Origin of the sequence: Pseudomonas sp. SR18, assembly GCF_023701505.1 — a bacterium.
Taxonomy (GTDB): Bacteria; Pseudomonadota; Gammaproteobacteria; order Pseudomonadales; family Pseudomonadaceae; genus Aquipseudomonas; species Aquipseudomonas cyclaminis.
The window spans coordinates 57,120-112,475 of the sequence record NZ_JAMQAU010000008.1 but is presented as its reverse complement, the minus strand read 5'-3'; the positions used below and the strand labels follow the sequence as shown (position 1 = coordinate 112,475).

General features: G+C 59.8%; 59 protein-coding genes and 1 tRNA gene (2 of these 60 running past the window's edge). 37 read left to right on the top strand and 23 right to left on the bottom strand.

What is annotated here, in order from left to right; genetic code table 11:
• The 5 genes from thiO to pilV form a co-directional block, all read right to left on the bottom strand.
• A protein-coding gene (gene thiO / locus NDJ82_RS14020) for a glycine oxidase ThiO (RefSeq protein WP_250925721.1) crosses the window boundary here: on the bottom strand, nucleotides 1-820 show its 5' portion. 290 nt of this gene lie to the left of the window's left edge; the window shows 820 of its 1,110 coding nt (coding positions 1-820); its start codon is at nucleotides 818-820; its stop codon lies off the left edge, out of view.
• A 62-nt stretch (nucleotides 821-882) separates the two neighbouring features.
• Entirely contained in the window at nucleotides 883-1,284 is a 402-nt protein-coding gene (locus tag NDJ82_RS14015; RefSeq protein WP_112193393.1) for a type IV pilin protein, read from the bottom strand.
• An 11-nt stretch (nucleotides 1,285-1,295) separates the two neighbouring features.
• A complete protein-coding gene (locus NDJ82_RS14010; RefSeq protein ID WP_099583996.1) occupies nucleotides 1,296-1,826 on the bottom strand; it encodes a pilus assembly PilX family protein in 531 nt (176 codons plus the stop codon).
• A 7-nt stretch (nucleotides 1,827-1,833) separates the two neighbouring features.
• On the bottom strand, nucleotides 1,834-2,541 hold the full coding sequence (locus NDJ82_RS14005; protein WP_250925720.1) for a PilW family protein: 708 nt from the start codon (nucleotides 2,539-2,541) through the stop codon (nucleotides 1,834-1,836).
• Complete coding sequence (gene pilV, locus NDJ82_RS14000) at nucleotides 2,538-3,023, bottom strand: type IV pilus modification protein PilV (RefSeq protein WP_191959554.1); 486 nt, start codon at nucleotides 3,021-3,023, stop codon at nucleotides 2,538-2,540. Before pilV ends, NDJ82_RS14005 begins: the two co-directional genes overlap by 4 nt.
• Nucleotides 3,024-3,225: 202 nt before the next feature.
• Here pilV and NDJ82_RS13995 point away from each other — a divergent pair, with 202 nt between their 5' ends.
• Nucleotides 3,226-3,807 (top strand): GspH/FimT family pseudopilin, encoded by a 582-nt coding sequence (locus NDJ82_RS13995; protein ID WP_250925719.1) that lies wholly within the window; start codon nucleotides 3,226-3,228, stop codon nucleotides 3,805-3,807.
• Here the strand turns inward: NDJ82_RS13995 and ispH are convergent.
• The 6 genes from ispH to murJ all read right to left on the bottom strand — a co-directional run bounded on the left by ispH (nucleotide 3,761) and on the right by murJ (nucleotide 11,270).
• Complete coding sequence (gene ispH / locus NDJ82_RS13990) at nucleotides 3,761-4,708, bottom strand: 4-hydroxy-3-methylbut-2-enyl diphosphate reductase (protein WP_099583983.1); 948 nt, start codon at nucleotides 4,706-4,708, stop codon at nucleotides 3,761-3,763. The two genes, NDJ82_RS13995 and ispH, sit on opposite strands and share 47 nt — an antisense overlap.
• Before the next feature lie 172 nt (nucleotides 4,709-4,880).
• Nucleotides 4,881-5,318 (bottom strand): FKBP-type peptidyl-prolyl cis-trans isomerase, encoded by a 438-nt coding sequence (gene fkpB, locus NDJ82_RS13985; RefSeq protein ID WP_250925758.1) that lies wholly within the window; start codon nucleotides 5,316-5,318, stop codon nucleotides 4,881-4,883.
• 7 nt (nucleotides 5,319-5,325) lie between these two features.
• A complete protein-coding gene (lspA, locus tag NDJ82_RS13980) occupies nucleotides 5,326-5,835 on the bottom strand; it encodes a signal peptidase II (protein WP_099583982.1) in 510 nt (169 codons plus the stop codon).
• On the bottom strand, nucleotides 5,828-8,659 hold the full coding sequence (gene ileS / locus NDJ82_RS13975) for an isoleucine--tRNA ligase (protein WP_250925718.1): 2,832 nt from the start codon (nucleotides 8,657-8,659) through the stop codon (nucleotides 5,828-5,830). The genes lspA and ileS overlap by 8 nt, the downstream gene beginning before the upstream one ends.
• A 14-nt stretch (nucleotides 8,660-8,673) precedes the next feature.
• Nucleotides 8,674-9,612 (bottom strand): bifunctional riboflavin kinase/FAD synthetase, encoded by a 939-nt coding sequence (gene ribF, locus NDJ82_RS13970; RefSeq protein ID WP_160385075.1) that lies wholly within the window; start codon nucleotides 9,610-9,612, stop codon nucleotides 8,674-8,676.
• A 119-nt stretch (nucleotides 9,613-9,731) separates the two neighbouring features.
• Nucleotides 9,732-11,270 carry a murein biosynthesis integral membrane protein MurJ gene (gene murJ / locus NDJ82_RS13965; RefSeq protein ID WP_191947965.1) on the bottom strand — a complete coding sequence of 513 codons (1,539 nt, stop codon included), beginning with the start codon at nucleotides 11,268-11,270 and terminating at the stop codon, nucleotides 9,732-9,734.
• Nucleotides 11,271-11,524: 254 nt separating this feature from the next.
• On the opposite strand from murJ, the gene rpsT reads away from it, so the two are divergent.
• Nucleotides 11,525-11,803, top strand: a complete 279-nt coding sequence (rpsT, locus tag NDJ82_RS13960; RefSeq protein WP_003188401.1) for a 30S ribosomal protein S20 — start codon at nucleotides 11,525-11,527, stop codon at nucleotides 11,801-11,803.
• Between the two features lie 188 nt (nucleotides 11,804-11,991).
• Here the strand turns inward: rpsT and NDJ82_RS13955 are convergent, their stop codons facing one another.
• Nucleotides 11,992-12,477 carry an FKBP-type peptidyl-prolyl cis-trans isomerase gene (locus NDJ82_RS13955; protein ID WP_032886172.1) on the bottom strand — a complete coding sequence of 162 codons (486 nt, stop codon included), beginning with the start codon at nucleotides 12,475-12,477 and terminating at the stop codon, nucleotides 11,992-11,994.
• Between NDJ82_RS13955 and NDJ82_RS13950 the strand changes: the two genes are divergently transcribed.
• From NDJ82_RS13950 to yihG, 3 genes are read left to right on the top strand one after another with little or no spacing between them, the layout of a single operon-like run.
• Nucleotides 12,446-12,781 (top strand): DUF3565 domain-containing protein, encoded by a 336-nt coding sequence (locus tag NDJ82_RS13950; protein ID WP_099583978.1) that lies wholly within the window; start codon nucleotides 12,446-12,448, stop codon nucleotides 12,779-12,781. The two genes, NDJ82_RS13955 and NDJ82_RS13950, sit on opposite strands and share 32 nt — an antisense overlap.
• Nucleotides 12,782-12,841: 60 nt before the next feature.
• Complete coding sequence (gene pta / locus NDJ82_RS13945; protein WP_099583977.1) at nucleotides 12,842-14,941, top strand: phosphate acetyltransferase; 2,100 nt, start codon at nucleotides 12,842-12,844, stop codon at nucleotides 14,939-14,941.
• The gene (gene yihG / locus NDJ82_RS13940; protein ID WP_250925717.1) at nucleotides 14,942-15,841 is read left to right on the top strand and encodes a 1-acylglycerol-3-phosphate O-acyltransferase, YihG family; all 900 of its coding nucleotides are present in this window, start codon (nucleotides 14,942-14,944) and stop codon (nucleotides 15,839-15,841) included.
• 176 nt (nucleotides 15,842-16,017) lie between these two features.
• On the opposite strand, the gene cysN is transcribed toward yihG, so the two are convergent.
• The 3 genes from cysN to NDJ82_RS13925 all read right to left on the bottom strand — a co-directional run bounded on the left by cysN (nucleotide 16,018) and on the right by NDJ82_RS13925 (nucleotide 19,765).
• Nucleotides 16,018-17,916: a sulfate adenylyltransferase subunit CysN gene (gene cysN / locus NDJ82_RS13935; RefSeq protein WP_099583975.1), complete on the bottom strand. Its 1,899-nt coding sequence runs from the start codon at nucleotides 17,914-17,916 to the stop codon at nucleotides 16,018-16,020.
• 9 nt (nucleotides 17,917-17,925) lie between these two features.
• Nucleotides 17,926-18,843: a sulfate adenylyltransferase subunit CysD gene (cysD, locus tag NDJ82_RS13930; RefSeq protein ID WP_032886164.1), complete on the bottom strand. Its 918-nt coding sequence runs from the start codon at nucleotides 18,841-18,843 to the stop codon at nucleotides 17,926-17,928.
• A gap of 163 nt (nucleotides 18,844-19,006) precedes the next feature.
• Nucleotides 19,007-19,765, bottom strand: coding sequence for a Nif3-like dinuclear metal center hexameric protein (locus NDJ82_RS13925; RefSeq protein WP_250925716.1), 759 nt, complete (start codon nucleotides 19,763-19,765; stop codon nucleotides 19,007-19,009).
• 102 nt (nucleotides 19,766-19,867) lie between these two features.
• Here NDJ82_RS13925 and algW point away from each other — a divergent pair, with 102 nt between their 5' ends.
• Both algW and NDJ82_RS13915 read left to right on the top strand, forming a co-directional pair.
• Nucleotides 19,868-21,022: a Do family serine endopeptidase AlgW gene (algW, locus tag NDJ82_RS13920; protein WP_099583973.1), complete on the top strand. Its 1,155-nt coding sequence runs from the start codon at nucleotides 19,868-19,870 to the stop codon at nucleotides 21,020-21,022.
• Between the two features lie 112 nt (nucleotides 21,023-21,134).
• A complete protein-coding gene (locus NDJ82_RS13915; RefSeq protein WP_250925715.1) occupies nucleotides 21,135-23,240 on the top strand; it encodes a TonB-dependent siderophore receptor in 2,106 nt (701 codons plus the stop codon).
• Nucleotides 23,241-23,343: 103 nt separating this feature from the next.
• On the opposite strand, the gene hemH is transcribed toward NDJ82_RS13915, so the two are convergent.
• Nucleotides 23,344-24,369, bottom strand: coding sequence for a ferrochelatase (hemH, locus tag NDJ82_RS13910; protein ID WP_112193375.1), 1,026 nt, complete (start codon nucleotides 24,367-24,369; stop codon nucleotides 23,344-23,346).
• A 14-nt stretch (nucleotides 24,370-24,383) separates the two neighbouring features.
• Nucleotides 24,384-25,283 (bottom strand): TIGR01777 family oxidoreductase, encoded by a 900-nt coding sequence (locus tag NDJ82_RS13905; RefSeq protein ID WP_112193373.1) that lies wholly within the window; start codon nucleotides 25,281-25,283, stop codon nucleotides 24,384-24,386.
• A 212-nt stretch (nucleotides 25,284-25,495) separates the two neighbouring features.
• Between NDJ82_RS13905 and NDJ82_RS13900 the strand changes: the two genes are divergently transcribed.
• From NDJ82_RS13900 to NDJ82_RS13845, 12 genes are all read left to right on the top strand, one after another.
• Entirely contained in the window at nucleotides 25,496-26,482 is a 987-nt protein-coding gene (locus NDJ82_RS13900) for an NAD(P)/FAD-dependent oxidoreductase (protein WP_099583969.1), read from the top strand.
• On the top strand, nucleotides 26,479-26,694 hold the full coding sequence (locus NDJ82_RS13895) for a TIGR02450 family Trp-rich protein (protein ID WP_099583968.1): 216 nt from the start codon (nucleotides 26,479-26,481) through the stop codon (nucleotides 26,692-26,694). Before NDJ82_RS13900 ends, NDJ82_RS13895 begins: the two co-directional genes overlap by 4 nt.
• Nucleotides 26,695-26,806: 112 nt before the next feature.
• Nucleotides 26,807-27,766, top strand: coding sequence for a YbgA family protein (locus NDJ82_RS13890; RefSeq protein WP_112193370.1), 960 nt, complete (start codon nucleotides 26,807-26,809; stop codon nucleotides 27,764-27,766).
• A gap of 3 nt (nucleotides 27,767-27,769) precedes the next feature.
• Nucleotides 27,770-28,699: a MerR family transcriptional regulator gene (locus tag NDJ82_RS13885; RefSeq protein WP_250925714.1), complete on the top strand. Its 930-nt coding sequence runs from the start codon at nucleotides 27,770-27,772 to the stop codon at nucleotides 28,697-28,699.
• On the top strand, nucleotides 28,700-30,142 hold the full coding sequence (gene phrB, locus NDJ82_RS13880) for a deoxyribodipyrimidine photo-lyase (RefSeq protein WP_250925713.1): 1,443 nt from the start codon (nucleotides 28,700-28,702) through the stop codon (nucleotides 30,140-30,142).
• Nucleotides 30,135-30,557: a nuclear transport factor 2 family protein gene (locus NDJ82_RS13875; RefSeq protein ID WP_250925712.1), complete on the top strand. Its 423-nt coding sequence runs from the start codon at nucleotides 30,135-30,137 to the stop codon at nucleotides 30,555-30,557. Before phrB ends, NDJ82_RS13875 begins: the two co-directional genes overlap by 8 nt.
• A complete protein-coding gene (locus tag NDJ82_RS13870) occupies nucleotides 30,554-31,336 on the top strand; it encodes an SDR family NAD(P)-dependent oxidoreductase (protein ID WP_099583963.1) in 783 nt (260 codons plus the stop codon). The genes NDJ82_RS13875 and NDJ82_RS13870 overlap by 4 nt, the downstream gene beginning before the upstream one ends.
• A complete protein-coding gene (locus NDJ82_RS13865) occupies nucleotides 31,333-32,580 on the top strand; it encodes an NAD(P)/FAD-dependent oxidoreductase (protein ID WP_099583962.1) in 1,248 nt (415 codons plus the stop codon). Before NDJ82_RS13870 ends, NDJ82_RS13865 begins: the two co-directional genes overlap by 4 nt.
• Nucleotides 32,577-33,386 (top strand): DUF1365 family protein, encoded by an 810-nt coding sequence (locus NDJ82_RS13860; RefSeq protein ID WP_191947974.1) that lies wholly within the window; start codon nucleotides 32,577-32,579, stop codon nucleotides 33,384-33,386. Before NDJ82_RS13865 ends, NDJ82_RS13860 begins: the two co-directional genes overlap by 4 nt.
• Nucleotides 33,373-34,644, top strand: coding sequence for an SAM-dependent methyltransferase (locus tag NDJ82_RS13855; protein ID WP_112193362.1), 1,272 nt, complete (start codon nucleotides 33,373-33,375; stop codon nucleotides 34,642-34,644). The genes NDJ82_RS13860 and NDJ82_RS13855 overlap by 14 nt, the downstream gene beginning before the upstream one ends.
• A complete protein-coding gene (locus tag NDJ82_RS13850) occupies nucleotides 34,637-35,122 on the top strand; it encodes a DUF2878 domain-containing protein (RefSeq protein WP_250925711.1) in 486 nt (161 codons plus the stop codon). The genes NDJ82_RS13855 and NDJ82_RS13850 overlap by 8 nt, the downstream gene beginning before the upstream one ends.
• 52 nt (nucleotides 35,123-35,174) lie before the next feature.
• On the top strand, nucleotides 35,175-35,480 hold the full coding sequence (locus NDJ82_RS13845) for a YkgJ family cysteine cluster protein (RefSeq protein WP_099583958.1): 306 nt from the start codon (nucleotides 35,175-35,177) through the stop codon (nucleotides 35,478-35,480).
• Between the two features lie 127 nt (nucleotides 35,481-35,607).
• On the opposite strand, the gene NDJ82_RS13840 is transcribed toward NDJ82_RS13845, so the two are convergent.
• From NDJ82_RS13840 to hemA, 6 genes are all read right to left on the bottom strand, one after another.
• The gene (locus tag NDJ82_RS13840; RefSeq protein ID WP_099583957.1) at nucleotides 35,608-36,126 is read right to left on the bottom strand and encodes an acyloxyacyl hydrolase; all 519 of its coding nucleotides are present in this window, start codon (nucleotides 36,124-36,126) and stop codon (nucleotides 35,608-35,610) included.
• Nucleotides 36,127-36,228: 102 nt separating this feature from the next.
• Complete coding sequence (gene murI, locus NDJ82_RS13835; protein ID WP_250925710.1) at nucleotides 36,229-37,023, bottom strand: glutamate racemase; 795 nt, start codon at nucleotides 37,021-37,023, stop codon at nucleotides 36,229-36,231.
• Nucleotides 37,016-37,771: a molybdopterin-synthase adenylyltransferase MoeB gene (locus NDJ82_RS13830; RefSeq protein ID WP_250925709.1), complete on the bottom strand. Its 756-nt coding sequence runs from the start codon at nucleotides 37,769-37,771 to the stop codon at nucleotides 37,016-37,018. Before NDJ82_RS13830 ends, murI begins: the two co-directional genes overlap by 8 nt.
• Nucleotides 37,765-38,595, bottom strand: coding sequence for a peptide chain release factor N(5)-glutamine methyltransferase (gene prmC / locus NDJ82_RS13825; RefSeq protein WP_250925708.1), 831 nt, complete (start codon nucleotides 38,593-38,595; stop codon nucleotides 37,765-37,767). Before prmC ends, NDJ82_RS13830 begins: the two co-directional genes overlap by 7 nt.
• Nucleotides 38,596-39,678, bottom strand: coding sequence for a peptide chain release factor 1 (prfA, locus tag NDJ82_RS13820; RefSeq protein ID WP_099583953.1), 1,083 nt, complete (start codon nucleotides 39,676-39,678; stop codon nucleotides 38,596-38,598).
• Entirely contained in the window at nucleotides 39,675-40,964 is a 1,290-nt protein-coding gene (hemA, locus tag NDJ82_RS13815) for a glutamyl-tRNA reductase (protein ID WP_099583952.1), read from the bottom strand. Before hemA ends, prfA begins: the two co-directional genes overlap by 4 nt.
• A gap of 182 nt (nucleotides 40,965-41,146) precedes the next feature.
• Between hemA and NDJ82_RS13810 the strand changes: the two genes are divergently transcribed.
• The 18 genes from NDJ82_RS13810 to NDJ82_RS13725 form a co-directional block, all read left to right on the top strand.
• Nucleotides 41,147-42,871 carry a tetratricopeptide repeat protein gene (locus tag NDJ82_RS13810; RefSeq protein WP_099583951.1) on the top strand — a complete coding sequence of 575 codons (1,725 nt, stop codon included), beginning with the start codon at nucleotides 41,147-41,149 and terminating at the stop codon, nucleotides 42,869-42,871.
• A gap of 4 nt (nucleotides 42,872-42,875) precedes the next feature.
• Nucleotides 42,876-43,493 (top strand): lipoprotein insertase outer membrane protein LolB, encoded by a 618-nt coding sequence (lolB, locus tag NDJ82_RS13805; RefSeq protein ID WP_099583950.1) that lies wholly within the window; start codon nucleotides 42,876-42,878, stop codon nucleotides 43,491-43,493.
• A gap of 1 nt (nucleotide 43,494) precedes the next feature.
• Nucleotides 43,495-44,346: a 4-(cytidine 5'-diphospho)-2-C-methyl-D-erythritol kinase gene (gene ispE / locus NDJ82_RS13800; RefSeq protein ID WP_099583949.1), complete on the top strand. Its 852-nt coding sequence runs from the start codon at nucleotides 43,495-43,497 to the stop codon at nucleotides 44,344-44,346.
• Between the two features lie 37 nt (nucleotides 44,347-44,383).
• Nucleotides 44,384-44,458, top strand: a tRNA-Gln gene (locus NDJ82_RS13795).
• A gap of 46 nt (nucleotides 44,459-44,504) precedes the next feature.
• Nucleotides 44,505-45,446 carry a ribose-phosphate pyrophosphokinase gene (locus NDJ82_RS13790; RefSeq protein WP_003171603.1) on the top strand — a complete coding sequence of 314 codons (942 nt, stop codon included), beginning with the start codon at nucleotides 44,505-44,507 and terminating at the stop codon, nucleotides 45,444-45,446.
• 138 nt (nucleotides 45,447-45,584) lie between these two features.
• On the top strand, nucleotides 45,585-46,184 hold the full coding sequence (locus NDJ82_RS13785) for a 50S ribosomal protein L25/general stress protein Ctc (RefSeq protein WP_099583948.1): 600 nt from the start codon (nucleotides 45,585-45,587) through the stop codon (nucleotides 46,182-46,184).
• 168 nt (nucleotides 46,185-46,352) lie between these two features.
• Nucleotides 46,353-46,937: an aminoacyl-tRNA hydrolase gene (gene pth / locus NDJ82_RS13780; protein ID WP_003171596.1), complete on the top strand. Its 585-nt coding sequence runs from the start codon at nucleotides 46,353-46,355 to the stop codon at nucleotides 46,935-46,937.
• 22 nt (nucleotides 46,938-46,959) lie between these two features.
• The gene (gene ychF, locus NDJ82_RS13775; RefSeq protein ID WP_099583947.1) at nucleotides 46,960-48,060 is read left to right on the top strand and encodes a redox-regulated ATPase YchF; all 1,101 of its coding nucleotides are present in this window, start codon (nucleotides 46,960-46,962) and stop codon (nucleotides 48,058-48,060) included.
• A gap of 307 nt (nucleotides 48,061-48,367) precedes the next feature.
• A complete protein-coding gene (locus tag NDJ82_RS13770; protein WP_284738603.1) occupies nucleotides 48,368-49,291 on the top strand; it encodes a sigma 54-interacting transcriptional regulator in 924 nt (307 codons plus the stop codon).
• Nucleotides 49,292-49,498: 207 nt separating this feature from the next.
• Entirely contained in the window at nucleotides 49,499-49,702 is a 204-nt protein-coding gene (locus tag NDJ82_RS13765) for a hypothetical protein (RefSeq protein ID WP_250925707.1), read from the top strand.
• A 90-nt stretch (nucleotides 49,703-49,792) separates the two neighbouring features.
• Complete coding sequence (locus NDJ82_RS13760; RefSeq protein WP_250925706.1) at nucleotides 49,793-50,161, top strand: type III secretion apparatus protein RspB; 369 nt, start codon at nucleotides 49,793-49,795, stop codon at nucleotides 50,159-50,161.
• A gap of 5 nt (nucleotides 50,162-50,166) precedes the next feature.
• On the top strand, nucleotides 50,167-50,967 hold the full coding sequence (gene sctJ, locus NDJ82_RS13755; protein ID WP_250925705.1) for a type III secretion system inner membrane ring lipoprotein SctJ: 801 nt from the start codon (nucleotides 50,167-50,169) through the stop codon (nucleotides 50,965-50,967).
• Between the two features lie 13 nt (nucleotides 50,968-50,980).
• Complete coding sequence (locus NDJ82_RS13750) at nucleotides 50,981-51,529, top strand: type III secretion protein (protein ID WP_250925704.1); 549 nt, start codon at nucleotides 50,981-50,983, stop codon at nucleotides 51,527-51,529.
• A gap of 11 nt (nucleotides 51,530-51,540) precedes the next feature.
• Complete coding sequence (sctL, locus tag NDJ82_RS13745; RefSeq protein ID WP_250925703.1) at nucleotides 51,541-52,134, top strand: type III secretion system stator protein SctL; 594 nt, start codon at nucleotides 51,541-51,543, stop codon at nucleotides 52,132-52,134.
• Between the two features lie 281 nt (nucleotides 52,135-52,415).
• Complete coding sequence (locus NDJ82_RS13740; protein ID WP_250925702.1) at nucleotides 52,416-52,808, top strand: type III secretion protein; 393 nt, start codon at nucleotides 52,416-52,418, stop codon at nucleotides 52,806-52,808.
• A gap of 14 nt (nucleotides 52,809-52,822) precedes the next feature.
• Nucleotides 52,823-54,958 (top strand): type III secretion system outer membrane ring subunit SctC, encoded by a 2,136-nt coding sequence (gene sctC / locus NDJ82_RS13735; protein ID WP_250925701.1) that lies wholly within the window; start codon nucleotides 52,823-52,825, stop codon nucleotides 54,956-54,958.
• A complete protein-coding gene (gene hrpT / locus NDJ82_RS13730; RefSeq protein WP_191947985.1) occupies nucleotides 54,955-55,158 on the top strand; it encodes an HrpT family type III secretion system protein in 204 nt (67 codons plus the stop codon). The genes sctC and hrpT overlap by 4 nt, the downstream gene beginning before the upstream one ends.
• A protein-coding gene (locus NDJ82_RS13725; RefSeq protein ID WP_099583938.1) for a transcriptional regulator crosses the window boundary here: on the top strand, nucleotides 55,155-55,356 show its 5' portion. 167 nt of this gene lie beyond the right edge of the window; only the first 202 of its 369 coding nucleotides appear in the window; it begins with the start codon at nucleotides 55,155-55,157; its stop codon lies off the right edge, out of view. Before hrpT ends, NDJ82_RS13725 begins: the two co-directional genes overlap by 4 nt.

The following is a 55,356-nucleotide window of genomic DNA, read 5'->3' as shown; positions in this document are numbered from 1 at the left end:
CGGTGGGGGTCTTGTCGAAGCCCTCGTGTTCCAGGGTACTGCCAATGAGAATATGCCCGTCGCGCCGGGGGATGGCATAACGGCCCTTGGCCAGGACCATGCTCGACAAGAAGTCCGAGGCGCATTTGTACAAAATCATCTGCCCCTTGACCGGTTCCACCGGCAGCACCAAGCCCAGCGTGCCGAGCAACTCACCGCTCCACGCGCCTGCTGCCAGTACCACTTGCTCCCCGACAATCGCCCCCACTGCCGTGTTTACGCCCACTACATTGTCGCCTTTCATGACAAATCCAGTGACTTCACACTGTTCGTGAACAGTTACGCCAGGCAGTGCCAACAACGCAGCCTTGAGGGATTTGACCAAGCGAGGGTTGCGCACATTGGCCACGTCAGCCATATAGATCGCGCTGGAATACCCGCCACCCAGCACCGGAACCGCATCATGGGCGGCCGACACATCCACTTTGCCTAGAGGCCGACCTTCACGGACCGCCCACGCCAGCGCCTCGGCCTCATCTTCCAAGTCCAGCCAGTACAAGCCGGTGGTATGAACCTCAGGGTCGATGCCGGTGGCGGCAAACAGGCGCTCAGCCAGTTGCGGATAAAAATCCTGGGACCAATGGGCCAATGCAGTGACCGACGGGCTGTAGCGCCAAGGATACAGCGGAGACACAATGCCACCGCCCGCCCATGAAGACTCCTGCCCCACACCGGCCCGCTCCAACAGGACCACCGCCTGCCCCCGGCTCGCCAGGTTGTACGCGGTCAGCAGGCCAATGACTCCGCCGCCGACAATCACCACTTGCTGTTGCTTAGCCATCATTCGATCCAGCCGATAAATAGGAATAAGCGCACCTGGCGCCCAATCATCCAGCACCCCCATCATTGCCCCCAGCATGTCTGGCGCGACATCTCAGGTGCTGCCCCCGGATTGGCCCGCACACCCGTGCTGCTAAGGCTGAAGTCACCACAAGGGTCACCCACCATCAACGAATCGACGCCCGGCGTAGCGACCAGGTAGAAATCCTGAGGGTTCAACGCAGCGGTGATTCTATAGCGATCATTGCCGGTGCTGACGCCGCTGGCGTCAATAAAAGTGCCGTTCCTCGTATAAAAACGCTCAAGGTGCTGAGCTTGCTCGGTCAGTAGCGCGACAATTTCCGCGCGATAGACCTTTTTTACATGACGGGTGTAGCCGGGGTAAGCGATCCCGGCCAGAAACGCGATGATCGCTACGCAGATAAGTAACTCGATCAGGGTAAAGCCCCGGCAGTCCATGCCCATTCCACTGTTCCTCATTGAAGCTGTCGCCATGACACCCGCCGAAACCGCGGGCCACTTTCCAACTCCACCCGCGCATATACAGTCTCCAATACCGTGCGCGACTGGCCGCTGAACCCGACTGCTGTCACCCGGTAGACCGCCGCCGAGGCATGAGGCGGCAGATGCGCCAGCCCTACGCCAGGACCCAAGGCTTGAATGCCGTAGAGCCCTCCCCTGACGGCAACCCAGGTCACTGCCGAAACAGGGTTCGTCCCTGCAGCCACCAGCAAAAACGCCTCGTCCGGCGGCGCGCAGGTAACGATCGACCAGCACTGCGGCCACCCGACACCCGCTCGCTGCACCGCCTGCTCTCCCAGCCTCAAGCCGCTTTCGGCGTTTTGAAGCGACTGGTTTCGTTGCCACAGGCTGCCGCTGATCTTTTGCTGGGCCACCGCACCTTGGATTGACGACAAGCCAATCAGTGACAACAGCAGCAAAAACACCAGGCTTATCAGCAGCACCATTCCCCTCTGCTGCGAAGAAATACCGTCAGTCAGCACCATGACCGCCCTACCCCACACGGTTACGCAGCGCCGCCACGACGCTATAGGTTTGATCTTTCACCCGGCCCGTCGGGTCTCGCAGCGTCATGCGGATGCGTACGCTGCGGATCAACGACTCGTCAGACGGCATGGCGTCGTAGCGCACTACCTGCGCCGATGTCGGCCTGGCCGCCACACCGAAACTGAGATCGAACGCCCCCACGTTATCCACCAACACTGCCCTGGCCGGCGCAGCAGGCGTGCTGACCTTTAACTGGCCGGCCTCGAAGGTGTAGGTGAGTTGGCGAATGGCAAAGCGAATCTGCCCGGGAACTGGCGAAGGTGAGGTCCCGCCGTATGCATAGGCCGTACCCGTGCAGTCGGACAACACCGTCCAGTCAGGTTTGCCACCGCCAGCACCCACGTCCGCAGTCAACAGCGTCAGCGACGTTGAACCGCCCCCGGCACTCCAGCCAACCGGCCGATCAAAGGCCGGTGGGGCATTGTCGATAAATGCAGTAGCCATACAGCCAAACATGCCCGCCTGACGGATGTCCTGGAGCATCTTGCCCAGCGCAAACCGAGCGTCGTCCTGCAGCAACATGGCTGCCTGCTGGCTGGCGTGGGTCATTCGGGAACCGATCACCACTTGGCTGCCCCCAAGCACCAGCACCAAACCGACTGCCAGGGCCAGCAGCAACTCCATCAAGCTGAAACCCCTCGCCACAGGCCTCATTGCGCCACCTCTGGCCCTGGGTCGATGCGACTGGTCAGGGTAAAGGTTTCCCGCGCATCAGGGATGTTCGAACTCGATCGGTCATCCCAACTGATACTGACCGTCACCTCATTTCTACTGACCACCACAGAGCCTTTGGCACTTTCCCCGGCAAAACCGCGAATATTGGCCTCGAAATCATGCAGGTCCAGGTCACGCGCACTGGCAGTCGCGGTATTGGCCGGAGCCCTTACCCTCCCTGGCGATGAGTAGTCGGCGCCGGAATTGGCGCGGATTCGGTCGAGCATATCGTAGGCAATGAAACTGGCCTGACTGGTCATCCTCGAACTGTCGGTGTATTTGAGGGCATTGAGCTGGAGCACCACCGCGCCTAACAGGCCGACCGCGAGAATCAGCACCGCTACCAGCACCTCAATCAACGTCATGCCGATTTGATGTCGCGCTACAGCGTGGGGAAAACAGGTATTCAGGCAGGCAAGCATTACCGTCGTCATCCGTGTCGAAGGGCAAAAAAAGCAGGAAATCCTGCGGTGCGGCCCAAGACTAGCGTCGGTTTTTCGCCCGCGCTGCCGATGGAACAAAGGGAAATACTTTGGACATGAAGGCCATCATTCGGCACTCCGCGCCGGGCGCTATACCTATGTCTCAACCTGCTTTCTGCACACGTCCACGGAGGGACGACCAATGGGACAACGAGGTTTTACCCTGATCGAACTGCTGCTCGGACTGATCGTGAGCGGCATCCTGGCGCATCTGGCAGTGCCGGGTTTCGCGGGGCTGCTGGAGTCACAGCAGCGACAAAGCGCGGCGCAATCGCTGACCAACGGACTCCGCTTCGCACGCACCGAAGCCATCACGCGTAACCGCGCGGTGGTCATTCACGCACTGGACGATGACTGGAGTCGAGGTTGGCGGGTGATAGTGGACATCAGCGGGCGCGGCCATCTGGACAACAACAACCCGGTGCTGCTGGAGCGCCAGGACAGCGGTCGTGTGCCGATAGTGGGAAATGGCCCGGTCAAAAGCCAGGTGCGGTTCAGCGGGTTGGGCGAACCGGTATTTTCAGGGGGAGGTTTTCGTGCCGGTACTGTGCACGTATGCGCCAAGGACTCGGCGCAAAGCGTGCACCAAGTGGTGCTGGCGCCCAGTGGGCGCATCAGCCTGCGCAGCGATAAAGCCGAACAGGCGTTGTGCCGGAGTACCTCCGGCACCCTGGTATTCAGAGCAGTGAGCGAACCCGCAGCTCCTTGGGCATGGAGAAAGTGATGTTCTCTTCACGTCCCGCCAACTCATCAGCGCCGGTAGCCCCCCAGGCGTGCAGTTGCTGGATAACACCGCGCACCAGTACTTCAGGGGCAGAAGCACCTGCTGTGATGCCGATACGCTGGACGCCATCGAACCAACTGCGCTGCATGTCTTCAGCTCCGTCGATCAAGTACGCCGGGGTAGCCATGCGCTCAGCCAGCTCACGCAGACGGTTGGAGTTGGAGCTGTTGGGGCTGCCGACCACCAGAACCACATCGCACTCGTCAGCCAATTGCTTGACCGCGTCCTGGCGATTTTGGGTGGCGTAGCAGATGTCATCCTTACGCGGGCCGCCGATGGCCGGGAAACGGGTGCGCAGGGCATCGATCACACGGCTGGTGTCGTCCATGGACAAGGTGGTCTGGGTGACGAAGGCCAAACGATCTGGGTTGTGCACCTGCAGGTTGGCGACGTCTTTCTCGTCTTCCACCAGGTAGATGGCGCCGCCATTGCTGGCGTCGTATTGGCCCATGGTGCCTTCGACTTCCGGGTGACCGGCATGACCGATCAGGATGCATTCCCGACCGTCGCGGCTGTAGCGCGCGACTTCGATGTGCACCTTGGTGACCAGAGGGCAGGTGGCATCGAACACTTTGAGGCCACGGCCTGCTGCTTCGGTACGCACGGCCTGGGAAACACCGTGGGCACTGAAGATGACGATCACGTCGTCCGGCACCTGGTCTAGCTCTTCGACAAAGATCGCGCCGCGTGCGCGCAGGTCTTCGACCACAAACTTGTTGTGGACGACTTCATGACGCACGTAGATCGGCGGACCGAAGACTTCCAGGGCGCGATTGACGATTTCGATCGCACGGTCCACGCCGGCGCAGAAGCCACGGGGGTTGGCGAGTTTGATTTGCATGCTGTGCCTCGTGTCTGGCGCTGGGGTCAGAGTTGATGCTACTGAACTGACAATAGAGATCAAAAGTGGGAGAGGGCTTGCCTCCGATGGCTGCGCGTCAATTGATACATCTTTGACTGAGCCGCTGCCATCGGGGGCAAGCCCCCTCCCACATTTTAGACCGGGGCGTTGATCAAAGTGCTTTAACGTCGATGATTTCAACGTCAAAGGTCAAGGTTTTACCGGCCAACGGGTGGTTGAAGTCGATCGTCACTTGCGCGTCATCGAAGGTTTTCACCACGCCAGGCAGTTCGGTATTCGCCGCGTCGTTGAAGATCACCAGCAGACCTTCCGACAGGTCCATGTCCTGGAACTGCGAACGCGGGATGATCTGCACATTTTGCGGGTTGGGCTGGCCAAAGGCGTTTTCCGGCAGAATCTGCAGGGTGCGCTTGTCGCCGGCCTTGAAACCGAACAGGGCCGCTTCAAAACCCGGCAGCAGGTTGCCGTCACCGACCTTGAAGATCGCAGGGGCTTTGTCGAACGTGCTGTCGACCGTGTCGCCATTCTCCAGGCGCAATGCAAAGTGCAAAGTGACTTCCGTGTTCTGGCCGATGCGTTGCTCAGCCAATACCTGATCAGTCATTGACGGTCTCTCCGGTTTTCTTACTTTTAAACATATCCAGCGCCAACATGATTGCGCCGACGGTGATGGCGCTGTCGGCGAAGTTGAACGCCGGGAAGTAATGACGATTCTGCCAATGCACCAGGATGAAGTCGATCACATGGCCAAGGGCAATGCGGTCGTACAGGTTACCCAGCGCACCACCCAGCACCAGGGCCAAGGCAACGGCCAGCCAGGTGTCATCGCGACCCAGGCGCTTGAGCCACACCACCAGCACCGCACTGACCACCAGCGCGATAACGGCAAACAGCCAGCGCTGCCAGCCACCGCCATCAGCGAGGAAGCTGAACGCGGCGCCGGTGTTGTAGGCCAGGGTCCAGCTGAAGTAATCGGGGATCACCACGATCTGCTGGAACATTTCCAGGGAGCCCTCGAAGTGAGCCTTGCTGACCTGGTCAATGACCAGGACCAGCAAACTCAACACGAGCAAGCCCAGGCGTCCGAAACGACTGGCGTTAGGCATAGTGGCGAACCTCGCCTTCACCGGAGATGTTGTCGACGCAACGACCACAGATTTCCGGATGCTCAGGGTTCACACCCACATCTTCACGGCAGTGCCAGCAACGGGCGCACTTGGCAAAGGCGGACTTCATCACTTTAAGCTTGAGGCCCGGCACTTCGGTAGCCACGGCATCAGCCGGTGCTTGGGCGAATGGCGCCAGGCTCGCCGTGGAGGTGATCAACACGAAGCGCAGCTCGTTGCTCAGTTTGGCCAGGTCGGCGGTCAGGCCTTCCTCGGCAAACAGGGTGACTTCAGCTTGCAGGTTGCCACCGACGGCCTTGGCCGCACGTTGAACTTCCAGCTCCTTGTTCACCGCAACTTTGACGGCCATCACGCCTTCCCAGTACTCGCGGCCCAGTTCGAAGTCGGCAGGCAGTTCGGTCAGGCCTTCGTACCAGGTGTTGAGCATCACGGATTCGTTGCGCTCGCCCGGCAGGTATTCCCACAGTTCGTCGGCGGTGAACGCAAGGATCGGCGCGATCCAGCGCACCAGCGCTTCGCTGATGTGGTACAGCGCAGTCTGCGCCGAACGGCGTGCTTTGCTGTTAGCGGCGGTGGTGTACTGGCGGTCCTTGATGATGTCGAGGTAGAAACCACCCAGTTCCTGCACGCAGAAGTTGTGGATCTTCGAGTACACGTTCCAGAAGCGGTATTCGCCGTAGTGTTCCTGCAACTCGCGCTGCAGCAACAGGGTGCGGTCCACGGCCCAACGGTCCAGGGCGAGCATGTCCTCGGCCGGCAGGATGTCGGTGGCCGGGTTGAAACCGGTCAGGTTCGACAGCAGGAAGCGCGCGGTATTGCGGATGCGACGATAGGCATCGGCGCTGCGGGCCAGGATCTGGTCCGATACGGCGATCTCGCCCGAGTAATCGGTCGAGGCCACCCACAGACGCATGATGTCGGCGCCCAGGGTGTCGTTGATCTTTTTCGGCTCGATCACGTTTTTCAGCGACTTGGACATCTTGCGACCCGTCTCGTCGACGGTGAAGCCGTGGGTCAGCAATTCGCGGTACGGGGCGTGATCGTCGATGGCGCAACCGGTCAGCAACGAGGAGTGGAACCAGCCACGGTGTTGGTCCGAGCCTTCCAGGTACAGGTCGGCACGCGGGCCGGTCTCGTGGCCCATCGGGTGCGAGCCACGCAGCACGTGCCAGTGGGTGGTGCCCGAGTCGAACCACACGTCGAGGGTGTCGCTGATCTTGTCGTACTGCGGCGCTTCGTCGCCAAGCAGTTCGGCGGCGTCCAGTTTGAACCAGGCTTCGATGCCCTCCTGTTCAACGCGCTGGGCCACGACTTCCATCAGCTCGACGGTACGCGGGTGCAACTCGCCGCTTTCCTTGTTCAGGAAGAACGGGATCGGCACGCCCCAGTTACGCTGGCGGGAGATGCACCAGTCCGGACGGTTGGCGATCATCGAGTGCAGGCGCGCCTGGCCCCAGGCCGGGACGAACTTGGTGTCTTCGATGGCCTTGATCGCGCGGTTGCGCAGGGTATCGCCGCTGGCTGGCTCTTTGTCCATGCCGATGAACCACTGCGCGGTGGCGCGGTAGATCAGCGGAGTTTTGTGGCGCCAGCAGTGCATGTAGCTGTGCTTGATGGTGTCGGTTTGCATCAATGCGCCGACTTCACGCAGCTTTTCGATGATCGGCTGGTCGGCCTTGAAGATGAACTGACCACCGAAGAACTCCAGCGAAGGCACGTACACGCCGTTGCTTTGCACCGGGTTGATGATGTCATCGTTGACCAGGCCGTACTTCTTGCAGATCACAAAGTCGTCAACGCCATAGGCGGGCGAGCAGTGGACCACGCCAGTGCCCGAGCCCAGCTCGACATAGTCAGCCAGGTACACCGGCGACAGACGGTCATAGAACGGGTGACGGAAGTTGATCAGTTCAAGCGCGGAGCCGGTGGTGGTGGCGATGACCGAACCTTGCAGCTCGTAACGCGCCAGGCACGCCTCGACCATTTCCTCGGCCAGCACCAGCAGGCGATCACCGACGTCTACCAGCGCGTAGGTGAACTCCGGGTGCACGTTCAGCGCCTGGTTGGCCGGGATGGTCCACGGGGTGGTGGTCCAGATCACGATGGCCGCTGGTTTGCTCAGGCTTGCCAGGCCGAATGCCTGGGCCAGCTTGGTGTCGTCGGCGATCGGGAACGCCACGTCGATGGTCGAGGACTTTTTGTCTTCGTACTCGACTTCGGCTTCGGCCAATGCCGAACCGCAGTCAAAGCACCAGTTCACGGGCTTGAGGCCCTTGAAAACGAAACCACCCTTGACGATTTCTGCCAAGGCGCGGATTTCACCGGCCTCGTTCTTGAAGTTCATGGTTTTGTACGGGTTGTCCCACTCGCCCAACACACCCAGGCGGATGAACTCGGACTTCTGCCCTTCGATCTGCTCGGCGGCGTAGGCACGGCACAGTTCGCGGGTTTTATCGGCGCCCAGGTTCTTGCCGTAGGTCACTTCGACCTTGTGTTCGATCGGCAGGCCGTGGCAGTCCCAACCCGGAACATAAGGTGCGTCGAAGCCCGAAAGGGTTTTCGAACGCAGGATCATGTCCTTGAGAATTTTGTTCAGTGCATGACCGATGTGAATCGTGCCGTTGGCGTAAGGAGGGCCGTCGTGCAGGACGAACTTCGGACGATCCTTGCCAATCTCGCGCAACTTTCCGTACAGGCCAATACTGTCCCAGCGCTGCAGGATCTGCGGTTCGCGCTGTGGCAGGCCGGCCTTCATTGGGAAGGCGGTGTCCGGAAGGTTTAGCGTGGCTTTATAGTCGGTCATTTAAGGCTCTTCGGTTAGCGATGGGCGCTAGGTGCGGCTAGTGCACGGGCGGCGGCGACATCCGCATTGATCGCCGTTTTCAACGCCTCAAGGGAGGCGAAACGCTGCTCTTCACGCAGCTTCTGGTGGAAAACCACCGTCAAACGCCGGTCGTATAAATCACCGGCAAAATCCAAAAGGTGAACTTCCAGGTGGGCCTTGCCATCACCTGCAACCGTGGGCCTGACGCCTATGTTGGCGACTCCCGGCCACGGCTGGCCGTCGATGTCGACGCTCACCAGGTAAACCCCGGTAAGCGGCACACGACGACGCTTGAGTTGCACGTTGGCGGTTGGCGTGCCCAGTTGGCGCGCCAGCTTCTGGCCGTGCAGTACCCGCCCGGCAATGCGGAACGGGCGACCCAGCAGACGCTCGGCCAGGGCGAAGTCGGCAGCCGCCAGGGCATTACGCACCTGGGTGCTGCTCACACGCAGGCCGTCCAGTTCGACGGTTTGCGCGGCTTCAACGGTAAAGCCCTGGGTAACGCCGGCGTGCTGCAGGAATTCGAAATCCCCAACCCGATCGCAACCAAAACGGAAGTCGTCGCCGACCTCCAGATGCTGCACGCCCAGGCCATCCACCAGGATACGGTCGACGAACTCGGCGGCGCTGAGGCTTTGCAAGCGCTGGTTGAAAGCCAGGCAGAGGACGCGGTCCACGCCTTCTTCGGCCAGCAGTTGCAACTTGTCCCGCAAGCGGGCCAGGCGGGCCGGCGCCGTCTCCGGGGTGAAGTATTCCCGCGGCTGTGGCTCAAAAATCACCACGCAGCTGGGCACGCCCAACTCGACCGCACGCTCGCGCAGCCGGGCCAGGATAGCCTGGTGACCACGGTGAACACCGTCAAAGTTGCCAATAGTGGCGACGCAGCCCCGATGCTGGGGGCGCAGGTTGTGGAGACCTCGAACCAGCTGCATAACGCGCTTCTTGCTCATAAAGTGGTCGATTATAACCACACCCAGCCTCAGACGACAGGCAACAGCGCAGGGCAAATGGATCGAATCGATAAAACACCGCTTTTATCGCGGCAAACTCTCTAGCTCAACGACTTGCGATTGAAATCCCGCAGGCGGAAACCCTGCAGCAGCAACATTCCGAAGTACACCACCACGCCAGCGACAACCAACACGCCCAGACGCATGAAGCGTTCCAACATAGGGCCTTGGTCCCACGCCGGCATAAAGTGCATCAAGCCCAGTAACACCGCCGACATCATTGCCACCGCCACCAGCAGCTTGAGGGCAAACATGCCCCAGCCCGGCTGCGGCTGGAACATCTGCTGTTTGCGCAGTTGATAAAACAGCAAGCCCGCATTGATGCAGGCACCCGCGCTGATCGCAAGGGCCAGGCCGGCATGAGCCAATGGACCGATAAACACCAGATTGAGCAGTTGCGTGACGATCAGCGTGAAGATCGCGATTTTCACGGGGGTACGGATGTTTTGCTGGGCATAAAAGCCAGGCGCCAGCACTTTGATCACGATGATGCCGAGCAGGCCGACGGAGTAGGCAACCAGCGCGCGCTGCGTCATCAAGGCGTCATGGGCGTCGAATTGGCCGTATTGGAACAGTGAAACCGTCAGCGGCTCGGCCAGGATGCCCAGCGCCAGGGCACACGGCAACACCAGGACAAAACACAGGCGCAGGCCCCAATCAAGGATGCGCGAGTACTCCTGCCGGTCCTTGCTGGCATACGTGCGCGCCAGGGTAGGCAGCAGGATTGTGCCCAAGGCCACGCCCAGCACGCCGGACGGCAGCTCCATCAGGCGGTCGGCGTAATACATCCACGATACCGAGCCCGATACCAGCAGCGAGGCAAAGGCCGTGTTGATAATCAGGGAAATCTGGCTGACCGATACGCCGAGGATCGCCGGCAGCATATTGCGCATCACGCGCCAGACGCCGGTGTCCTTAAGATTCAGGCGCGGCAGCACGAGCATGCCGATCTTTTTCAGGTGCGGCAGTTGGTAGAGCAATTGTGCCAGGCCGCCGGCCAATACAGCCCAGCCGAGCGCCATGACCGGCGGATCGAAATACGGGGTGAGGAACAGCGCGAAAATGATCATGCTGACGTTTAGCAGGGTCGGCACAAACGCCGGCACCGAGAAACGGTTCCAGGTATTGAGGATCGCCCCAGCCAGGGATGACAGGGAAATCAGCAATATATAAGGAAAGGTAACCCGTAGCAGATCAGTGGTCAGCGCGAACTTTTCCGGCGTATTGGCGAAACCGGGCGCCGTGGCCCAGATCACCCAAGGTGCGGCGAGCATGCCGAGGATAGTCACCAGCATCAAAACCAGGGTCAGCAGGCCTGAGACGTAAGCAATAAAGGTGCGGGTAGCCTCCTCGCCTTGCTGGGTCTTGTATTCCGCCAGAATCGGCACGAATGCTTGGGAAAATGCTCCCTCCGCGAAGATACGCCGCAGCAGATTGGGCAATTTAAAGGCAATAAAGAAGGCATCCGTGGCCATGCTGGCGCCAAAAATGCGTGCCAGCAGGGTGTCACGCACAAACCCCAGAACCCTGGAGATCATCGTGATAGAGCTGACGGCGGCCAACGATTTGAGCAGATTCATTGAAAGAGTTTGCGCCTATTAGATAAAGAGCAGGCGAACTGTGCGCCTACTTATGCGATACTGCGCGCCTGCAACAGCACAGAGCCAAAGCTCGCGAGTTTACAGGTCAAGCGCCGGAAATAAATCACCCGCCTCTTCAGATCGACCACTCAGCAGTTCGCATCAGCCGCCCTTGACAACACATCAAGTCATCGGCATGATTCGCGGCCTATTTTGTTTGCTATTTCCTAAAAAGTCTTTCGAGGAGCTCGACGGTGGCCAACACACCTTCCGCCAAAAAACGTGCAAAACAGGCTGAGAAGCGTCGCAGCCACAACGCCAGCCTGCGTTCCATGGTTCGTACCTACATCAAGAATGTAGTTAAAGCCATCGACACCAAAGACGCTGAAAAAGCTCAAGCAGCTTACGTTCTGGCTGTGCCAGTTATCGACCGTATGGCCGATAAAGGCATCATCCACAAGAACAAGGCCGCTCGCCATAAGAGCCGCCTGAACGGCCACATCAAGGCTCTGAGCGTTCCTGCTGCTGCCTAAGTGGTAACAACTGCAACGCAACCCTGGTTGCGAAACAGTTAAGAAATGCCCCGTACCGAAAGGTCCGGGGCATTTTTGTTTTCTGAAGTACGCCCCTCCCACATTTGAACTTCAGTGCTTTTTTAAGCGCAAAAAAAACGCCCCGAACCAGTCGGGGCGTTTTTGCTATCAGCTGATTAACGCATCAATCAGTGCTGATGACCGCCTTCACCGTGAACGTGGCCGTGAGCCACTTCTTCCTGGGAAGCGTCGCGGATGGCAACGATCTTCACTTGGAAGTTCAGGCGCTGGCCTGCCAGAGGGTGGTTGCCGTCGACGGTTACGTCGTCGCCGTCCAGATCACGGATAGTCACGATCTGCATTTGGCCGTCCGGCGCGGAAGCGTGGAACTGCATGCCCACTTCCAGCTCGTCAACGCCTTCGAACATGCTGCGGCTCAGAGTGCTGACCAGTTCAGCCGAGTACTCGCCGTAGGCATCTTCAGGTTCTACGGCAACGGTCAGTTCATCACCAACTGCCTTGCCTTCCAGTGCCTTTTCCAGGCCTGGGATGATGTTACCTGCGCCTTGCAGGTAGACCAGCGGCGCGCCGCCGGCGGAGCTGTCGATGACCTCACCAGCGTCGTTGGTCAGGGTATAGTCGATGGAGACAGCCTTGTTAGCGGCGATCGTCATGGGGCGAGACCTTTTGCATAAGAATGAAGAACGGACAAGTCTAAACAAGGATTTGCCCGAAAGCGAACAGAACCCGGACAGACGGGACCGATCAAGGGTCACGGTCGTCGGTTTTCATCTGGACGAAGAACGGCATTGGGTGGCCGAGCTCTCCTGCGGCCACACCCAGCATCTGCGCCACCAGCCGCCATGGCAATCCCGCGCCTGGGTACTCGACCCCGCACAGCGTCTGGAAAAAATAGGCCAGCCCTTTGCCTGCGGCTGGTGTGCGCAAGCGCCGAATAACGATAACCTTGACGCCTGATTCCCGGTAGGCGCTCAGCCATAGAGCGCCACCGAAGCCATGCACCTCCAGAGAATTCGCATGCAGACTTTTTTTATCGCGCCCACCGATTTCGGTGTGGGTCTGACCTCCATCAGCCTTGGGCTGGTGCGCACCCTTGAGCGGGCCGGGCTGAAAGTCGGCTTCTTCAAGCCGATTGCCCAGCCGCACCCCGGCGACACCGGCCCCGAACGCTCCACCGAACTGGTGGCACGCACCCACGGCCTCAAGCCACCACAGCCTTTGGGCCTGGCACACGTTGAACGGATGCTCGGCGACGGCCAGCTCGACGAACTGCTCGAAGAGATCATCACCCTCTATCAGCAGGCCGCCGTGGGCAAGGACGTACTGATCGTCGAAGGCATGGTGCCCACCCGCAACGCCAGCTATGCGGCACGGGTCAACCTGCACCTGGCCAAGAGCCTGGACGCGGAAGTGATCCTGGTCTCCGCTCCGGAAAACGAAGTGCTCACCGAACTCTCCGGCCGCGTGGAATTGCAGGCCCAACTGTTCGGCGGCCCGAAAGACCCGAAAGTACTCGGCGTGATCCTCAACAAGGTGCGCACCGACGAAAGCATGGAGGCGTTTTCAGCGCGCCTTAAAGAGCATTCGCCTTTACTGCGCAGCGGTGACTTCCGCCTGCTCGGCTGCATTCCGTATCAACCGGAACTCAACGCGCCGCGCACCCGCGACGTGGCCGACCTGATGGGCGCGCAGATCCTCAACGCCGGCGACTACGAAACCCGGCGCATGACCAAGATCATCATCTGCGCCCGCACCATGCGTAACACCGTCGAGCTGCTCAAACCCGGCGTGCTGGTGGTAACCCCAGGCGACCGCGACGACATCATCCTCGCCGTCAGCCTGGCCGCGATCAACGGCGTGCCGCTGGCCGGCCTGCTGCTGACCAGCGATACACTGCCCGATCCGCGCATCATGGATCTGTGTCGCGGAGCGTTTCAGGCCGGGCTACCGGTGCTGTCGGTGAGCACCGGCTCCTACGACACCGCCAACCTGCTCAACAACCTGAACAAAGAAATCCCCATCGATGACCGCGAGCGCGCCGAGATCATCACCGATTTCGTCGCCAGCCACCTTGATGCGCGCTGGCTGCATCAGCGTTGCGGCACACCACGGGAAATGCGCCTGTCGCCAGCGGTGTTCCGCTACCAGTTGATCCAACGCGCCCAGGCCGCCAACAAACGCATCGTGCTGCCCGAAGGCAGCGAGCCACTTACCGTCCAGGCCGCCGCCATCTGCCAGGCCCGAGGCATTGCCCGCTGCGTGTTGCTGGCCAAACCAGCCGATGTGGAAGCCGTCGCCCGCGCCCAAGGCATCGAATTGCCGGAAGGCCTGGAAATTCTCGACCCGGACCTGATCCGCCAACGCTACGTCGAACCAATGGTCGCGCTGCGCAAAAGCAAAAGCCTCAACGCGCCGATGGCCGAGCAACAATTGGAAGACACTGTGGTGATCGCCACCATGATGCTCGCACTGGATGAAGTGGATGGCCTGGTTTCTGGCGTTATCCACTCCACCGCCAACACCATCCGCCCCGCCCTGCAACTGATCAAAACGGCGCCGGGCTGCACGCTGGTGTCGTCGGTGTTCTTCATGCTGTTCCCCGAAGAGGTGCTGGTGTACGGCGACTGCGTGATGAACCCGCACCCAAGCGCTGCGGAACTCGCGGAAATCGCCCTGCAAAGCGCCGACTCGGCGGCGGCGTTCGGCATTACCCCGCGCGTGGCGATGATCAGCTATTCCAGCGGTGATTCGGCCAGCGGCGAGGAAGTGGAAAAAGTTCGCGAAGCCACCCTGCTCGCCCATGAACAGCAAAGTTCGCTGTTGATCGACGGCCCCCTGCAATACGACGCCGCCGCCAACGAGGACGTAGCCCGACAACTGGCGCCCAACAGCCAGGTCGCCGGCAAGGCCACCGTGTTCGTCTTCCCTGACCTGAACACCGGCAACACCACCCACAAGGCCGTACAACGCAGCGCCGATTGCGTAAGCCTGGGCCCGATGCTCCAGGGCCTGCGCAAACCGGTCAACGACCTGCCCCGCGGCGCCCAGGTTGACGACATCGTGTACACCATCGCCCTGACCGCGATCCAAGCCGCCAACCGACCAATGGATATCTAAATGCTGGATTTTCTACCTGCCGCCGTGCGCGGGGTGATCGCTTCGCTGTTGCTGGCGCTGAACACGATCCTGCTGTGTTCGTTCCTGTTCATCGTTGCGCTGTTCAAGGCGTTGCCGTTTGCCAAGCGCTTCAGCGAATGGCTGATGAACCACACCCACGAAGCCTGGGTCACCAACAACAAGGGTTGGATGAACCTGGTACAGCGCACGCGCTGGCACCTCAAAGGCCTTGAAGGGCTGGATTATCAACACTCGTACCTGGTGACCAGCAACCACCAGAGCTGGGTCGACATCATGGTCTTGCAATACGTGCTCAATCGACGGATTCGCCCGCTGAAGTTCTTCCTCAAGCAGGAATTGATCTGGGTGCCGGTGATTGGTCTGGCGTGGTGGGCACTGGGCTTTCCGTTCATGAAGCGCTACACCAAGGCTTATCTGGAGAAGCACCCGGAGAAGAAAGGCAAAGACTTGGAAACCACCCGCAAGACCTGTGCGAAGTTTCGCGACAACCCGGTCGGGATTTTCAACTTTGCCGAAGGCACACGGTTTACTGACGGCAAACATGCCCAGCAAAAATCGCCATTCCGTTACCTGCTCAAGCCCAAGGCTGGCGGCATCGCATTTGTGCTGGACGCCATGGGCGAGCAACTGAAGTCACTGGTGAATGTGACCATTCACTACCCTGGCGGGCGTCCTGGTTATTGGGATTTGCTATGCGGGAATGTGAAGGACGTGGTGGTGCAGTTTGAAGAGGTGCAGATTCCGGCCGAGTTTATTGGCAAGAATTATGAGCAGGATGGGGAGTATCGGTTGGCGTTCCAGAGCTGGATCAACCGGTTATGGGAAGACAAGGATGCGTCGCTGGAAAAGCTGCATAAAGACTTCCCAGGCAAACGATGATCAACCTGTGGGAGGGGGCTTGCCCTCGATGACGGAGCATCAGTTGATGCAGTCGTAGCTGACCCACCGCTATCGAGGGCAAGCCCCCTCCCACATTTGACCGCGCCCGATCTTGAAGATGTGAAAAAGCCCGCCACCGATCACTCGGTGGCGGGCTTTTTTTGTGGCCGCGAGGTTTAGATCGCGCCGCGCTGACGCAACAGTTCCAGCACTTGCTTGACGCTGTCTTCCAGCGACAGCGCCTGGGTGTCGAGCACCAGGTCGGCATTCAACGGCACGTCGTACGGGAAGGATTCGCCAGGGATGTTATCCCCGCCGGCCGCGTACAGGCCTTGCGGATCACGCTCGGCGCATACCAGCGGCGACGCCTGCACGTACACAGTCAGCAGACGATCACCGCCAATCAGCGCCTTGGCCTGTTCACGGCCTTCGGCATCCGGGGCAACGAACGCGGCCAGGGTCAGCAGGCCGGCTTCGTTGAACTGGCGCGCCACGTGAGCGGCACGACGCCAGTTTTCCGTACGCCCGGCACGATCCTGTGGCAGACCTTTGTTCAGGTCGTGACGCAGGTTCTGACCATCCAGCACGAAGACCGCACGACCCATGTCGAACAGCTTGCGCTCGACCGCATAGGCCAAGGTGCTCTTGCCAGCGCCGGACAGGCCGCTGAACAGCACGGTGGCCGGTTGCTGGCCGAAGCGCTGGGCACGCTCTTCGGTGGCCACATGCGCCAACTTGCCATGCTGCGCCGCGCTGCCGTGAGTGACCGGCGGTGCGATGATCATGCCTGCGGCAACGGTGCCGTTGGTCAAGCGGTCGATAACAATGAACGCACCCGTGGTGCGATTGCTGTCGTAGCCATCCAGCGCGATGGCGGCGTCGAGGCTGACCTTGACCCGGCCGATCTCGTTCAATTGCAGCGAACTCGCCGGGCCTTCGGCCAGGGTGTTCACGTCCACGCGGTGCACGATGCTGGTGATGGAACCCGGCACGTAGCTGGTGGCGCGCTTGATGTCGTATTTCTTGCCCGGCAGCATCGGTTCTTCGGCCATCCACACCAGCATGGCGTCGAAGGCGTCAGTTACTTGCGGCACGTTGTCGGCATGCACCAGCAGGTCGCCACGGGAGATGTCGATCTCGTCTTCCATGGTCAGGGTCACGGCCTGGCCTGGGCCGGCGTGTTCCAGCTCACCATCGAAGGTGACGATGGATTTGACGCGGCTGCTCTTGCCCGACGGCAGAACCACGATCTCGTCGCCCTTGTGCACGATGCCGCTGGCCAGGGTGCCGGCGAAACCACGGAAGTTCAGGTTCGGACGGTTGACGTACTGCACCGGGAAACGCAGGTCGGTGTAGTTGCGGTCGTTGGCGATCTCGACGGTTTCGAGGATTTCCATCAGCGACTGGCCGGTGTACCAAGGCGAACGCTCGCTCTTGTTCACCACGTTGTCGCCCTTGAGCGCCGACATCGGCACAAAGGCCATGGTGCTCGGTTTGAAGGCGATACCGTCGGCGAACTTCAGGTAATCGGCCTTGATCTGCTCGAACACGCTCTGGTCGAAGCCATTGATGTCCATCTTGTTGACGGCGATCACGATGTGCTTGATGCCCAGCAACGAGGCGATGAAGCTGTGGCGACGGGTCTGGGTCTGCACGCCGTAGCGGGCGTCGATCAGGATGATCGCCAGGTCACAGGTGGAGGCACCGGTGGCCATGTTGCGGGTGTACTGCTCATGGCCGGGGGTGTCGGCAATGATGAATTTACGCTTGGCGGTGGAGAAGTAGCGGTAGGCAACATCGATGGTGATGCCCTGCTCACGCTCGGCCTGCAGGCCATCGACCAGCAAGGCCAGGTCGATGTCGTCACCGGTAGTGCCGGACTTTTTCGAGTCGCGGGTAATGGCTTCCAGGTGATCCTCGTAGATCATCTTGGAGTCGTGCAGCAGGCGCCCGATCAGGGTGCTCTTGCCGTCGTCGACGTTGCCGCAGGTCAGGAAGCGCAACATCTCTTTGCGCTCGTGCTGGCCCAGGTAGGCGAGGATGTCCTCGCTGATCAAATCAGATTGATGCGACATGACAGCCCCTTAGAAATAGCCTTGACGTTTTTTATCTTCCATTGAGCCTGCGCCATCGTGGTCGATGACACGGCCCTGGCGCTCGGAAGTTCGCGTCAGGAGCATTTCCTGAATGATGTCCGTCAGCGTCTCGGCTTCGGACTCCACCGCGCCCGTCAACGGGTAGCAGCCAAGGGTACGGAAACGTACTTTCTTTTTGACGATACGGGCTTTGTCTTCGTCGGACAGGTGCTCAAGGATGCGGTCGTCGTCGATCATGATCAACGTGCCGTTCTTCTCGATCACGTCGCGTTCGGCGGCGAAGTACAGCGGCACGATCGGGATGCCTTCCAGGTAGATGTACTGCCAGATATCCAGCTCGGTCCAGTTGGACAGCGGGAATACACGGATCGACTCGCCCTTGTTGACGTTGCCGTTGTAGACGTTCCACAACTCGGGGCGCTGGTTCTTCGGGTCCCAGCGGTGCTTGCTGTCGCGGAACGAGTACACGCGCTCTTTGGCGCGGGATTTCTCTTCATCACGACGGGCACCGCCGAACGCTGCGTCGAAACCATGCTTGTCCAAGGCCTGCTTGAGGCCTTCGGTCTTCATGATGTCGGTGTGCTTGGCGCTGCCGTGGGTGAACGGGTTGATGCCCTGCGCAACGCCATCGGGGTTGACGTGGGTGATCAGGTCCAGGCCCAGTTCCTCGACCATCTTGTCGCGGAACGCGTACATCTCCTGGAATTTCCAGCGGGTGTCGACGTGCATCACCGGGAACGGCAGTTTGCCCGGGAAGAAGGCCTTGCGTGCCAGATGCAGCATCACGGCGGAGTCTTTACCGATCGAGTAGAGCATCACCGGGTTGTCGAACTCGGCGGCGACCTCGCGGATGATGTGGATGCTTTCCGCCTCCAGCTGTTTCAGATGCGTCAGTTTGTCGACCATGGTTACTCACGGAAAAACGATCTTATGGACGGCCAGCGGGCCGTGTTCGAGCGAGGCATGCTAGCACAGCACCTTCTTCTATTCAGGGAGCTGGCTAGATCGAAACGGTATATGAATATGCCGCCAGGTTTGGCCTGCCATGCCGTCAAACCGCCTCCCACATTCAGATTGGGTTGGGGCAGTCGATGAACAGATGTTCGAGCGCAAAACGCCGCGCCAGGTAATCGCCCAGTGCCTGTACGCCATAGCGCTCGGTGGCGTGGTGGCCGGCGGCGATGAAGCTGATGTCGTTTTCCCGCGCGCTGTGGAAGGTTTGCTCGGAGGCTTCGCCGCTGAGGAACAGGTCGACGCCGGCGGCAACCCCATGGTCGATGTAGCCTTGGCCACCGCCGGTGCACCAGCCGACGCGGCGGATCATTTCGCTGCCTTCGATCAGCAGCGGTTCGCGGCCCATGACGTCCTGCACGCGGCGGGCAAAGTCGCGGGGCGACAGGGGTTCGGCGAGGGAGCCGACCAGGCCGACGATCTTGGGGTTGGTCGGGTCGAGAGGGCCTTCGACGGTGATGTCCAACTGCTTGGCAAGCTGCACGTTGTTGCCGACGTCGGGGTGCAGGTCCAGCGGCAGGTGATAGGCCAGCAAACTGATGTCGTGCTTGAGCAGGGTTTTCAGGCGGCGCTGCTTCATGCCGGTGATGCAGGGGTTCTCGCCTTTCCAGAAATAGCCGTGGTGCACCAGGATCAAATCGGCCTGGGCTTCAACGGCTGCGTCCAGCAGGGCTTGGCTTGCGGTCACGCCGCTGACGATGCGCATCACCTGCGGCCGACCTTCGACTTGCAGGCCATTGGGGCAGTAGTCGGCGATTTTTGCACTGCCGAGGTAGCGGTCTGCTTCCTCGACGAGGGTGGTAAGGGGGACGGCCATAAAAGACTCCTAAATATCCCGTTCCGAGGCGCTCGCAGCCTCGTATAATGCGCGACATTATGGGCGCTCTCCCGCCCCCTGCAACCTGTCAGGACTTACTTGATGCTCAAGGCACTGCGTTTTTTTGGATGGCCATTGCTGGCTGGCGTGCTGATCGCGATGCTGATTATTCAGCGTTATCCCCAGTGGGTGGGCTTACCCAGCCTTGATGTCAACCTGCAACAGGCGCCGCAGACCAGCGCGGTGGTGCAAGGCCCGGTGACGTACGCCGACGCAGTGGTCATTGCCGCTCCGGCGGTGGTCAACCTGTACACCACCAAGGTCATCAACAAGCCGGCGCATCCACTGTTTGAGGACCCGCAGTTCCGCCGCTATTTCGGTGACAACGGGCCCAAGCAGCGGCGCATGGAATCCAGCCTGGGTTCCGGGGTGATCATGAGCCCCGAAGGCTACATCCTCACCAACAACCACGTGACCACCGGCGCCGACCAAATTGTGGTGGCCCTGCGTGATGGCCGCGAAACCCTGGCCCGCGTGGTGGGCAGCGACCCGGAAACGGACCTGGCGGTGTTGAAGATCGATTTGAAAAACCTGCCTTCCATCACCCTCGGCCGTTCCGATGGCTTGCGGGTGGGTGATGTGGCGCTGGCCATCGGCAACCCGTTCGGGGTGGGCCAGACGGTGACCATGGGCATCATCAGCGCCACCGGCCGTAACCAGTTGGGCCTCAACAGCTACGAAGACTTCATCCAGACCGACGCGGCGATCAACCCCGGCAACTCCGGCGGCGCGCTGGTGGATGCCAATGGCAACCTGACCGGTATTAACACCGCGATTTTTTCCAAGTCCGGCGGCTCCCAGGGCATCGGTTTTGCGATCCCGGTGAAGCTGGCGATGGAAGTGATGAAGTCGATCATCGAGCACGGCCAGGTTATTCGCGGCTGGCTGGGGATCGAAGTACAACCGCTGACCAAGGAACTGGCCGAGTCGTTTGGCCTGACCGGGCGCCCAGGCATCGTAGTCGCCGGGATCTTCCGCGACGGACCGGCGCAGAAAGCCGGCCTGCAATTGGGTGACGTGATCCTGAGCATCAACGGCGAACCGGCCGGCGATGGTCGCAAGTCGATGAACCAGGTGGCGCGGATCAAACCGACCGATAAGGTGGCGATCCTCGTGATGCGCAACGGTAAAGAGATCAAGTTGTCGGCGGAAATCGGCCTGCGCCCGCCGCCGGCTCCGGTAAAAGAAGAAGAATAAGCCGCCTCGTCCAGGTGCCCCTTAGCGGGCACCTGTAAATTAATGTTTCACAGCGATTCATTCTCATTGGTCATGTTATATTGTTTCAATATCGCTATTGGAACGCTCTATCATGCCGTCTCGAAGAATTGCCCCCTTGGCTGGCCTGGCCTTGGGTTTGCTGCTCGACCCCGCCTTTGCCGAAGACACCACCGTCGAACTCGATACCATCAGCGTCACTACCGACGCCTATGAATCCGCCACCGGCCCGGTGAAGGGCTATCGCGCCACTCGTTCGGCCAGCGCGACTAAAACCGACACAGCCCTGCGCGATATCCCACAATCCATCAGCGTGATTCCCGCCACGGTGCTCAAGGATCTGGGCAGCACCAATGTGGAACGCGCCCTGGAATTTGCGGGCGGCGTGTCCAAGCAAAACAACTTTGGTGGCCTGACCCTCTACGAATACAGCGTGCGTGGTTTCACCACCTCGGAGTTCTACCAGGACGGTTTCAGCGCCAACCGTGGTTACCCGAGCACACCGGATGCGGCCAATATCGAACGCATTGAAGTACTCAAAGGCCCTGCGGCCAGTTTGTACGGGCGCGGCGACCCAGGCGGCACCGTGAATATCGTCACCAAAAAACCTCAGCCAGACGCCTTCACCACCCTGCAAACCAGCGCCGGCAGTTGGGACCGTTACCGCACCGCCATCGACGTCAACACGCCGCTGGACAACGAAGGCCACGTGCTCTCGCGGGTCAACCTGGCAGTAGAGGACAACCACAGCTTTCGCGATCACGTGCAGAGCAAGCGCGTTTTGGTTGCGCCCTCGTTCAGTTGGCAACTGGACCCGGACACCAGCCTGCTGGTGGAAAGCGAATTCGTGCGCCACAGCTCCACGTTCGACCGTGGCATCGTCGATGCGCCCGGTCTGTCGCGCTCCACCTTCCTCGGCGAGCCCAACGACGGCGACATCGACAACCACAACAACCGCATCCAGGCGACCCTCGAACATCACCTCAACGACGCCTGGAAACTGCGCCTGGCCAGCCATTACAAACAAGGCAGCCTATGGGGCGATGCCTCGGAAAATCGGCCACTCAGCGCCGACGGCCATACCCTCAACCGCCGCTACCGCGAACGCTCCATGGGCTGGCACGACAGCATCACCCAATTGGAGCTGCGCGGTTTGTTCGACGTCGGCAGCTGGCAGCATGAACTGCTGGTGGGCACCGAATACGAGGACTACCGCAAGAAGGAACGCGTGACCGCCATCGCCGGCAGCCCGGGTAGCTCATACGCGATCGACATCTACAACCCGGTCTACGGCCAAGCCAAACCCAATGGCGTACGTTCCGGCACCGACTTTTTCGAGCAGACCAAAAGCCACGCCCTGAACCTGCAAGACCAGATCGTCTTTACCGACCGCCTGCGCGGCATGGTCGGCGCACGCTTCGAGCATTTCGAGCAAACCGTCGACGACTTCACCCGCAACGCCCCGCCGAGCCGGCAAACCCACGACGCCCTCACCCAGCGCGCCGGCCTGCTTTATCAACTCACGCCCGAAGTCGGCGTGTTCGCCAACGCTTCGACCTCGTTCAAACCCAACAGCGGCCTGGACGCCACGGGCAACACCTTCAAGCCCGAAGAAGGCGTGGGTTATGAAGTGGGGATCAAGAGCGAGCTGTTCGACGACCGCCTCAGCACCACCGTCGCCGCGTTCCATATCGAAAAGGAAAACGTGCTGGCCCTGGACCCGGCCACCAACACCAACCGCGCCATGGGCAAGGCGCGCAGCCAGGGCGTTGACTTGCAACTGACCGGGCAACTGACCGACGCGATACGGGTGATCGGCGCCTTCGCCTACATCGACGCCGAAGTGACCAAAGGTGACAAGGCCATTGCGGCCGGCAGCCGCATTCTCGGCGTGGCCAAGCGCAGCGGCAGTCTGTTGGGGGTGTATGAATTCCAGGATGGCGCGTTGCGCGGCTCAGACCTGGGCGCAGCGTTTACCTATGTGGGAGACCGCTCAGGTGAAGCAGGCGGCAGCTTTGAACTGCCGGCCTACCACACCGTAGATTTGCTCGCGCATTACAAGGCGACCGAGAACGTGACGGTGGGCCTGAACCTGAACAACCTGTTTGATGAAAAATACTATGAGCGGTCCTACAGCAATTACTGGGTCAACCCCGGCGAACCGCGCAACTTCACGGTCAGCCTGACCCTCAATCTCTAACACAAATCAAACATGTGGGAGGGGGCGTGCTCCCGATAGCTGCTACGAATTACGTGTAGCGGGATCAAGCCCCTTCCCACATTTGGATCTGCGCCAGGTTCAATTACAGTGAAAGAGGCGCTCTTTCACACAGCGTATTGAGCGCCGCCGCCCACTGCGGATCATCATTCAAGCACGGTACCAATACCAATTCCTCGCCTCCGGCCTCGCGGAACTGCTCCAGGCCGCGATCGCCAATCTCTTCCAGGGTCTCGATGCAATCGGCCACAAACGCCGGGCACATCACCAGCAGCTTTTTCACGCCTTGTTGAGCCAGCGCCTCCAAGCGCGCTTCGGTGTAGGGTTCGATCCACTTCGCACGTCCCAGGCGCGATTGAAACGCCACCGACCATTTGCCATCCGGCAAGCCCAGGCGCTCGGCCACATCGCGAGCAACACTGAAGCACTGCGCGCGATAGCATGTGGCAAGCACTTGCGGCGAGGCGTTCTTGCAGCAGTCGGCATCCTTGAAGCAATGCTGGCCGGTCGGGTCGAGCTTAGTCAGATGGCGCTCGGGCAAACCATGAAAGCTCAGCAGCAAGTGGTCGTAATCCTGCTCGATATAACGCTGTGCGCTCGCCGCCAGGGCATCGAGGTATTCGGGCTGATCGTAGAACGGCTGCAGGATCGAGAACTGTACATTCAGTTTCCTGTCTTTCACCACGCGCCGGGCCTCTTCGATCACCGTGGTCACAGTGCTGTCGGCGAACTGCGGGTACAAAGGCGCCAGAGTGACCTTCTGAATGCCTTGGGCGGCCAGCCGGGTGAGGGTCGTTTCCAGGGACGGCTCGCCGTAACGCATGGCCAGCTCTACGGGGCCTTGGGTCCACTGCGCGGTCATCTGCTGTTGCAGGCGGCGACTGAGCACCACCAGCGGCGAGCCTTCATCCCACCAGATCGACGCATAGGCATGGGCTGACTGCTCGGGGCGCTTGATCAGGATCAGCGACACCAGCAAGCGCCGCACCGGCCATGGCAGGTCGATCACATAAGGGTCCATCAAAAACTGGTTGAGGTAGCTGCGCACATCGGCCACCGAAGTGGACGCCGGTGAACCCAGGTTGACCAGTAACAACGCGTGATCCGTCATGCAACATCCTATCTCTAGAGGCGGCTGGACAAGTCGTCCAGAGCCGCATGCAACTCAGTGAACTGGAAAATGAAACCGGCGGCCATCAAGCGTTCGGGGATCGCCTTCTGCCCGCCCAGTAACAGCCCCGACAACTCGCCCAAGCCGACTTTCAGCGCAAAGGCCGGCATCGGCATGAACGCCGGGCGGTGCAGCACCTGGCCCAGGGTCTTGGCGAACTCGCGGTTACGCACCGGGTGTGGCGCGCAGGCATTATACGGACCGCTGGCGTCATCCTTGTGTAGAAGAAAATCAATCAGGGCGATTTGATCCTTGATATGCACCCAGGGCATCCACTGCCGACCATTGCCGATCGGCCCGCCCAGCGCCAGTTTGAACGGCAGCAGCAGCCGCGACAAAAAGCCGCCCTCGGCCGCCAGCACCAGGCCGGTCCGCACCAGCACCACACGGATGCCCAGGGCTTCTGCGCGCTGGGCGGTTTCTTCCCAGGCGATACACAGCTGGCTGGGGAAGTCGTCCTGCACCGGGCCGCTGGCCTCGGTCAGTTCGCGCTCACCGCCGTCGCCGTACCAGCCCACCGCCGAGCCGGAAATCAACACTGCCGGTTTCTGCGCCTGGCCTTCGAGCCACGCCAGCAGGGTTTCGGTAAGGCCGATGCGGCTGCTCCACAACAGCGCCTTGCGTTTGTGAGTCCAGGGGCGGTCGGCGATGGCGGCGCCGGCGAGATTGACCACCGCGTCCACGGCGCCGATCACCTCTTCCAGGCGCGCAACGCCCAGCACCTGCGCGCCACACAGGGCGGCAACCTCTTCAGGATGGCGGCTCCACACGGTCAGGCGATGGCCTTGGGCGAGCCAGTGTTGGCAGAGTTGGCGGCCGATCAAGCCGGTACCGCCGGTCAGCAAAATATGCATGGGATCCTCCTCATGTAACGTTCGCCGCCGATCACTGGTCTATTTTATAAGCAGGGATCAATTTGTAATCGGGCGTGGCTGTTGTTTAAGCCTCAGCTTTAACCATAGGTCACGCCAGACGTTCAGGTACGCCAAAACTTATACCAAAAAACAATATTGTACAGCTATTGGTGTCGGCGTAGTCTGTACCCAACGGTAAAACGAGGCCTCCCATGACTGTCCCCATCGCGATCATCGGTACCGGCATCGCCGGTCTCTCCGCCGCCCAAGCGTTACGAGACGCCGGGCACGCTGTAAAACTTTTCGACAAGAGCCGCGGCAGCGGTGGCCGCATGTCCAGCAAGCGCAGCGATGCCGGCGCGCTGGACATGGGCGCCCAGTACTTCACCGCCCGCGACCGACGCTTCGTCAACGAAGTGCAACGCTGGCAAAGCAACGGCTGGGCCGAGCAATGGAAACCGCAGTTGTACAACTTCAAATCCGGCCAGCTCACGCCCTCCCCCGACGAGCAGATCCGCTGGGTCGGCTCACCGCGCATGAGCGCCATCACCCGCGCCCTGCTCGATGACTTGCCGGTGGAATTCGGTTGCCGCATTACCGAGGTGTTCCAAGGCACTCAGCACTGGAACCTGCTCGACGCGGACGGCGGCAGCCATGGCCCATTCAGCCATGTGGTCATCGCCACGCCAGCGCCCCAAGCCACCGCCCTGCTGGCTGCTGCGCCCAAGCTGGCCAGCGCCGCCGCGGGGGTGAAAATGGACCCCACGTGGGCTGTCGCCCTGGCCTTCGACAAGCCACTGGATACACCGATGGAAGGCTGTTTCGTACAAGACAGTCCCCTCGACTGGCTGGCGCGCAACCGCAGCAAACCTGGGCGCGACACCACCCTCGATACCTGGGTGCTGCATGCCACCAGCGCGTGGAGCAAAGCCCATCTGGACTTGCCCAAGGAAGCCGTGATCGAACACCTGCACGGCGCCTTCGCCGAATTGCTGCACAGCGCCATGCCTGCGCCGTCCTTCAGCCTGGCGCACCGCTGGCTTTATGCGCGCCCGTCCAGCAGTCACGAATTCGGTGTGCTGGCCGATGCCGACCTGGGCCTGTACGTGTGTGGCGACTGGTGCCTGTCCGGTCGGGTCGAAGGTGCCTGGCTCAGTGGCCAGGAAGCCGCGCGACGATTGATCGAGCACCTGCAATGAACCGTCTCAACCCCGCCAAACTGCTGCTGTCGAAGTGGACAGCAGCCCATCCCCGCCACAAGGAAAAACACTTTCTGGTCACCGAATTGTTCCGGGACGAAGAAGGCACCGTGCTGGAAATCGAGCTGCAGGCGATCATGACCAAACGGGCCGAACGCCTGCCGTGGCAGACGTTGCAGAATGCCGAGGCCTGGAAAATCGGCTGGAAATAGTCCTCACGAAAAAACCTGTACAAATAATTTGACTTGTACAGCGTCAGACCTATGATGAGATTTAGTTGTACAACGCCTAAAGCTTGTACAGGAATTTATCAGGGGTTTGCCAATGTCCAGCAGCGCAAAACCGAAGATCGCTATCAGCGCCTGCCTGTTGGGCGAGAACGTGCGCTTCAACGGCGGTCATAAACAATCCCTGCTCTGCAGCCAGACCCTCGCCGACTATTTCGACTTTGTGCCGCTGTGCCCCGAAGTTGCGATTGGCCTGGGCATCCCCCGCGAACCGATCCGCCTGGTCGGCGACCCTGCCCACCCGCAGGCCGTGGGCACGGTGCGCCGTGAGCTCAACGTGACCCAACCGCTGGACGACTACGGCCAGCAGATGGCCCAGGAACACACCGACCTGTGCGGTTACATTTTTATGCAGAAGTCGCCGTCCTGTGGCCTGGAGCGGGTCAAGGTGTACCGCGAAAACGGCACCCCGGTCGACGGCGGCGGGCGCGGCATCTATGCCCGGGCGTTTTGCGCGCGCCACCCCAACCTGCCGGTCGAAGAAGACGGCCGATTGAATGACCCGGTGCTGCGGGAGAACTTCCTGACCCGCGTGTTCGTCTACGCCAGTTGGCAGCAGCTGCAGGCCGAAGGACTGACCCGTCACGGCTTGCTGGCTTTTCACTCGCGCTACAAATACCTGCTGATGGCCCACAGCCCTGTCCATTACAAAAGCCTGGGTCACCTGCTGGGCAGCATGGGCAAAGGCACCGACCTCAGTGAACTGGCCGCGTGTTACTTCAGCGACTTGATGACCGGCCTGACCAAATGCGCCACCCGCGGCACCCACACCAATGTGCTGCAACACATCAGTGGCTATCTCAAGCAGGTCATCAGCGCCGACGACAAGCAGGAAATGCAGACCGTTATCGGCCAATACCGCCACGGCATCGTGCCACTGGTGGTGCCGTTGACCCTGCTCAAACATCACTTTCGCCAACACCCGGACCGCTACATCGCGCAGCAGGCGTACCTGCAACCGCACCCGGAAAACCTCAGCCTGCGCAATGCGATCTAGACCATGAAAGTTGCCCTGCAAGACGAACCCGGTGAAGACATCGCCCAAGCCCTGCAAGACGGCTGGCTACCGATCCGCGAAGTGGCGCGCCAGACCGGTGTCAACGCCGTGACCCTGCGCGCCTGGGAACGCCGCTATGGCCTGATCGTGCCCCAGCGCACGCCCAAGGGCCATCGGCTGTTCAGCGCCGACCATGTGCAACGTATCCACGCCATTCTCACCTGGCTCAATCGCGGCGTGCCGGTCAGCCAGGTGAAACACCTGATTGACACTGCTCAGACCAGCCCCGACACGGCAGAGAATGAATGGCACACCCTGCGCCAGACCCTGGTGCAGGCCATCAGCGAACTGACCGAGCGCCGGGTCGACGACGCCTTCAACCAGGCCATGGCGCTATACCCGCCGCGCACCCTGTGCGAACAACTGCTGCTGCCACTGATCATGGAGCTGGAGCAGCGTTGGCAGGGCCAGTTCGGCGCGCAGATGGAACGGGTGTTTTTCCTGTCCTGGCTGCGCAGCAAGTTCGGTGCGCGTATCTACCACAACAATCGCCAACTGCACGGTGCGCCGCTGTTGCTGGTCAACCAGTCCGACCTGCCACTGGAGCCGCACCTGTGGCTCAGCGCCTGGCTGGCCAGCAGCGCCGATTGCCCGGTGGAAGTGTTCGACTGGCCGCTGCCTGCCGGCGAACTGGCCCTGGCGGTGGAGCATCTGCAACCGCGCGCGGTGCTGCTGTATTCGAGCAAGGCCCTGCACTTGCCCGCGCTGACCAAACTGTTGATGGGCGTCAGTTGCCCGACGCTGCTCGTCGGACCAACGGTGTGCATCCACCAGGCTGAGTTAGCCGTATTAACCCGTGACACTCCTGAATTGTTCGTGGCCGAAGAGGTGCTGTCGGCTCACCAGTTATTGATCCAGCGTGGACTTATCTAAATGCATTTGATCTGGCTGCGCACCGACCTGCGCCTACACGACAACACCGCCCTGGCCGCCGCGAGCCAGCGTGGCCCGGTCGCTGCCGTGTACCTGATCACGCCGGAGCAATGGCTGGCCCACGATGATGCGCCGTGCAAAGTCGACTTCTGGCTACGCAACCTGCAGCACCTGAGCCAGGCCTTGGGCGAGCTGAACATCCCGCTGTTGATCCGCACGGCGGCCACTTGGGATCAGGCGCCCGCTGTGCTCGGCGAACTGTGCCGGGCGCTGTCGGTGCAATCGCTGCACGTCAACGAGGAGTACGGCATTCACGAAAGCCGCCGTGACGCCGCCGTCGCCCAGGCGCTGGAGGCCGAAGGCGTGACGTTCCACAGCTACCTTGACCAATTGTTCTTCCAACCGGGCAGTGTGCTGACCAAGACCGGCACCTACTTCCAGGTCTTCAGTCAGTTCCGCAAAGTCTGCTACACACGGCTGCACAGCGCCCTGCCACGCTTGGTGCCCACGCCAAAGGCCCAGGCCAGACTCGACTTCAACAGCGATCCGGTCCCGACCACCGTTGCCGGTTTCGAGCCGCCCAGCAACACCCTGCGCGCGCTCTGGCCTGCCGGTGAAGACGAAGCCCGGCGCCGCCTTGACACCTTCGCCGACCAGCAGATCAGCTACTACAAAGACGAGCGCGATTTCCCCGCCAAGCCCGGCACCAGCCAGTTATCGGCCTACCTCGCGGCAGGCGTGGTCTCGCCGCGCCAGTGCCTGCATGCCGCGTTGCAGACCAACCAGGGCGAATTCGAAAGTGGCGACATCGGCGCCATCACCTGGATCAACGAATTGCTCTGGCGTGAGTTCTACAAACACATCCTGGTGGGCTACCCACGGGTGTCGCGCCACCGTGCGTTCCGCACCGAAACCGAAGCCGTGGCTTGGCGTGATGCGCCCAAGGATCTGGCGGCCTGGCAGGAAGCTCGCACGGGCCTGCCGATCATTGACGCAGCCATGCGCCAACTGCTGGAAACCGGCTGGATGCACAACCGGCTGCGCATGGTGGTGGCGATGTTCCTGACCAAGAACCTGCTGATCGACTGGCGTGAAGGCGAGCGCTTCTTTATGCGCCACCTGATCGACGGCGACCTGGCGGCCAACAACGGCGGCTGGCAGTGGAGTTCGTCCACAGGCACCGACTCGGCGCCGTACTTCAGGATCTTCAGCCCCCTGAGCCAGTCGGAAAAGTTCGACAGCGAAGGGGTATTCATCAAGCACTGGCTGCCGGAACTGGCCGCCCTGAATAAAAAGGAAGTGCACAACCCCGAAGCCGCCGGTGGCCTGTTTGGCGTGGCGGATTATCCGCGCTCGATTGTCGACCTGAAAAAGTCCCGCGAGCGCGCCCTGGCCGCCTTTCGCAGCCTGCCTTCGCGGCAGTCGGTGGCCGAACATGAGTGACTTCCTGCAACGCTTCGCCCAGACCTTCGCCACGCTGGACAAGCACAACCTGCACCTGCTCGACAGCCTATACAGCAAGGACATTGCCTTTACCGACCCGCTGCACGAGGTCCATGGCCTGACCGCGCTGCACAGCTATTTCGTCGAGCTGTACAGCAATGTCAGCCAACTGCGCTTCGACTTCCACGGTTTCGACCAAGTGGCCGAAGGCGAAGGCTACCTGCGCTGGAAAATGAGTTTTTGCCACCCGCGCCTGGCCAACGGCCAAGTCATCCGGGTGGAGGGGTGCTCGCACCTGATGTGGCGGGACAAGGTGTACCGCCACCGCGATTACTTCGATGCGGGCGCCATGCTCTACGAACACCTTCCCGTCCTGGGCAAAATCGTCAGTTGGTTGAAAAGGAGAGTGGGATGAACGCAGTGTCGCCACGTCGTTATTGGCTGACCGGTGCCAGCAGTGGGATTGGTGCCGCCTTGGCTGTGGAGTTGCTTGACAGCGGCGCCCATGTGGCCTTGAGTTCCCGCACCCAGGCGCCGCTGGACGCACTGGCCCAACGTTACCCCGGCCAAGTGCTGGTGGTGGCCGGTGACCTGACCAACAGCCAGACGGTACGCGAGATCGGGGAGCATATCGGTGCTGCCTGGGGTTCGCTCGACACCGTGATCCTCAACGCCGGCACCTGTGAGTATGTCGACGCCAAGCAGTTTGATTCATCGATCATCGAGCACGTGGTGCGCACCAACTTGCTGGCCAGCAGTTATTGCATCGAAGCGGCCCTGCCGTTGTTGCGTGCCGGGCGCACCCCGCATCTGGTGGGTGTTGCCAGCGCCGTGACCTACCTGCCGATGCCCCGCGCCGAAGCCTATGGCGCGTCCAAGGCCGGGCTGCGTTACCTGTTTGAATCCCTGCGCATCAGCCTGTCGACGGAAAACATCGACGTCACCGTGATCAGCCCTGGCTTTGTCGACACGCCACTGACCGAGCGCAATGACTTCCCGATGCCCCTGAGCTGGCCTGCCGACAAGGCGGCTCGGCACATTTTCGCCAAGCTGGACAAACGCCCACTGGAAATCGCCTTCCCGGCGTTGTTCATTGCGACCCTGTGGCCGCTGTCGAAACTGCCTAACCGCGCGCAATTGATCATCGGCAAACGCATGCTGCGCAGCCCGCCACCGAAAAAGGACGACCAGTGAAGATCGCCATTATCGGCAGCGGCATTGCTGGCCTGACCAGCGCCTACCTGCTCAGCCGCCGTCACGAGGTCACCGTGTTTGAAGCGGGCAATCGTATCGGCGGGCATACCCATACAGTCGATGTCAGCGTCGACGGCAAAAGCTACGCGGTGGACACCGGCTTTATCGTGTTCAACGACTGGACCTACCCCAATTTCATCCGCTTGCTGGGGCAGATTGGCGTGACGTTCAAACCCACCGAGATGAGCTTCTCGGTGTGCGACGAAAGCACCCGGTTCGAATACAACGGCAATAACCTCAACAGCCTGTTCGCCCAGCGCCGCAATATCCTGTCGCCGGGCTTCTGGGGCATGTTGCGCGACATCCTGCGCTTCAACCGCCAGGCGCCGCTGGATCTGCAGGAGCAACGCATCAGCGCCGAGATGACCTTGGGCGACTACCTCGCAGCCGGCGGTTACGGCGAACGCTTTGTGCGGCATTACATCGTGCCGATGGGCGCGGCGATCTGGTCGATGTCCCTGGCAGACATGCTGGGCTTTCCGTTGCAGTTCTTTGTGCGCTTCTTCAAGAACCACGGCTTGCTGTCGGTGAACAACCGGCCGCAGTGGTGTGTGATCGAAGGCGGGTCCAGCCGCTACATCGAACCGTTGACGCGCCGCTTTCGCGAGCAGATTCGCCTGAATTGCCCTGTGCATAATGTCGAGCGCACCGAGGACGGCGTAGTTATCCACAGCCCTGCCGGCAGCGAGGCGTTTGATCGGGTGGTGTTCGCCTGCCACAGCGACCAGGCACTGGCATTGCTCGCCGACCCCAGCCAGGCCGAACAGGAGATTCTCGGTGCCCTGCCCTACGCCGACAACGACGTGGTCCTGCACACCGACACCCGCCTGCTGCCCGACCGCAAACTCGCCTGGGCCAGCTGGAATTATCGGCTGAGCGGCAACACCCAGACCCAGGCGGCCGTCACTTATGACATGAACATCCTGCAGGGCATCGACAGCGCCACCACCTTTTGCGTCAGCCTCAACCAGACGCCAATGATCAACCCGCTGAAGATCCTCGCGCGCTACACCTACGCCCATCCGCAATACAGCCTGGCGGCGGTGGCCGCGCAAAACCGCTGGGAAGAACTGGCCGGGGCGCGCAACACCTTTTACTGCGGCGCCTACTGGGCCAATGGGTTCCACGAAGACGGCGTGGTCAGCGCCCTGCGCGTGGCCCAGGCCTTTGGGGAAACCCTGTGAACAGCGCCCTGTACAGCGGCTGGATTGCCCATCGACGGTTTGCGCCCAAGGCCCATGCCTTTCGCTACCGCATCGGCCTGCTGTACCTGGACTTGAGCGAACAAGACGAAGTCCTCGGGCTGTCGCCGTTGGCGGGGCGCAGTCGCCTGGCGCCCTTCGGTTTTCGTCAGCAGGATTACCTGCGTGAATTCACGCGCCACGGCATGAGCTTGAGCGATGCCGTGCGCCAGGAAGTCGGCAAGGCGCTGGGGCGTACGCCTCAGGGCGTTATCTGCCTACTGACCCAGGCCCGCAGTTGGGGCCTGGCTTTTAATCCGGTGAGTTTCTTCTATTGCTTCGAGGCCGACGGACAACTGGCCGCGATTCTGTGTGAAGTGACCAACACCCCGTGGCGCGAGCGCTACCACTACGTGCTGCCGGCCCAAGCCCTGGGCGCTGATGAGCACCAGCATTTCGCCGTGGCCAAGGCCTTCCATGTGTCGCCGTTCTTGCCCCGCGACCTGGAATACCGCATGAGCTTCAGCCCGCCCGCCGCCAGGCTCGGCGTGCACATGGCCGACTGGCAGGGCGAGCTGAAAGTGTTCGACGCCACCTTGAGCCTGCAAAAAGAAGGGTTGGATCGCGCCAGCCTGCATCGCTACTTGTGGCGCTTTCCGTGGATGACCGCCAAGACGTGCCTGGCCATTTACTGGCAGGCGCTGCGCCTTTTTCTTAAGCGCACACCGATTTTTTCCCACCGGGCCGCCGATGGCGCCTCTCGTACAGCCGTCGGGTATACCAAGGATCGCCGCCATGAAATCCCCTAGCTTATCGGTCAAGGCCAACCGCCTGAACGTCAACGGTGTGACCAGTGCGCTATTGCGCAAGGGCGTGCTGCGTCAACTCAGCCAATTGCGCCACGGCCAACTGGTGGTAATCGAGGACGGCGAACGGCAAGTGTTCGGCGCACGGGAAGCGCACTTGCTGGGGGAAATCCAGATCCTCGACCCTGCGGTTTGGGGACTGGTGGCGGCCAACGGCTCCATCGGCGCCGGCGAGGCGTTTATACACGGGTATTGGAGCAGCCCGGACCTGACCGCCGTGGTGCGTGTGATGGTCAGCAACCTGGACGTGCTCGACGCCATGGAAGGTGGCCTGGCGCGGCTGGCACGCCCGCTCACCCAAGGCCTGCACTGGCTCAACCGCAACACGCGCAAGGGCTCGCAGAAAAACATCGCCGCCCACTACGACCTGGGCAACGACCTGTTCGAAGAATTCCTCGACCCGACCATGATGTATTCGGCGGCGCAATTTCTGAGCCCTGACGACACCCTGGAACAGGCGCAACTGAACAAGCTGGAACGCATCTGCCAGAAGCTCGCGCTCAAGCCCACCGACCACCTGCTGGAAATCGGCACCGGTTGGGGCAGCATGGCGCTGTATGCGGCGCAACACTATGGCTGCAAGGTCACCACCACGACCTTGTCCAAGGAGCAGTTCGCCTACACCGAAAAACGCATCGAAACCCTCGGCTTGCAAGGCCAGGTCACGCTGCTGCTGAGTGACTATCGCGACCTCACCGGCCAGTACGACAAGCTGGTGTCCATCGAGATGATCGAAGCCGTTGGCCATCGCTTCCTGCCGACCTACTTCAAGCAATGCGCGCACTTGCTCAAGAGCGATGGGCTGATGTTGCTGCAGGCCATCACCATCCGCGAGCAACGGTTTGAGCAGGCCAAGAACAGCGTGGACTTTATCCAGCGCTACATTTTTCCGGGCGGCGCCCTGCCCAGTGTGCAGAACATGCTGCAAATCGTCAGCCGCGACACCGATATGAACCTGCTGCACATGGAAGACTTTGGCCTGCACTACGCGCGAACCCTGCGCCTGTGGCATGAGAACTTTCGTCGCGCTCACGGCCGCCTGACAGAAATGGGCTACGACGAATACTTCCTGCGGTTGTGGGAGTTTTACCTGTGTTACTGCGAAGGTGGCTTTATGGAGCGCACCATCGGCACCGCGCAATTGCTGCTGGCCAAACCGGCAGCGATCAACCCGCCGTTGCTCGGGCGCTTCAATGCTTAAAAACCTGGCCAATGCCGCGCTGTTCCAGTGCGGCTGGTTTGCCTGTGTGCTGGGCGGCGACAGCGTGTGGTTACTCGTGGGGCTCGCTGCGCTGGCTATTCATCTGCTGTGGATAAGTTCATGGGCCGAAGACGGCAGACTGATTCTCGGCGTGACGGTGCTGGGCACATTGCTGGATACGGCGTTACGCACGGTGGGCGTGTTTCATTTCACCGAGCCGGGCCCGCTTATCCCGTTCTGGTTGATGCTGCTGTGGGCGCTACTGGCAACCACACTGCGTCATTGTCTGGCCTGGAGCACCCGGCCTCGCTGGCGCGCAGCATTATTGGGCGCCGTGGGCGGCCCCATGTCCTATTACGCAGGCAGCCAACTGGCAGGGGTGAGCTTCGGTTACGCCCTGTGGCCGAGCCTGTTCGTCTTGGCACTGCTGTGGGCTGTGCTCTTCGCACTGCTTGCTCGCGCCGCGACAAAATACTGAAGCCGGTCGGCTTTTTCTTGCAGCTTGCCGCTCAAAGCATGAAGCTGCCGCCATGACCAACATCCCCCACACTCAAATCGCCGAACCCGCCGTCACCTGCTCGACGTGCGCGGCCTGCTGCTGCCAGCTGGAAGTCATGCTGATCACCGACACCGGCGTGCCGGAGCGCTATATCGACACCGACGATTGGGGCGGCGAAGTGATGCTGCGCCTGGACGACGGCTGGTGCGCGGCGCTGGATCGGGACACGATGATGTGCACGATCTATGAGCGTCGGCCGCTGATTTGCCGGGAATTCGAGATGGGCGCACCGGAGTGCATCGAAGAGCGCCAGGGGATTGCGACGGCCTACCGCTGACCTAAACACCGATGACGATCAAATGCAGGAGGGGGCTTGCCCCCCGATTGCAGTGTGTCAGACAAAAACTTGCTGGCTGATACAGCCCAATCGGGGGCAAGCCCCCTCCCACAAGGGATTTGCGCAATTACAGCTGCAGGGTGTAGTGCAGCGCGTAGCTCTCTACCCCATCATTGTTGCTGCTGATGCCGGCATTGGAATAGTGCGTGGCACGAATGCCCACTTCATGCCCACCGGTAAACCGCAGGCCGAACCCCAGACGGTCTTCGAACTGGAAAGCCTGGCCGATGTTGTTGTCTTCCAACTTCGTGCGGGAGAACACCGCCACACCGATCCCCGCCTCGATGTATGGCTTGACCGATTCCCCGGCAAACTCATACACAAACACCGGCGAGAACGACAGGCTGCTGGCACTGGCGCGCTTGTCGCCATCCCAGTAGGTATAAGCGCCGCTCCAGTAACCGGTCAGGCGACCCACATCGCTCTGCCACCAGCTTTTATCCCAGTCCGACGTGAGCCCCAATCGGTAGGTCATGGTCGAGTCGCTGGTGCTGCCTACGCCAAATTCCAGGCCAGCAGCCTGGGCCGAAACCGAGTGTCCCACCACTACGGCCGCAATTGCGGCCAAACAGAACAAGCGCTTCATAAGAAACAGTCCTTTGAGAACGAAGTTGTATGATTTTTTACAGGCCATCTCGCTATAGAAGCTGACTCAGAGCCAGAAGTTCAGCGACATTTCACGAAATTTTCACGAGCCAAAGCTTCGCACAACTGCGGAATGTTTCCAAAGTGTGGGTAGGATATTTCTTAGATGACACACATCGCCGCTGGTCCAGAACTGGGCAGGTTCAGGATCGCCATGGGCCAGCAGGTTGCGTTCGCCCAACAAACGCTTGAGCTGGCGGGCCACGGCGGCGCCGGTGTCGATGAGGACGATGCTGGGGGGCAGCATCTGTGCCAGGAGGGGCTTCAGGAAGGGATAGTGGGTGCAACCGAGGATGATGGTGTCGCAACCGGCGTTGAGCAGCGGCTCGATGTAGCCCTGCAACAACTGGCGCAGGGCCGGGCTGTTCAGGTCGCCAGTTTCAATCAGTTCCACCAGGCCGGGGCACGGCTGGGTGATCACCCGCACATCGGTGGCGAAACGGTCGAGCAACGCGGCGAACTTGGCACTTTGCAGGGTGCCGGTGGTGGCCAGCACGCCGACCACGCCACTGCGGGTGGCGGCAGCCGCTGGCTTGACGGCGGGCTCCATGCCCACCAACGGCCAGTCTGGGTAGTCCTGGCGTAAATCTGCAACGGCGGCGACGGTGGCGGTGTTGCAGGCAATCACAAAAGCCTTGGCACCCTGTTCGCGGAAAAACTCAGCGACCCGTCGCGAACGCTCACGAATAAATTCGGGGGTTTTCTCGCCATAGGGGATATGCCCGCAATCGGCCACGTACAACAGCGATTCGTGGGGCAATAGCTGTTGGATTTCATCCAGCACCGACAAACCGCCGACGCCGGAATCGAACACACCGATTGGCGCGTCCTTAACCATGTTGCGTCCCGCAGACACTGCAACCGGGATCACGCTTGACGCGCAATTCTCGAAAACGTGTGGTCAAGGCGTCGATCAGCAGCAAGCGGCCCACCAGCGGTTCACCGAAACAGGCCAGCAACTTCAAGGCTTCCAAGGCTTGCAGGCTGCCGACAAGCCCCACCAACGGCCCGACCACGCCCGCTTCGCTGCAGGTGAGTTCGGTGTCGCTGCCGTGCCCGTATAAACAGTGGTAACACGGACTGTCGGCGCGACGCGGGTCGAACACCGACAATTGGCCTTCCAGGCGAATCGCTGCCCCGCTGATCAACGGCTTGGCCGCGATAACGCAGGCGGCGTTGACCGCTTCGCGTGTGGAGAAGTTGTCGCTGCAATCAAGCACCACGTCCACCGCAGCCACTGCCGCCGCCAGCGAGTCGGCGTCCAGCGCGGTGCGATGGGCGACCAACGTGATTTCAGGGTTGATGGCGGTCAGGCGGCGCAGGGCCGAGTCGACCTTGGTCTGCCCGACACTGTCGGTGTCATGGATGATCTGACGTTGCAGGTTGGTCAGGTCGACGGTGTCGAAGTCGGCCAAATGCAGTTCGCCCACGCCCGCAGCGGCCAGGTACAGCGCCACTGGCGCGCCCAGGCCACCGAGGCCGACGATCAGCACACGGCTGTTTTTAAGGCGCAACTGGCCTTCGATGTCGACATGCTGCAACAGAATCTGTCGGCTATAGCGCAACAGCTCCTGATCGGTCAGCACGGGCGATGCCCCAAGGTGATGCGTTCGTGGCCGCCGAGGTCGATGCGACTGTGCACGCCCTCAAAACCCTGGCCCAGCAGCAGATCACGCACGGCCAGGCCCTGGTCGTAACCGTGTTCGAGCAGCAACCAACCACCGGCATTCAGGTAGGCCGGGGCCTCGTTGATGATCAACCGCAGGTCGTCCAAACCGTCATGGCCCGCCGCCAGGGCGCTGGCCGGTTCAAAACGTACATCGCCCGCGACCAGATGCGGGTCATTGTCGGCGATATACGGCGGATTACTGATGATCAGGTCGTAACGGCGACCTTGCAGCGCGCTGAACCAATGACTGCGCAGCACTGTGGCGTTATTGAGGTGCAGACGCTGGCGATTGCGCTCGGCCAGCGCCACGGCTTCCAGCACGCGGTCGACGGCCGTGACGTGCCAGGCCGGGCGCTCGCTGGCCAGGGCCAATGCGATGGCGCCGCTACCCGTGCCGAGGTCGAGGACCTGGGTGGGCGTGGCCGGCAACAATTCCAGGGCGGCCTCTACCAGCAACTCGGTGTCCGGACGCGGGATCAGCGTGTGGGGCGCGACCTCCAGGTCCAGCTTCCAGAAGCCCTGCTGGCCGAGAATATAGGCGACCGGCTCCCCGGCGCGGCGGCGCTGGAGGTAGTCGGCAAAGGTCAGCGCGTCTTCGCTGCTGACGATTTTTTCCGGCCAGGTGTGCAGGTAGCTGCGGGACTTGCCCAGGGCCGCCGCCAGTAACAATTCCACGTCCAGGCGCGCGGTGGGCGAGTCGGGCAGGTCGGCGGCGCGCAGCAGGCTGGCGATGATGGTCATTTATTCACCTATCGCGGCCAATTGGTCGGCCTGGTACTCGGCGAGCAAGGGCTCGATCACCGCATCGACGCCGCCGGCGAGAATCTCGTCGAGGGAGTAAAGGGTCAGGTTGACCCGGTGGTCGGTGACCCGGCCCTGGGCAAAGTTGTAGGTACGGATGCGCTCGGAACGGTCGCCCGAACCCACCAGCAACTTGCGCTCGCTGGCAATCGCGTTGGCGGCGGCGCTGGTCTGCTGGTCATTGAGCTTGGCCGACAGCCAGGACATGGCCCGGGCCCGGTTCTTGTGCTGGGAACGTTCTTCCTGGCATTCGACCACGATGCCCGACGGCAAGTGGGTGATACGGATTGCCGAGTCGGTCTTGTTGACGTGCTGACCACCGGCACCGGACGAGCGGTAAGTGTCGACCCGCAGGTCCGCCGGGTTGATCTCGATGGCCTCCTGCTCATCCGGCTCAGGCAATACAGCCACGGTGCACGCCGAGGTGTGGATACGGCCTTGGGATTCGGTCGCCGGGACACGCTGTACGCGGTGCGCGCCGGATTCGAACTTCAGCTTGCCGTAGACATTTTCGCCTTCGACCCGCGCGATGACTTCTTTATAGCCGCCGTGCTCGCCCTCGTTTTCGGACAGGATCTCCACACGCCAGCCACGTCGCTCGGCATAGCGCGAATACATGCGAAACAGATCGCCGGAGAAAATCGCCGCCTCGTCGCCACCGGTGCCGGCGCGGATTTCGAGGAACACGTTGCGCCCGTCGTTTGGATCCTTGGGCAGCAGCATGCGTTGCAGGTCGCCTTCCAGCGCGATCAACTTGTCCTTGGCCTCGCGGACTTCTTCCACGGCCATTTCGCGCATATCCGGGTCGCTGTCCTTGAGCAGCGCCTGGGCACCTTCAAGGTCGGCCTGGGTTTTCAGCCATTGCCCGTAGGTGGTTACGATCGGTTCAACTTCGGCGTATTCCTTGGAATAGGTGCGGAACTTGGTCTGATCGGAGATGACTTCGCCATCGCCGAGCAAGGCGGTCAGTTCTTCGAAACGGTCCTGGAGCACGTCCAGTTTATTGAGCAGTGACGCTTTCATTGCGGTTTTTTATCCGAAGAGCTTTCTGACGCGCCCTCACCGAGGGCAAAGAGTTCCTGAGCCATGGCCAGCGCATCGAGGCGGCCTTCGGCGGTAAGCTTTTTCAACTGTACGCTGGGTGCGTGGAGCAACTTGTTGGTCAAGCCACGGGCCAGTTGCATCAGCACTTCTTCGGCGCTGCTGCCGTTGGCCAGCAAACGCTGGGCCTTGATCAGTTCCTCGTCGCGCAGGCGTTCGCCCTGCTGACGATACGCCTTGAGCACGTCCACTGCCGCCAGTTCACGCAGGCGCACCATGAAATCTTCGGCGCCGGTGCTGACCATTTCCTCGGCGGCCTGGGCTGCGCCCTGGCGGCTCTTGAGGTTTTCGGCGACGACTTCGTGCAGATCGTCGACGCTATAGAGGTAAACGTCGTCCAACTCGCCGACTTCGGGCTCGATATCCCGGGGAACGGCGATGTCTACCATGAAAATCGGTTTGTGCTTGCGCAGCTTCAGCGCGCTTTCCACCGCGCCCTTGCCGAGGATCGGCAATTGGCTGGCGGTGGAGCTGATGACGATGTCACTGCGCACCAGTTCGGCGGGGATATCCGCCAGCAGAACGGCGTGGGCACCGAATTGTTCGGCGAGGATGCTGGCGCGCTCCAGGGTGCGGTTGGCGACGACGATGCGCTTCACACCCAGGTCATGCAGGTGACGGGCGACCAGGGTGATGGTCTCGCCGGCGCCAATCAGCAAGGCCTGGCTGCGTTGCAGGTCGCTGAAAATCTGTTTGGCCAGGCTGACGGCGGCAAATGCCACCGAGACCGGGTTTTCGCCGATGGCGGTGTCGGTGCGCACCTGCTTGGCGGAATTGAACGTGGCCTGGAACAGCCGGCCCAGCAGCGGGCCGACGGTACCGGCCTCACGCGCCACAGCGTAGGCGGATTTCATCTGCCCCAGAATCTGCGGCTCGCCCAACACCAGCGAATCGAGACCGGCAGCCACGCGCATCATGTGACGAACTGCCGCATCCTCTTCGTGCACATAAGCGCAGGCGCGCAGGTCGTCGAGGCTCAAATGGTGGAAATCGGCCAGCCAGCGCAGGACGACATCCGCTGAAAGATGTTCCTGCTCTATATAAAGCTCGCTGCGATTGCAGGTCGAAAGGATCGCAGCTTCGCGACTGTCGGTGAGCCGGCAGAGCTGCTGCAAGGCCTCAACCAACTGCTCTGGCGTAAACGCCACGCGCTCGCGCACGTCTACGGAGGCAGTCTTGTGGTTAATACCGAGTGCGAGGAAGGCCATTCAATATCGCTGATGATGTCGGGAAGCCGACAATTGTCCTACTTCGAAAGATTCAGAACAACCACCGTCGTCTATTGTCCTAATGCCTTGTGTCTATAAAGGCACCAACTGAGACTCGGTTATGTTTGGCCGAAGGCTTGTGTCATGATGATCCGACCGCAGGTTAGTCGTCCTCTTCCTATATGAATAGATCTTCCGCGTTGCTCCTTGCTTTTGTCTTCCTCAGCGGCTGCCAGACCTTGGCCCCCGTGTCGCCGGACGGTACGCCGCCGGTAGAAGACAGCACCCCCGCCCCTGAAAAGCCCAAGGTTTATTCCTCATTCAGTGAAGAAACGGTGTTCAGCCTGCTGAGTGCGGAACTGGCCGGCCAGCGCAATCGCTTCGACATTGCGCTGGACAACTATGTGACCCAGGCCATCAATACACAGGATCCTGGCATCTCCGAACGGGCATTTCGCATCGCCGAGTACCTGGGCGCCGATCAGGCCGCACTGGACACCTCGCTGATCTGGGCGAAAAACGCGCCGGACGATCTGGAAGCGCAACGGGCGGCGGCCATTCAACTGGCGCGGGCCGGGCGCTATGACGACTCCATGGTCTATATGGAGAAAGTCCTGCAAGGCAAGGGCGACACCCATTTCGACTTCCTCGCGCTGTCGGCTGCCGACACTGACCAGGACACGCGCAATGGCCTGATGAAGAGTTTCGACCGCCTGCTGCAAAAGCATCCAAAAAACAGCCAGCTGATTTTCGGCAAGGCCCTGCTGCTGCAACAGGACGACGAGGCCGACGCCGCGCTGAAACTGCTGGAGCAGAACCCGCCGGACGAGGGCGAGATCGCGCCGATCCTGCTGCGCGCACGCTTGCTGCAGAATCTCAATCGCGGCAAGGAAGCCATTCCGCTGCTGGAAAAAAGCATCAAGAAGTACCCGGACGACAAACGCCTGCGCCTGACTTACGCACGTATGCTGGTGGAGCAGGACCGTATGGAGGATGCCAAAGTGCAGTTCGCCAACCTGGTCCAGCAATACCCCGATGACGACGAACTGCGTTACTCCCTGGCGCTGGTGTGCCTGGAAGCCAAGGCCTGGGACGAGGCTAAGGGTTACCTTGAAGAACTGATCGGGCGTGAAAGCCATGTGGACTCGGCGCACCTGAACCTGGGCCGTATCGCGGAAGAACGCAACGACCCTCAGGCCGCCCTGCTCGAATACGCCCAGGTTGGCCCCGGTAACGACTACCTGCCGGCCCAGCTGCGCCAGGCCGATATCCTGATGAGCAACGGTCGTACCGACGAGGCCGAAAAACGCCTGGCCGCGGCCCGCGATGCCGAGCCGGACTATGCGATCCAGCTGTACCTGATCCAGGCCGAAACCCTGTCGGCCAACAATCAGGGCGAGCGCGCCTGGAAACTGCTGCAACAAGCCTTGCTGCAATTCCCCGACGACTTGAACCTGCTGTACACGCGCGCCATGCAGGCGGAAAAACGCAATGACCTGGCGCAGATGGAAAAAGACCTGCGCCTGATCATCAAGCGTGACCCTGACAACGCCATGGCCCTCAACGCCCTGGGCTACACCTTGTCAGACCGCACGACCCGCTACGACGAAGCCAAGGTGTTGATCGAACAGGCACACCAGCTCAACCCTGAAGACCCGGCCGTACTCGACAGCCTCGGCTGGGTGAATTACCGCCTGGGCAACCTCGACGAAGCAGAGCGCTTGCTGCGCCAGGCGCTGGAGCGCTTCCCCGATCAGGAAGTCGCGGCGCACCTGGGCGAAGTGCTGTGGGCCAATGGCAAGCAGCGCGAAGCACGTCAAATCTGGGAAAAATTCCTCAAGGAACAACCCGAAAGCCCCATCCTGCGCGGCACCATCAAGCGCCTGACCGGATCCGAGACCCTTTAAGCTTATGTTCTTGCGCCATGTTGTAGTGTTCAGTCTTATCGCCCTGCTCGCCGGTTGCGCGGGCATCGGCAGCCGTGAATCCGTTGAAGGCCAGGGCAACCCGGCGCAATGGCAACAGCACAAGGATCAGCTCAGCAGCATTGATGGCTGGCAGATCGAAGGCAAAGTCGGCGTGCGCGCACCCAAGGACTCAGGCAGCGGCACCTTGTTCTGGCTGCAACGCCAGGACTACTACGACATTCGCTTGTCGGGCCCGCTGGGCCGTGGCGCCGCTCGCCTGACAGGTCGACCGGGGCAAGTCAGCCTTGAAGTGGCCAACCAGGGCCGCTATGAGGCGGCTTCGCCGGAAGCACTGCTGGAAGAACAGATTGGCTGGAAGCTACCCGTGTCGCACCTGGTGTGGTGGGTGCGCGGCTTGCCCGCTCCGGACAGCAAGAGTCGCCTGAGCCTCAATGGTGACAGCCGCCTCGCATCACTGGAACAGGATGGCTGGCAGGTCGAGTACCTCAGTTATGTGGAACAGGGCGGTTATTGGCTGCCCGAGCGCATCAAGCTGCATGGCACTGACCTTGATGTCACGCTGGTGATCAAGGATTGGCAACCGCGCAAGCTGGGGCAATAACGTGACTTCAGAACGCCTGACGCTGCCCTCACCCGCCAAGCTCAACCTGATGCTGCATATTCTCGGCCGTCGTGAAGACGGCTATCACGAGTTGCAGACGCTGTTTCAATTTCTCGACTACGGTGATGAGCTCACCTTCGCCGTGCGCGACGATGGCGTGATCCACCTGCACACCGAATTCGAAGGCGTGCCCCACGACAGCAACCTGATCGTGAAGGCGGCCAAAAAACTTCAGGAACAATCGGGTTGTGCATTGGGCATCGATATCTGGATCGATAAAATTTTGCCCATGGGCGGCGGAATCGGTGGCGGCAGTTCAAATGCCGCGACGACGTTGCTGGGGCTCAATCACTTGTGGCAACTGGGCTGGGGCCATGATCGCCTGGCCGCACTGGGCCTGACACTGGGCGCAGACGTCCCGGTTTTCGTGCACGGACACGCCGCATTTGCTGAGGGCGTGGGGGAGAAACTTACCCCGGAATATCCCGAAGAGCCGTGGTATGTCGTGCTTGTCCCGCAAGTATCTGTAAGTACAGCAGAAATTTTTTCAGATCCGTTGTTGACACGTAACTCTTCTCCCATTAAAGTGCGCCCCGTTCCCAAGGGAAACAGTCGAAATGACTGCTTACCGGTTGTAGCAAGGCGTTATCCAGAGGTACGTAACGCTTTGAATTTGTTAGGTAAATTTACCGAAGCAAAATTAACCGGAACTGGAAGTTGTGTGTTTGGGGGCTTCCCAAACAAAGCTGAAGCTGATAAAGTCTCGGCCCTTCTTACAGAGACCCTTACAGGGTTTGTAGCAAAGGGAAGCAACGTTTCGATGTTGCATCGCAAGCTGCAAAGTCTGCTCTAAAAGGAACCGAGTACTGGGTACTCGTTGCAACAGATACAGGGGCGTCGCCAAGCGGTAAGGCAGCAGGTTTTGATCCTGCCATGCGTTGGTTCGAATCCAGCCGCCCCTGCCATTTTCTAATACTCATCCAGGTTACCCTCAGCCTCTAGGTACTGCGCGTGTCCAAGATGATGGTCTTTACGGGGAACGCCAACCCCGATCTGGCTCGACGTGTCGTACGTCAGCTGCATATCCCTCTCGGTGACATCTCTGTCGGTAAATTTTCCGACGGCGAAATTACAGCCGAGATCAATGAAAACGTTCGCGGTAAAGACGTCTTCATTATTCAGCCGACCTGCGCTCCGACCAACGATAACCTGATGGAACTCGTCGTGATGGCTGATGCCTTCCGCCGCTCCTCAGCGACTCGAATCACAGCTGTAATCCCTTACTTTGGTTATGCCCGTCAGGATCGCCGTCCGCGTTCCGCACGTGTGGCTATCAGCGCGAAAGTCGTTGCTGACATGCTGACCGTGGTAGGCATCGACCGTGTTCTCACGGTTGACCTGCACGCTGACCAAATCCAGGGGTTCTTCGATATTCCGGTAGATAACATCTACGGTTCGCCAGTACTGGTGGACGATATCGAAGATCAGCGCTTTGAAAACCTGATGATCGTGTCCCCGGACATTGGTGGCGTCGTGCGTGCACGGGCTGTTGCCAAATCCCTGGGCGTTGATCTCGGGATCATCGACAAACGCCGCGAGAAAGCCAATCACTCTGAAGTGATGCATATCATCGGTGATGTCGAAGGGCGTACCTGTATTCTGGTTGATGACATGGTCGACACCGCCGGCACCCTGTGCCACGCGGCGAAAGCCTTGAAAGAGCACGGTGCAGCAAAAGTCTTCGCCTACTGCACACACCCTGTGCTGTCAGGCCGAGCAATCGAGAACATCGAGAACTCTGTGCTGGACGAACTGGTGGTGACTAACACCATCCCGTTGTCCGCTGCTGCACAAGCCTGTGCGCGTATCCGTCAACTGGATATCGCACCGGTAGTTGCCGAAGCGGTTCGCCGCATCAGCAATGAAGAATCGATCAGCGCGATGTTCCGCTAAGGGTCAAACCTTCGGAACACCTCACTGACGAAAAGCGCCCCGCCCCAGCATTCTGTTGGGGCGGGGCTTTTTTGCCCATATCGCCTTTAGCGCTGGTCGCAAACGCTGGGGCGAATGTGGTTATTTTGGAGATACAACATGAACGATTTTACTCTGAATGCTGAAGTGCGTTCCGACCTGGGGAAAGGTGCGAGCCGCCGCCTGCGTCGTCTCGCAAGCCTGGTTCCAGCTGTAGTTTACGGTGGCGAGAAAGCCCCTGAATCCATCAGCATGCTGGCTAAAGAAGTTGCCAAACTGCTCGAAAACGATGCTGCCTACAGCCACGTTATCGAACTGAACGTTGGCGGCAAAAAGCAGAACGTAATCATCAAAGCCCTGCAACGTCACCCGTCCAAGGGCCACGTTCTGCACGCTGACTTTGTACGCGTTGTAGCCGGTCAGAAACTGACCGCTATCGTGCCTGTGCACTTTGTTGGTGAAGAAGCTCCGGTCAAGAAAGGCGGCGAGATCTCTCACGTCCTGAACGAAATCGAAGTAACTTGCCTGCCGAAAGATCTGCCTGAGTTCATCGAAGTCGACCTGTCGGCTCTGGAAATCGGCGCAATCGTTCACCTGTCCGACCTCAAGGCCCCTAAAGGCGTTGAGTTCGTTGCACTGGCTCACGGTGATGACAAAGCTGTTGCAAACGTACACGCTCCACGCGTTGCTCCAGAAGCTGAAGAAGGCGCTGCAGAGTAATTCACTCTGTATTGCCGGAGCTTGAGGAAACATCGCGGACCGGAACGTAGCGAGAAAGCGGGCGACAACGCGAAGTTTATCTCTGGATAAGTGAGCTCCTGTCGTCCACTTTCGCCGCACTCAGTTCGCGGCGATGTTATCCACAACTCCAAAGGAAGGGCCCCTGTCGTGACTGCCATTAAACTGATCGTTGGCCTGGGAAATCCAGGCGCCGAATACGAACAGACCCGGCATAACGCGGGGGCCCTTTTTGTTGAGCGTATCGCCCATGCCCAAGGTGTAAACCTGGCGGCCGATCGCAAGTATTTTGGCCTGACCGGGCGCTTCTCGCACCAGGGTCAGGATGTTCGTCTGCTGATTCCCACCACCTACATGAACCGCAGCGGCCAAGCTGTCGCGGCGCTTGCGGGCTTCTTCCGGATCAAACCCGAAGAAATCCTGGTGGCCCATGACGAACTGGACCTGCCACCCGGCGTTGCCAAGCTCAAGCTCGGCGGCGGGCATGGCGGGCATAACGGCCTGCGCGACATCATCGCGCAGTTGGGTAATCAGAATAATTTCTACCGCCTGCGGCTCGGCATTGGCCACCCAGGCGTTGCCAGTATGGTTTCAAATTTCGTCCTGGGTCGTGCGCCACGCGCCGAACAGGAAAAACTCGATGCAAGCATCGACTTTGCCCTCGGCGTGCTGCCGGATATCTTCGCCGGGGAATGGAACCGCGCGATGAAAAACCTGCACAGCCAGAAGGCCTGACTTTTTTCCGAGGGGAAACACCATGGGATTCAATTGCGGCATCGTCGGCCTGCCCAACGTCGGCAAATCCACCTTGTTCAACGCTTTGACCAAGTCCGGTATTGCGGCGGAGAACTTCCCCTTCTGCACCATCGAACCCAACAGCGGTATCGTGCCGATGCCGGATCCACGCCTGGATGCCTTGGCGGCCATCGTCAATCCCAAGCGCGTCCTGCCGACCACCATGGAGTTCGTCGACATCGCAGGCCTGGTAGCCGGCGCGTCGAAAGGCGAAGGCCTGGGCAACAAGTTCCTGGCCAACATCCGCGAAACCGATGCCATCGCCCACGTGGTCCGCTGCTTTGAAGACGAGAACGTGATTCACGTCTCCAACAGCGTCGACCCGAAACGCGACATCGAGATCATCGACCTGGAACTGATCTTCGCCGACCTCGACAGCTGCGAGAAACAACTGCAGAAAGTCGCGCGTAACGCCAAGGGCGGCGACAAGGACGCAGTGGTCCAGAAAGGCCTGCTGGAGCAGTTGATCGCACACTTCACCGAAGGCAAGCCGGCACGCAGCCTTATGAAGGGCATGGGCGCCGACGAGAAGGCCGTGATCAAGGGCTTCCACCTGCTGACCACCAAGCCGGTGATGTACATTGCCAACGTCGCTGAAGACGGCTTCGAGAACAACCCCCTGCTCGACGTGGTAAAAGCCATCGCGGACGAAGAAGGCGCGATCGTAGTGCCAGTGTGCAACAAGATCGAAGCGGAAATCGCCGAACTCGATGACGGCGAAGAAAAAGACATGTTCCTTGAGGCCCTGGGCCTGGAAGAACCTGGCCTGAACCGCGTGATTCGTGCGGGCTACGAAATGCTCAACCTGCAGACCTACTTCACCGCCGGTGTCGAAGAAGTCCGCGCCTGGACCGTCAAGGTCGGCGCCACCGCGCCACAGGCTGCAGGCGTGATCCACACCGACTTCGAAAAAGGCTTTATCCGCGCTGAAGTGATCGCCTACAACGACTTTATCCAATTCAAGGGTGAAGCCGGTGCCAAGGAAGCGGGCAAATGGCGCCTGGAAGGTAAGGAATATATTGTTAAAGATGGCGATGTGATGCACTTCCGATTTAATGTGTAAACATCACCTGCAATAACTGCCGTAATAAAAAGCCGATCATTGCATCGGCTTTTTTGTGGGCGAGCGTTTAATTTCAAATGTTATTTACATCCAAACATTAAACACTCTCAGACGTTTCCTATTGATCTTATTCACGCGCCAGCTCAAATACCAACACCCCAATTTAATCATTACAACCCAAAGACAATTTCCTACGTCACTTAACCCGCTAAACGCCTTAAAAACCAAAGACAACTTCTATAACCTAAGCTCAACTGGTCACCTTGTGCATACCGCCCTTTTAATAGCGATAAGGGAACATCATTCAATGCCGGCAACCTTCAACATGGAAAATGAAACGGCAATTTCACTCATTGAAGGCCCGGACATTGAAAACACACTTAAGAACACCGCTGCACTCGACATTGACATCTTGTTGCTGGGAGAAACCGGCACGGGAAAAGATACGCTAGCCCGACGAATTCATCTTTTATCAGGGCGGCGTGGCAACCTTGTTGCCGTGAACTGTGCGGCCATCCCGGAAAGCCTGGCGGAAAGCCAATTGTTCGGCGTCAACAGCGGCGCCTATACCGGAGCAATGCAATCGCGGGCAGGGTTTGTCGAAGCCGCCCATCTGGGCACGTTGTACCTCGATGAAATCGACAGCATGCCATTGGGTCTTCAAGCCAAGCTGCTGCGAGTACTGGAGTCGCGAGGCGTCGAGCGCCTGGGATCGACCCGTTTTATACCGGTGGACATGCGTGTCATAGCATCAGCCCAGCACTCGCTGCACCAGATGGTCGAGCACGGTACCTTCCGGCGTGACCTTTACTTTCGCCTGAATGTCGTCCACATCCAGCTTCCGCCCCTGCGGGACAGGCGTGAGCGCATCATCCCGTTGTTTCTGGAGATGATCCAGCAGGAAGCCGACCATTTCAATTGCTCGGCCCCGCCGCCCTCTGACGGGCTGCTGCAACAATTGTTGTGCCACCCATGGCTGGGTAATGTCCGCGAGTTGCGCTCGACGGCAAAACGGTTCGTGCTGGGGCTGACACCGCTCTCCACTCCCATGAACAGCTTGGTTGATACCAAGACGAACCTGAAGGCACGCCTGCAGCAAATTGAAAAGGCACTGATTGAGGAGTCGCTGTGCCGCCATGAGCATTGTGTAGATACCGTGTCGCTGGAACTGGGGGTTGCCAAGCGCACGTTGTATCACAGGATGAAACAGCTGGAGATAGCGCTGGGATGAAGCAGATTGAGTTTAAAGAAATTTTTTATTGCGCACTTGATAACGCCAAGAACCCAAAATATCTGGAAACATTTATATAGCTAAGCAAGTGGAACGCTTTTTCCCTGGCGGCCACACACTAGTGCCAAGGTTAATTTGTCAGGAAACCTGAGAAGCCCTCAACGTGACCAATGGCTAACTATCTCAACTTATGCTTGGAGAACTTTTATGAACTCAATCGGTTCGGGTGCCGCAATAAATCCTTATTATGGCGCGAGCAGCTTATCAAATGGTACATCCGGGGGATCAGGTGCTGGTTCTGCTGAAAACAACTTTGATCAAGCTGAAGCCATTAACGACTACACCACCAAGAGACAACTCGAAGCCAAGCTAGTGTCAGGTATCAACCAAGCGGCTAAATCGTTCCAATAATAGCCCATTACCTCTCAGGCTCATCAGCCTGAGAGGTAACGCTCGCGGCTTGAACCTATTTTCTGCAGGCATTAACTCAACGGGCATCTTATGCAAATAAAAGAGTATGTTTATTCCAACAAAGATGCAGGTCTCAGCGAGTCGGCCACACCCCGAGATGCGTTGGCATGCAGTAGAGACTCCTGTTTTTTTTCGTCAACTCTTGAGCAATCGACTGCGGCCAAGCTCTCCGCAGGCGCAGCACAGATCAGCCCATTTTTGACAGATGCCATAAAGCCATTAACCACATCAAGAGCCCGCCTGAGCAATATAATAAAATCAAACACAAAAGAGGTGGATATTGAAAAGTTCAGGTTATTCCCAAGCGCACTGTCGAATATTCAACTGACATCTCAACTGCTTGTAAAAAGCCTTGCCAAGACAACTCAAGGCATTGAAAAAATATCAAACCTACAATAAGCATCATGAATAACTTCCTGACTATTTCCTTCCTCTTGGCGGCTGCATTTATCTTGACCGGGTGCAGTGACCGAGTCGAACTTCATCGTCAACTCTCTGAGCAAGAGGCTAATGAAGTCATCGCCGAGTTGGCAGATAAGCATATTCGCGCGCAAAAAATCCCGGCCAAAGATGGTGTCGTCGTCGCGGTAAACGCAAATGACATCGGGCGCGCCGTACGCACGCTGGAAGCCGCCGGCCTGCCTAGAGTGGCCAGGACCACGCTGGGCGACACATTTCGCAAGGAGGGCGTTATCTCCACGCCACTGGAGGAGCGGGCACGCTATATCTACGCCTTGTCCCAAGAGCTGGAGGCCACGCTGTCCAACATTGACGGTGTAATCGTTGCCCGGGTCCATGTGGTACTGCCGGAACGCATCGCGCCAGGTGAACCGGTTCAACCTGCATCCGCCTCGGTGTTTATAAAACATGACCCACGCCTGGATCCCGATAACATCCGCGCGCGCGTGCGCAGGATGGTGGCAAGCAGCATCCCTGGCATGTCCACAGCCGTGGACAACCCGCAAAAACTCACCGTGATATTCGTACCCGCCACCACTTATCAGGAACAGCAACGCCTGGTGTATTTCGGCCCGTTCCTGGTGCCTGGCGAGGATCTCGGCTTTTGGCGAAACAGCGTCATCACCTTTCTGCTCAGCGTGGTAACCGCCGTCGTCGCCGCAGTGTTTCTGCACAATCGACGTCGGCGGTTATTATCCGAGTCGCCCGTAACGCGCGAATCGATCGGCCCTTCCCATGACGTCTAGGACCGAACACCCGATGAACGAACACCTGGCCTGGGCTCAATGGTGGGCGTTCCCGTGGAAATACGCCCATGAGGACTGGAAAGGGGACAAGTACTCCTGGATTGACGCGCTTCATCACAACAGACATTTAGTGCCGGGCTCTCTCATGGGTGTGGCAGCCTGCTTACCCCCTGCCCCAAACGTCACAGTGCTGCGTCTGGCCCTTGCTTCCAATGAACAACTCAACCTGGCGCTGACGCTGGTTCATGACACCTTCAACCCTGAAGTTGCCCACCCGTTGAGTGACAGTGATCACCTGTGGTGCATACGCCTTTCCAAAGCATTGCCACCTGCCATGCTGTCGCCCAATGCCGACCCGTTGCTACTGCTCCATAACTGGCTAGAGCCCACAACCTGGCAGCGTCTCAGATTGCGTTTTTCTCGTAAACGGGTGCATGAAATTGAACAGAGCAATACCGGCCTTGAGAACGCGAGTGGTCGATTAAATACACTCTGGCAAGCCGTGGTCTGGCGTGTCACGTCGCTACCAAGTGATCCCATAGCCCCTGGCTCGGACGAGTAAGGAGATCACTGATGTTATGCCGATATGCCATTGAGTTACTCAAGGACACGCCCGGATTGCCACGCAACCTGATTCCGAGGGAAGAACTAGCAAATTGGCAGCAGGCCGAGCAGCTATTGAAACGCGCCGAGGACCAGGCCAGTGAGCTACTAAGCTTGACAGAAAAACAATGCGAGACATTACGCGAGGAGGCGTCACTGGAAATCTGGCAGCGCGCTGACGCCCAGCTAAAACGTTGGGAGCGCGACCGTCAATCCATGTGCGACATGCTTGAGCAATACGCCAGTTCCATTACCAATGAGGCTATTGGTTACCTGCTCGATGAAACGGTAACCCCGAGCAGGCTGGCCGCGCTTATGAAGCAATTGCTGATAAATCATGTCCAGGAGGTCAGTGCGGCATTGCTCTGCCACCCGCAAGACCTTGAAGAAATAAAACAGCATCTTGCTTATCACAAAACCTGCGTCTGGAAACTTCATGCTGATGAGGCGATCCCGCCTCAAACACTCGTCTTGAAAACGGATGGGGGAGACTTTCGCATCAGTTGGCGCTCCATGCTCGACACTTTGTTCAAACACGAAAAAGAATTTGTGATCAACATCTGATTCAACCCAGGCTCAAAACAACTGTCTTTCGTATAAGAACCTCAACAACAAAGGACCCGCCATGGACTCTCCAAAGACGCTCTCGCACTACGCATTGAAAAACGCAAATTCCGCTTATAAAAGTTATAACTCACATCCGATAGGGGGTGAAAAGGATGCACAGGATGCTGAACGATTTCACAAACTAGTCGAATCGATGACGGTTTCCAATGCGCTTTACACTGAGACCCTTCGAATTGAACATCAGTGTCTGAAAACAGCCATTGAAAGTTTCCAATAAGATGAAAGATATCGTCCGTGATTGGCTGGGCAGTCACGAAGAACAAATCACCTTATTTGAAGTCGACGACGAAATCATTTTAAAACGCCAGGACAACTCGGTTTTATTGAGCGTTCAACTGACCTCGACCCCCTCAGACACCACGACACTGCAAAGTTGGCTGCGCTTGGGGGTCGCCAGCCTGAATCTATTTCAGGGCGCACTGGCTCAAAAAGCCGACAGCGGTACGCTCTGGCTGATTCAAACCTTACGCAGTGGGCAGGGGGAAGCCCACGTGCTCGGTTGTCTTGAAGACCTGCTCAACCAGCGCGACACGTGGCGGGCCACGTCAGCGCGACTCACTCACGCAACCCGCAATCTCAGACCCACCTCGTTACGTTCGTTGTCGTACTAACCAGAGAATTCTCTATGAAAATCACGACCCACAAGCGCCGTAGCTTGCGCCAAGATTCGCCAGGTGCTTTATCCCGACGAGACAAATTGTGCAGCCTGCTTCTGGTTACCTGCCTGCTGACGCCCGTGAGCAGCACCTTGGCCGCCATCCCCCCCGAATGGAAAAACACCGCCTACGCCTATGAAGCCGAACACAAACCCCTGAGGGAAGTGCTCGAAGACTTCGGCCAGACCTTCGGCACACAACTGCAAATCGAGGGTTTGCTGGAGGGGACTGTCAACGGCAAGATCCGTGCGAATACCCCGCAGTCCATGTTGGACAGGCTGGGCGTTGAGCACCGCTTCCAGTGGTATCTCTACAACAACACCCTGTACATCAGCACGCTGGACCAGCAGGAGTCGGCGCGGCTGGAGGTGTCTTCGGAGACGATCAGCGACCTCAAACAGGCGCTGACCGATATCGGATTGCTCGATAGCCGTTTCGGCTGGGGCGAGCTACCGGAAGATGGTGTCGTACTCGTCTCCGGTCCCAAGAGCTATATCCAACAGATCAAGCAATTCAGCAGTCAACGCCGCTCTGCGGATGAAAAACAGAGCGTGCTGAGTTACCCGTTGAAGTTCGCCAATGCGACAGACCGCCTGGTGGATTACCGCGGTGAAAAACTCAACGTTCCAGGCGTCGCCAGCATTTTGCGCGGGCTGCTGGAACCGCGCTCCTCTTCTGCTCTCTCGGGGCTCGGCCAGCGCCCTGCCGCCCAGCCGTCGCCTCTCACGCCAAACGTGCCGCGCCTGGGCAACCCGTTGTTGGGCCAAATGCTTGGTGCAAACGCCAACCCGGCGCAAATGGACATGGGGGCGACCTTGACCCCGCGAGCTCCGGTCGCCAGCAGCCGGATCCGCGTCGAGGCGGATGTGCGTAACAACGCTGTGCTGATCTACGACGTGCCAGAGCGTCAGGCGATGTATCGGGAGTTGATCAGCCAGCTCGACGTCGCGCGCAAGCTGGTTGAGATCGATGCGATCATCCTCGATATCGAGCGCACGCAGTTGCGCGAGTTCGGGGTGAACTGGGGCTTTCAGAACAGCCGGTTTCGCGGCGGCGCCAATGTCTCGCCGGGCACCTCATCGCAACTATCGATTGAAAACCGTGACCGCTTCTATGCCGATATACGCGCATTGGAAGCCAAGGGCTTGGCAACCATGGTCTCCAACCCCTCCGTGCTCACCCTGGAAAACCAACCGGCAGTCATCGACTTCAACCGCACGCAGTACCTGACACCCGGTAGAGAGAATGCAACCATTTTGCCGGTCACCGTGGGCACCAGCTTCCAGGTAGTGCCTCGCGTCATCACCAGCCGTGGCGGCCATCAGATCCACTTGGTGGTGGATATTGAAGACGGCAATTTCGACGAGACCAGCCCCAATCCGAACAACCTTGACGTGCGCCGAGGCAAGGTCAGCACCCAGGCCGTGATGGCGGAAAAGCGTTCGCTGGTGGTCGGCGGCTTCCATGTGACCGAGCGCAGCGACAAGCAAAACAAAGTGCCGTTGCTGGGTGATATTCCGCTGCTGGGCAAGGTGCTGTTCTCCTCGACCGAGCGCCAGAACAATCGGCGTGAGCGCTTGTTCATCCTCACCCCGCGAGTCATTGGTGACCAAACCGACCCGTCACGCTACTTGCCCCAGGCCGACCAGGCCGAACTGCAGGCCGCCCTCACGCCGCTGGCCAGGCGCGTTAACCCGCACCAACCGGTGATCAAGCGCAGCGACATCACCAGCACACTGGCCCATCTGGTCAGCGGGCAAGTCCCCAAGGCCTTCAAGGCGGCGCCGATGCCACTGGGGCTCGATACCCTGTGCAACACCCGTGACCTGCTGGCACTGAATACCGAACGCAGCCAATGGTATGCCGGACCGGATTACAACGTCGCGGTGGTGGTGCTGCGCAACCAGTTCACGCGCAATGTGCGCATTGATGAAAAAGAATGCAGCAACTCGCAGACGTTGGCCGTGAGTGTCTGGCCGCGTGCCTGGCTCAAGCCAGGTGAAGAAGCCGAGGTCTTTATCGCCATGCGACCGGTGGTAAAGGATGAACACCTCAGCGTGCCACGCCCCTCCTTGCTCTCTCCAATCCAGAAGGCCACGCCATGAAACACCGCTTGTTGTACATCACCCTGATCGGCGCGGCATTGCTCGCCACCGGTTGCACACCGACCTGCAAGGGCGACTCCTGCTCACGCCCGCAATCCACCAAGGATAAGCTGGTGATCTGGTGGCCGCCTCAAATGCGCGTCGAACCCGGCCCCGCCGGGGAGCGTGCGGACTATCAGACGGTGTCGCTGGAGCGATGAGTACTCCGGGGATACTGGACGACCATCAGCGTCAGGTCTTCCTCGATAACCTGGTGGGCGGCACTGCCGCTCACCTTACGCTCGGCCCTGGTATAACGGTGTGCGCACAGAACGCAGGCACCCAACCAGGGGTGGCGCTGCTGGTCGCTCGCGAAGCGCTGCAGACTGGGCAATTGCAGCAGGCGTTGGAACGACGCT

What these genes read in the sequence shown, in the direction of transcription:
- NDJ82_RS14015 (WP_112193393.1), bottom strand. Translation starts at nt 1,284, where the DNA reads ATGGGCATGGACTGCCGGGGCTTTACCCTGATCGAGTTACTTATCTGC.
- NDJ82_RS14010 (WP_099583996.1), bottom strand. Translation starts at nt 1,826, where the DNA reads ATGGTGCTGACTGACGGTATTTCTTCGCAGCAGAGGGGAATGGTGCTG.
- NDJ82_RS14005 (WP_250925720.1), bottom strand. Translation starts at nt 2,541, where the DNA reads ATGAGGCCTGTGGCGAGGGGTTTCAGCTTGATGGAGTTGCTGCTGGCC.
- pilV (WP_191959554.1), bottom strand. Translation starts at nt 3,023, where the DNA reads ATGCTTGCCTGCCTGAATACCTGTTTTCCCCACGCTGTAGCGCGACAT.
- NDJ82_RS13995 (WP_250925719.1), top strand. Translation starts at nt 3,226, where the DNA reads ATGGGACAACGAGGTTTTACCCTGATCGAACTGCTGCTCGGACTGATC.
- ispH (WP_099583983.1), bottom strand. Translation starts at nt 4,708, where the DNA reads ATGCAAATCAAACTCGCCAACCCCCGTGGCTTCTGCGCCGGCGTGGAC.
- lspA (WP_099583982.1), bottom strand. Translation starts at nt 5,835, where the DNA reads ATGCCTAACGCCAGTCGTTTCGGACGCCTGGGCTTGCTCGTGTTGAGT.
- ileS (WP_250925718.1), bottom strand. Translation starts at nt 8,659, where the DNA reads ATGACCGACTATAAAGCCACGCTAAACCTTCCGGACACCGCCTTCCCA.
- ribF (WP_160385075.1), bottom strand. Translation starts at nt 9,612, where the DNA reads ATGCAGCTGGTTCGAGGTCTCCACAACCTGCGCCCCCAGCATCGGGGC.
- murJ (WP_191947965.1), bottom strand. Translation starts at nt 11,270, where the DNA reads ATGAATCTGCTCAAATCGTTGGCCGCCGTCAGCTCTATCACGATGATC.
- NDJ82_RS13950 (WP_099583978.1), top strand. Translation starts at nt 12,446, where the DNA reads ATGGAGACAGCCTTGTTAGCGGCGATCGTCATGGGGCGAGACCTTTTG.
- NDJ82_RS13955 (WP_032886172.1), bottom strand. Translation starts at nt 12,477, where the DNA reads ATGACGATCGCCGCTAACAAGGCTGTCTCCATCGACTATACCCTGACC.
- pta (WP_099583977.1), top strand. Translation starts at nt 12,842, where the DNA reads ATGCAGACTTTTTTTATCGCGCCCACCGATTTCGGTGTGGGTCTGACC.
- yihG (WP_250925717.1), top strand. Translation starts at nt 14,942, where the DNA reads ATGCTGGATTTTCTACCTGCCGCCGTGCGCGGGGTGATCGCTTCGCTG.
- cysN (WP_099583975.1), bottom strand. Translation starts at nt 17,916, where the DNA reads ATGTCGCATCAATCTGATTTGATCAGCGAGGACATCCTCGCCTACCTG.
- cysD (WP_032886164.1), bottom strand. Translation starts at nt 18,843, where the DNA reads ATGGTCGACAAACTGACGCATCTGAAACAGCTGGAGGCGGAAAGCATC.
- NDJ82_RS13925 (WP_250925716.1), bottom strand. Translation starts at nt 19,765, where the DNA reads ATGGCCGTCCCCCTTACCACCCTCGTCGAGGAAGCAGACCGCTACCTC.
- algW (WP_099583973.1), top strand. Translation starts at nt 19,868, where the DNA reads ATGCTCAAGGCACTGCGTTTTTTTGGATGGCCATTGCTGGCTGGCGTG.
- NDJ82_RS13915 (WP_250925715.1), top strand. Translation starts at nt 21,135, where the DNA reads ATGCCGTCTCGAAGAATTGCCCCCTTGGCTGGCCTGGCCTTGGGTTTG.
- hemH (WP_112193375.1), bottom strand. Translation starts at nt 24,369, where the DNA reads ATGACGGATCACGCGTTGTTACTGGTCAACCTGGGTTCACCGGCGTCC.
- NDJ82_RS13905 (WP_112193373.1), bottom strand. Translation starts at nt 25,283, where the DNA reads ATGCATATTTTGCTGACCGGCGGTACCGGCTTGATCGGCCGCCAACTC.
- NDJ82_RS13900 (WP_099583969.1), top strand. Translation starts at nt 25,496, where the DNA reads ATGACTGTCCCCATCGCGATCATCGGTACCGGCATCGCCGGTCTCTCC.
- NDJ82_RS13895 (WP_099583968.1), top strand. Translation starts at nt 26,479, where the DNA reads ATGAACCGTCTCAACCCCGCCAAACTGCTGCTGTCGAAGTGGACAGCA.
- NDJ82_RS13890 (WP_112193370.1), top strand. Translation starts at nt 26,807, where the DNA reads ATGTCCAGCAGCGCAAAACCGAAGATCGCTATCAGCGCCTGCCTGTTG.
- NDJ82_RS13885 (WP_250925714.1), top strand. Translation starts at nt 27,770, where the DNA reads ATGAAAGTTGCCCTGCAAGACGAACCCGGTGAAGACATCGCCCAAGCC.
- phrB (WP_250925713.1), top strand. Translation starts at nt 28,700, where the DNA reads ATGCATTTGATCTGGCTGCGCACCGACCTGCGCCTACACGACAACACC.
- NDJ82_RS13875 (WP_250925712.1), top strand. Translation starts at nt 30,135, where the DNA reads ATGAGTGACTTCCTGCAACGCTTCGCCCAGACCTTCGCCACGCTGGAC.
- NDJ82_RS13870 (WP_099583963.1), top strand. Translation starts at nt 30,554, where the DNA reads ATGAACGCAGTGTCGCCACGTCGTTATTGGCTGACCGGTGCCAGCAGT.
- NDJ82_RS13855 (WP_112193362.1), top strand. Translation starts at nt 33,373, where the DNA reads ATGAAATCCCCTAGCTTATCGGTCAAGGCCAACCGCCTGAACGTCAAC.
- NDJ82_RS13850 (WP_250925711.1), top strand. Translation starts at nt 34,637, where the DNA reads ATGCTTAAAAACCTGGCCAATGCCGCGCTGTTCCAGTGCGGCTGGTTT.
- NDJ82_RS13845 (WP_099583958.1), top strand. Translation starts at nt 35,175, where the DNA reads ATGACCAACATCCCCCACACTCAAATCGCCGAACCCGCCGTCACCTGC.
- NDJ82_RS13840 (WP_099583957.1), bottom strand. Translation starts at nt 36,126, where the DNA reads ATGAAGCGCTTGTTCTGTTTGGCCGCAATTGCGGCCGTAGTGGTGGGA.
- murI (WP_250925710.1), bottom strand. Translation starts at nt 37,023, where the DNA reads ATGGTTAAGGACGCGCCAATCGGTGTGTTCGATTCCGGCGTCGGCGGT.
- prmC (WP_250925708.1), bottom strand. Translation starts at nt 38,595, where the DNA reads ATGACCATCATCGCCAGCCTGCTGCGCGCCGCCGACCTGCCCGACTCG.
- prfA (WP_099583953.1), bottom strand. Translation starts at nt 39,678, where the DNA reads ATGAAAGCGTCACTGCTCAATAAACTGGACGTGCTCCAGGACCGTTTC.
- hemA (WP_099583952.1), bottom strand. Translation starts at nt 40,964, where the DNA reads ATGGCCTTCCTCGCACTCGGTATTAACCACAAGACTGCCTCCGTAGAC.
- NDJ82_RS13810 (WP_099583951.1), top strand. Translation starts at nt 41,147, where the DNA reads ATGAATAGATCTTCCGCGTTGCTCCTTGCTTTTGTCTTCCTCAGCGGC.
- lolB (WP_099583950.1), top strand. Translation starts at nt 42,876, where the DNA reads ATGTTCTTGCGCCATGTTGTAGTGTTCAGTCTTATCGCCCTGCTCGCC.
- NDJ82_RS13785 (WP_099583948.1), top strand. Translation starts at nt 45,585, where the DNA reads ATGAACGATTTTACTCTGAATGCTGAAGTGCGTTCCGACCTGGGGAAA.
- ychF (WP_099583947.1), top strand. Translation starts at nt 46,960, where the DNA reads ATGGGATTCAATTGCGGCATCGTCGGCCTGCCCAACGTCGGCAAATCC.
- NDJ82_RS13770 (WP_284738603.1), top strand. Translation starts at nt 48,368, where the DNA reads ATGCCGGCAACCTTCAACATGGAAAATGAAACGGCAATTTCACTCATT.
- NDJ82_RS13765 (WP_250925707.1), top strand. Translation starts at nt 49,499, where the DNA reads ATGAACTCAATCGGTTCGGGTGCCGCAATAAATCCTTATTATGGCGCG.
- NDJ82_RS13760 (WP_250925706.1), top strand. Translation starts at nt 49,793, where the DNA reads ATGCAAATAAAAGAGTATGTTTATTCCAACAAAGATGCAGGTCTCAGC.
- sctJ (WP_250925705.1), top strand. Translation starts at nt 50,167, where the DNA reads ATGAATAACTTCCTGACTATTTCCTTCCTCTTGGCGGCTGCATTTATC.
- NDJ82_RS13750 (WP_250925704.1), top strand. Translation starts at nt 50,981, where the DNA reads ATGAACGAACACCTGGCCTGGGCTCAATGGTGGGCGTTCCCGTGGAAA.
- sctL (WP_250925703.1), top strand. Translation starts at nt 51,541, where the DNA reads ATGTTATGCCGATATGCCATTGAGTTACTCAAGGACACGCCCGGATTG.
- NDJ82_RS13740 (WP_250925702.1), top strand. Translation starts at nt 52,416, where the DNA reads ATGAAAGATATCGTCCGTGATTGGCTGGGCAGTCACGAAGAACAAATC.
- sctC (WP_250925701.1), top strand. Translation starts at nt 52,823, where the DNA reads ATGAAAATCACGACCCACAAGCGCCGTAGCTTGCGCCAAGATTCGCCA.
- hrpT (WP_191947985.1), top strand. Translation starts at nt 54,955, where the DNA reads ATGAAACACCGCTTGTTGTACATCACCCTGATCGGCGCGGCATTGCTC.